Annotated in this window: 43 protein-coding genes and 5 pseudogenes; 17 read left to right on the top strand and 31 right to left on the bottom strand. The window is 35.3% G+C overall.

Features of this window, described 5'->3' with window-relative positions:
• Positions 1 to 88: 88 nt before the first annotated feature.
• Positions 89 to 922, top strand: a pseudogene (locus A9G41_RS02610) (IS3 family transposase); the annotation flags it as partial.
• Between the two features lie 120 nt (positions 923 to 1,042).
• Positions 1,043 to 1,168: pseudogene (locus tag A9G41_RS13810) on the top strand (helix-turn-helix domain-containing protein); the annotation flags it as partial.
• 8 nt (positions 1,169 to 1,176) lie between these two features.
• Here the strand turns inward: A9G41_RS13810 and A9G41_RS02605 are convergent.
• Positions 1,177 to 2,331 (bottom strand): annotated as a pseudogene (locus A9G41_RS02605) (IS3 family transposase).
• A gap of 58 nt (positions 2,332 to 2,389) precedes the next feature.
• Here A9G41_RS02605 and A9G41_RS02595 point away from each other — a divergent pair.
• Positions 2,390 to 2,905, top strand: a pseudogene (locus A9G41_RS02595) (integrase core domain-containing protein); the annotation flags it as partial.
• Positions 2,906 to 2,991: 86 nt separating this feature from the next.
• Here A9G41_RS02595 and A9G41_RS02590 read toward each other — a convergent pair.
• A complete protein-coding gene (locus tag A9G41_RS02590) occupies positions 2,992 to 4,350 on the bottom strand; it encodes an L-serine ammonia-lyase (RefSeq protein WP_075539301.1) in 1,359 nt (452 codons plus the stop codon).
• Positions 4,351 to 5,089: 739 nt separating this feature from the next.
• Between A9G41_RS02590 and proS the strand changes: the two genes are divergently transcribed.
• Positions 5,090 to 6,811 (top strand): proline--tRNA ligase, encoded by a 1,722-nt coding sequence (gene proS / locus A9G41_RS02585; RefSeq protein ID WP_065566527.1) that lies wholly within the window; start codon positions 5,090 to 5,092, stop codon positions 6,809 to 6,811.
• Positions 6,812 to 7,105: 294 nt separating this feature from the next.
• Positions 7,106 to 8,557 carry a beta-barrel assembly-enhancing protease gene (locus tag A9G41_RS02580; RefSeq protein ID WP_075539300.1) on the top strand — a complete coding sequence of 484 codons (1,452 nt, stop codon included), beginning with the start codon at positions 7,106 to 7,108 and terminating at the stop codon, positions 8,555 to 8,557.
• A gap of 74 nt (positions 8,558 to 8,631) precedes the next feature.
• On the opposite strand, the gene A9G41_RS02575 is transcribed toward A9G41_RS02580, so the two are convergent.
• Both A9G41_RS02575 and rluC read right to left on the bottom strand, forming a co-directional pair.
• A complete protein-coding gene (locus A9G41_RS02575; protein WP_075539299.1) occupies positions 8,632 to 9,288 on the bottom strand; it encodes a histidine phosphatase family protein in 657 nt (218 codons plus the stop codon).
• A gap of 23 nt (positions 9,289 to 9,311) precedes the next feature.
• A complete protein-coding gene (rluC, locus tag A9G41_RS02570; protein WP_075539298.1) occupies positions 9,312 to 10,295 on the bottom strand; it encodes a 23S rRNA pseudouridine(955/2504/2580) synthase RluC in 984 nt (327 codons plus the stop codon).
• A 147-nt stretch (positions 10,296 to 10,442) separates the two neighbouring features.
• On the opposite strand from rluC, the gene dsbB reads away from it, so the two are divergent.
• From dsbB to rapZ, 4 genes are all read left to right on the top strand, one after another.
• Positions 10,443 to 10,976, top strand: coding sequence for a disulfide bond formation protein DsbB (dsbB, locus tag A9G41_RS02565; RefSeq protein ID WP_065579768.1), 534 nt, complete (start codon positions 10,443 to 10,445; stop codon positions 10,974 to 10,976).
• A gap of 79 nt (positions 10,977 to 11,055) precedes the next feature.
• A complete protein-coding gene (gene rluA, locus A9G41_RS02560) occupies positions 11,056 to 11,712 on the top strand; it encodes a bifunctional tRNA pseudouridine(32) synthase/23S rRNA pseudouridine(746) synthase RluA (RefSeq protein ID WP_065581878.1) in 657 nt (218 codons plus the stop codon).
• An 83-nt stretch (positions 11,713 to 11,795) separates the two neighbouring features.
• Entirely contained in the window at positions 11,796 to 12,392 is a 597-nt protein-coding gene (locus tag A9G41_RS02555) for an XTP/dITP diphosphatase (RefSeq protein ID WP_065581879.1), read from the top strand.
• An 88-nt stretch (positions 12,393 to 12,480) separates the two neighbouring features.
• Positions 12,481 to 13,332 carry an RNase adapter RapZ gene (gene rapZ, locus A9G41_RS02550; protein ID WP_065581880.1) on the top strand — a complete coding sequence of 284 codons (852 nt, stop codon included), beginning with the start codon at positions 12,481 to 12,483 and terminating at the stop codon, positions 13,330 to 13,332.
• On the opposite strand, the gene A9G41_RS02545 is transcribed toward rapZ, so the two are convergent.
• The 4 genes from A9G41_RS02545 to A9G41_RS02525 all read right to left on the bottom strand — a co-directional run bounded on the left by A9G41_RS02545 (position 13,333) and on the right by A9G41_RS02525 (position 17,455).
• Complete coding sequence (locus A9G41_RS02545) at positions 13,333 to 14,196, bottom strand: divergent polysaccharide deacetylase family protein (protein ID WP_075539297.1); 864 nt, start codon at positions 14,194 to 14,196, stop codon at positions 13,333 to 13,335.
• Positions 14,184 to 15,392, bottom strand: a complete 1,209-nt coding sequence (gene envC, locus A9G41_RS02540; RefSeq protein ID WP_065588354.1) for a murein hydrolase activator EnvC — start codon at positions 15,390 to 15,392, stop codon at positions 14,184 to 14,186. Before envC ends, A9G41_RS02545 begins: the two co-directional genes overlap by 13 nt.
• A 720-nt stretch (positions 15,393 to 16,112) precedes the next feature.
• Entirely contained in the window at positions 16,113 to 17,177 is a 1,065-nt protein-coding gene (gene mltC, locus A9G41_RS02530) for a membrane-bound lytic murein transglycosylase MltC (protein WP_065581883.1), read from the bottom strand.
• Positions 17,178 to 17,185: 8 nt separating this feature from the next.
• The gene (locus A9G41_RS02525; protein WP_065566538.1) at positions 17,186 to 17,455 is read right to left on the bottom strand and encodes an oxidative damage protection protein; all 270 of its coding nucleotides are present in this window, start codon (positions 17,453 to 17,455) and stop codon (positions 17,186 to 17,188) included.
• Between the two features lie 213 nt (positions 17,456 to 17,668).
• On the opposite strand from A9G41_RS02525, the gene A9G41_RS02520 reads away from it, so the two are divergent.
• The 3 genes from A9G41_RS02520 (at position 17,669) to A9G41_RS02510 (ending at position 20,558) form a co-directional block, all read left to right on the top strand.
• Entirely contained in the window at positions 17,669 to 18,880 is a 1,212-nt protein-coding gene (locus A9G41_RS02520) for an aspartate aminotransferase family protein (RefSeq protein ID WP_075539295.1), read from the top strand.
• A gap of 75 nt (positions 18,881 to 18,955) precedes the next feature.
• The gene (gene yihA / locus A9G41_RS02515; protein WP_141671989.1) at positions 18,956 to 19,558 is read left to right on the top strand and encodes a ribosome biogenesis GTP-binding protein YihA/YsxC; all 603 of its coding nucleotides are present in this window, start codon (positions 18,956 to 18,958) and stop codon (positions 19,556 to 19,558) included.
• A gap of 13 nt (positions 19,559 to 19,571) precedes the next feature.
• Positions 19,572 to 20,558 carry a serine/threonine protein kinase gene (locus A9G41_RS02510; RefSeq protein WP_075539303.1) on the top strand — a complete coding sequence of 329 codons (987 nt, stop codon included), beginning with the start codon at positions 19,572 to 19,574 and terminating at the stop codon, positions 20,556 to 20,558.
• Between the two features lie 65 nt (positions 20,559 to 20,623).
• Here A9G41_RS02510 and A9G41_RS02505 read toward each other — a convergent pair whose 3' ends face one another.
• Positions 20,624 to 20,920: a GIY-YIG nuclease family protein gene (locus tag A9G41_RS02505; protein ID WP_075538234.1), complete on the bottom strand. Its 297-nt coding sequence runs from the start codon at positions 20,918 to 20,920 to the stop codon at positions 20,624 to 20,626.
• Between the two features lie 185 nt (positions 20,921 to 21,105).
• Here A9G41_RS02505 and A9G41_RS02500 point away from each other — a divergent pair, with 185 nt between their 5' ends.
• Together A9G41_RS02500 and A9G41_RS02495 are read left to right on the top strand one after the other, a co-directional pair.
• Entirely contained in the window at positions 21,106 to 21,810 is a 705-nt protein-coding gene (locus A9G41_RS02500; protein ID WP_176700435.1) for a lipopolysaccharide core heptose(II) kinase RfaY, read from the top strand.
• Positions 21,811 to 22,661: 851 nt separating this feature from the next.
• Positions 22,662 to 23,249 (top strand): hypothetical protein, encoded by a 588-nt coding sequence (locus A9G41_RS02495; RefSeq protein WP_075539294.1) that lies wholly within the window; start codon positions 22,662 to 22,664, stop codon positions 23,247 to 23,249.
• A 147-nt stretch (positions 23,250 to 23,396) separates the two neighbouring features.
• Here A9G41_RS02495 and A9G41_RS02490 read toward each other — a convergent pair whose 3' ends face one another.
• The 21 genes from A9G41_RS02490 to A9G41_RS02390 all read right to left on the bottom strand — a co-directional run bounded on the left by A9G41_RS02490 (position 23,397) and on the right by A9G41_RS02390 (position 45,778).
• Positions 23,397 to 23,810 (bottom strand): hypothetical protein, encoded by a 414-nt coding sequence (locus tag A9G41_RS02490; RefSeq protein WP_065581889.1) that lies wholly within the window; start codon positions 23,808 to 23,810, stop codon positions 23,397 to 23,399.
• A 231-nt stretch (positions 23,811 to 24,041) separates the two neighbouring features.
• Positions 24,042 to 24,344, bottom strand: coding sequence for a hypothetical protein (locus A9G41_RS02485; RefSeq protein WP_218837659.1), 303 nt, complete (start codon positions 24,342 to 24,344; stop codon positions 24,042 to 24,044).
• Between the two features lie 676 nt (positions 24,345 to 25,020).
• Positions 25,021 to 25,608 (bottom strand): 5'-deoxynucleotidase, encoded by a 588-nt coding sequence (yfbR, locus tag A9G41_RS02480; RefSeq protein ID WP_075539292.1) that lies wholly within the window; start codon positions 25,606 to 25,608, stop codon positions 25,021 to 25,023.
• Positions 25,609 to 25,687: 79 nt separating this feature from the next.
• The gene (gene lpxC, locus A9G41_RS02475; protein WP_065581892.1) at positions 25,688 to 26,602 is read right to left on the bottom strand and encodes a UDP-3-O-acyl-N-acetylglucosamine deacetylase; all 915 of its coding nucleotides are present in this window, start codon (positions 26,600 to 26,602) and stop codon (positions 25,688 to 25,690) included.
• Between the two features lie 63 nt (positions 26,603 to 26,665).
• On the bottom strand, positions 26,666 to 27,808 hold the full coding sequence (ftsZ, locus tag A9G41_RS02470; protein WP_065581893.1) for a cell division protein FtsZ: 1,143 nt from the start codon (positions 27,806 to 27,808) through the stop codon (positions 26,666 to 26,668).
• A gap of 81 nt (positions 27,809 to 27,889) precedes the next feature.
• Positions 27,890 to 29,143 (bottom strand): cell division protein FtsA, encoded by a 1,254-nt coding sequence (gene ftsA / locus A9G41_RS02465; protein ID WP_065566547.1) that lies wholly within the window; start codon positions 29,141 to 29,143, stop codon positions 27,890 to 27,892.
• 21 nt (positions 29,144 to 29,164) lie between these two features.
• A complete protein-coding gene (locus A9G41_RS02460) occupies positions 29,165 to 29,998 on the bottom strand; it encodes an FtsQ-type POTRA domain-containing protein (RefSeq protein ID WP_065581894.1) in 834 nt (277 codons plus the stop codon).
• Positions 29,999 to 30,011: 13 nt separating this feature from the next.
• Positions 30,012 to 30,920 (bottom strand): D-alanine--D-alanine ligase, encoded by a 909-nt coding sequence (locus tag A9G41_RS02455; RefSeq protein ID WP_065566549.1) that lies wholly within the window; start codon positions 30,918 to 30,920, stop codon positions 30,012 to 30,014.
• Between the two features lie 2 nt (positions 30,921 to 30,922).
• Positions 30,923 to 32,371 (bottom strand): UDP-N-acetylmuramate--L-alanine ligase, encoded by a 1,449-nt coding sequence (murC, locus tag A9G41_RS02450; protein ID WP_075539291.1) that lies wholly within the window; start codon positions 32,369 to 32,371, stop codon positions 30,923 to 30,925.
• Between the two features lie 164 nt (positions 32,372 to 32,535).
• The gene (gene murG / locus A9G41_RS02445; RefSeq protein ID WP_065588188.1) at positions 32,536 to 33,588 is read right to left on the bottom strand and encodes an undecaprenyldiphospho-muramoylpentapeptide beta-N-acetylglucosaminyltransferase; all 1,053 of its coding nucleotides are present in this window, start codon (positions 33,586 to 33,588) and stop codon (positions 32,536 to 32,538) included.
• Positions 33,588 to 34,739 (bottom strand): cell division protein FtsW, encoded by a 1,152-nt coding sequence (gene ftsW / locus A9G41_RS02440; protein WP_065566552.1) that lies wholly within the window; start codon positions 34,737 to 34,739, stop codon positions 33,588 to 33,590. The genes murG and ftsW overlap by 1 nt, the downstream gene beginning before the upstream one ends.
• Entirely contained in the window at positions 34,736 to 36,070 is a 1,335-nt protein-coding gene (gene murD / locus A9G41_RS02435; protein ID WP_065581899.1) for a UDP-N-acetylmuramoyl-L-alanine--D-glutamate ligase, read from the bottom strand. Before murD ends, ftsW begins: the two co-directional genes overlap by 4 nt.
• Before the next feature lie 22 nt (positions 36,071 to 36,092).
• On the bottom strand, positions 36,093 to 37,175 hold the full coding sequence (mraY, locus tag A9G41_RS02430; protein ID WP_065581900.1) for a phospho-N-acetylmuramoyl-pentapeptide-transferase: 1,083 nt from the start codon (positions 37,173 to 37,175) through the stop codon (positions 36,093 to 36,095).
• A 4-nt stretch (positions 37,176 to 37,179) separates the two neighbouring features.
• Positions 37,180 to 38,553 carry a UDP-N-acetylmuramoyl-tripeptide--D-alanyl-D-alanine ligase gene (gene murF / locus A9G41_RS02425; protein WP_065581901.1) on the bottom strand — a complete coding sequence of 458 codons (1,374 nt, stop codon included), beginning with the start codon at positions 38,551 to 38,553 and terminating at the stop codon, positions 37,180 to 37,182.
• The gene (gene murE / locus A9G41_RS02420; RefSeq protein ID WP_065581902.1) at positions 38,550 to 40,106 is read right to left on the bottom strand and encodes a UDP-N-acetylmuramoyl-L-alanyl-D-glutamate--2,6-diaminopimelate ligase; all 1,557 of its coding nucleotides are present in this window, start codon (positions 40,104 to 40,106) and stop codon (positions 38,550 to 38,552) included. Before murE ends, murF begins: the two co-directional genes overlap by 4 nt.
• Positions 40,107 to 40,119: 13 nt before the next feature.
• The gene (gene ftsI / locus A9G41_RS02415) at positions 40,120 to 41,889 is read right to left on the bottom strand and encodes a peptidoglycan glycosyltransferase FtsI (protein WP_065566557.1); all 1,770 of its coding nucleotides are present in this window, start codon (positions 41,887 to 41,889) and stop codon (positions 40,120 to 40,122) included.
• Complete coding sequence (gene ftsL / locus A9G41_RS02410; protein ID WP_081302132.1) at positions 41,889 to 42,272, bottom strand: cell division protein FtsL; 384 nt, start codon at positions 42,270 to 42,272, stop codon at positions 41,889 to 41,891. Before ftsL ends, ftsI begins: the two co-directional genes overlap by 1 nt.
• Positions 42,265 to 43,200 carry a 16S rRNA (cytosine(1402)-N(4))-methyltransferase RsmH gene (rsmH, locus tag A9G41_RS02405; RefSeq protein ID WP_075539290.1) on the bottom strand — a complete coding sequence of 312 codons (936 nt, stop codon included), beginning with the start codon at positions 43,198 to 43,200 and terminating at the stop codon, positions 42,265 to 42,267. Before rsmH ends, ftsL begins: the two co-directional genes overlap by 8 nt.
• 16 nt (positions 43,201 to 43,216) lie before the next feature.
• Positions 43,217 to 43,663 carry a division/cell wall cluster transcriptional repressor MraZ gene (gene mraZ / locus A9G41_RS02400; protein ID WP_065581904.1) on the bottom strand — a complete coding sequence of 149 codons (447 nt, stop codon included), beginning with the start codon at positions 43,661 to 43,663 and terminating at the stop codon, positions 43,217 to 43,219.
• 416 nt (positions 43,664 to 44,079) lie between these two features.
• Positions 44,080 to 44,842, bottom strand: a protein-coding gene (locus A9G41_RS02395) for an IS5 family transposase (RefSeq protein ID WP_143425397.1) whose coding sequence is annotated in 2 segments (ribosomal slippage) — positions 44,080 to 44,436 and positions 44,438 to 44,842 — 762 coding nt in all. Because the reading frame shifts where the segments join, the coding sequence is not laid out codon by codon here.
• A 114-nt stretch (positions 44,843 to 44,956) separates the two neighbouring features.
• A complete protein-coding gene (locus A9G41_RS02390) occupies positions 44,957 to 45,778 on the bottom strand; it encodes an AraC family transcriptional regulator (protein WP_075539289.1) in 822 nt (273 codons plus the stop codon).
• 288 nt (positions 45,779 to 46,066) lie between these two features.
• On the opposite strand from A9G41_RS02390, the gene A9G41_RS02385 reads away from it, so the two are divergent.
• Genes A9G41_RS02385 through A9G41_RS02375 form a run of 3 tightly spaced genes read left to right on the top strand, consistent with a single transcriptional unit; the run spans position 46,067 to position 49,225 of the window.
• Positions 46,067 to 46,654, top strand: coding sequence for a tRNA-dependent cyclodipeptide synthase (locus tag A9G41_RS02385; protein ID WP_065581864.1), 588 nt, complete (start codon positions 46,067 to 46,069; stop codon positions 46,652 to 46,654).
• Positions 46,655 to 46,686: 32 nt separating this feature from the next.
• Positions 46,687 to 47,859 (top strand): cytochrome P450, encoded by a 1,173-nt coding sequence (locus A9G41_RS02380; protein WP_176700433.1) that lies wholly within the window; start codon positions 46,687 to 46,689, stop codon positions 47,857 to 47,859.
• Position 47,860: 1 nt separating this feature from the next.
• Positions 47,861 to 49,225, top strand: a complete 1,365-nt coding sequence (locus A9G41_RS02375; protein WP_065581866.1) for an MFS transporter — start codon at positions 47,861 to 47,863, stop codon at positions 49,223 to 49,225.
• Between the two features lie 260 nt (positions 49,226 to 49,485).
• Here A9G41_RS02375 and A9G41_RS14820 read toward each other — a convergent pair.
• A pseudogene (locus A9G41_RS14820) lies at positions 49,486 to 49,910 on the bottom strand (integrase core domain-containing protein); the annotation flags it as partial.

Raw genomic sequence — 49,910 nt, 5'->3', positions numbered from 1 at the left:
AAAATGAGCTCATAGCCCTACGTAAAGAGAATAAGCGATTGTTAATGGAGAATGACATCCTAAAGCAAGCGGCGTTGATAATAGGACGAAAATCAAATTAATCACCGAGAATCAACATCGATATAGCTTACGTGCGTTATGTCGATGTTTACAAGTGTCAAGAAATAGCTTCTATTATCAACTACAATTAACCAGTAAAAAAACAGACAAAGAGCTTAGTAAAAAAGTGAAAGCGATATTTAACGATAACTATCAAGCCTATGGAACAAGGCGACTACAAGCAGAGCTTAGGGAGAAAAGCATACTATTATCCCGTCGCCGAATTGGTCGAATCATGCAAGAAAACGGATTAGTATCAAAATATACCTGTAAAAAATATCGTGCTAATACAGAACAAAGCAACGAATCAACAGTAAGTAATCAACTTAATCGTGAGTTTACCGTAGGCCAACAACGAAAAGTGTTAGTGACTGATTTAACTTATGTGAGAGTAAAACAACAATGGCATTACCTTTGTGTGATTATTGATGTAAGCAATCGAGAAATCGTGGGACGAAGTGCTGGAAAACATAAAAATGCTCAACTGGTTATGGATGCTATCAGCCAAATCCCTATTAACTTAAATTCAGTTGAGTTATTTCATTCAGATAGAGGAAAAGAATTTGATAATCATCTACTTGATGAATGTTTAAAGGAATTTGGCATTGAGCGTTCATTAAGCCATAAGGGATGCCCTTATGATAATGCTGTTGCTGAAGCAACATTTAAAGCGGTGAAAACTGAATTTGTGTCAAACACGATTTTTGATTCACTTGAACAACTCAGGTTGCAATTTAATCACTATGTGGATTGGTTTAATTACAACAGGCTTCATTCGTCTTTAAATTACCAGTCACCCATTGAATATAAAATGAATCTATGACCTTATCTTTTTGGTACTAAAAAGTGTGGACATACCAGACAAAGGGCTTGAAAAAGAGAGCGTTACCAGTTTTGATATTAGGTGTCAAATCTACAATCAAAACAACAAGAGGTAACGCTCATGCTTCATACTAACAATCAAATCATAAAACATGAAGTAAGCTTATTAAATTTAGCTAAAGAACTTCAGAACGTGTCTAGAGCTTGTAAAGTGATGGGAGTATCAAGAGATACGTTTTATCGTTATTGTAGTGGTCAAGTATTTTTAAACACCAATTTAGGTTGTTTTGCAATAGCTGGTGGTAAACCGGCGTTAAAACTATGTGGTCGTCTTTGGTTATAATAACCGAATAAGTAACAGAACATGTCTGACTTAGCTTTAGCTAAACTACGATAACCGGCCTTGGGGATCCATTTACTTTTCAAACTACGGAACAAGCATTCAGTAGGCGCATTGTCCCAACAATTACCACGACGGCTAACACTGTGCACTATTCCATAACGACTAAGGCAATGCCTGAATGCAGCTGATAAATACTGGCAACCTTGGTCAGAATGGAACATTAAAGCTTTTGGTTTACCTCGTAAAGGCCAAGCCATGTCTAATGCACTAATTACTAATTGACTATCGGCTTTATCTGATACGCTATAACCTACTACCCGTCGAACGTACAAATCGGCGACTATCGCCAAATAAATCCATCTGCTACCCGCCCAAATATAAGTGATATCACTTGTCCATACCTGATTTGGGCTAGTGGGGTTAGAGTTCCGTGATAGCTTATTGAGCAGTTCAAGTTGTTCCTCGATTGCACGATTAAATTGCCTTACTTTGGGTTTCTTACTGTATAATTTTGCCTCTTTCATTAATTCTCTCACCTTATAACGACCCATCTTGATACCTTGCTGGTTCAGTTTTGTGGTTATCGTTCGACTGCCTACTGAGTCTCTACTTTGTTTGAAGAGGATTTCAACCTGTTGCCGGCGTTGTTGCCTGATTTTGTTTTCCGGGCGCAAACGAGAGTTATAAAATGCTGTTCGAGATACTGCAAATAATGCGCAGACAATATTTATGGGGTATTGCTCGCTTAACTGATGGCTCAACGCATATTTTTGTCTTCTTCCGACATTAAGAGAGCGGTAGCCTTTTTTAGTATTTCTTTTTCCAATTCAAGTCGTTTTATCTTTTTCTCCATGGTTTGAATTATTTGTTGTTCTCGGGTTAGCGCTTTTGATGCGGGCGTATAGCCTTCAAGTGCTAACTTTAACTGAGCAAACCACGGCGACGCATTGCTGTTTCACTTACCCCATTGCACTGCAAGCTTCCTGTACGCTGTACCCTTGCTCAACTACCAGTGCCGCTGCATCTCGTTTAAATTCTACTGTAAATTTTTGTCGGTTTGTTGTCATTATTCACCTCATTTTGATGATATTAGTTTACCACCTAATTGAGTGTCTTGAATTATTAAACCACTACAGTGTCGGTCGGGTTTATCAACAGACTTTTGTTGATACTTATTCTAAAATTGTGCATTGTAAATTGTATGTGACCAAAACGCCAATTACAGCAGCCGATTTACTCAATGACAAGGTCTTACCATTTTATAATGCCCATCATTTGCCAATGCTTCGAATATTAACCGATAGAGGAACGGAGTTTTGTGGCAGTATTGAAAAGCATGATTATCAACTTTATCTGGCGATTAATGATATTGATCATACTAAGACAAAAGCTATGTCGCCACAAACGAATGGGATCTGCGAGCGTTTTCATAAAACTATTTTACATGAGTTTTATATGGTGACATTCCGTAAAAAGCGCTATTCAGATTTAGAAACACGCCAAACAGATCTGGACAATTGGCTGCATTATTACAATAATGAACGAACTCATCAGGGAAAAATGTGCTGTGGTCGGACACCAATGGAAACCCCGCTTGATGGAAAACGGATCTGGGAAGAAAAAAATCTGAACCAGATTTAACCTGACAGACACCCAATAAAAACGGGTAACTGTCAGATTAGGTTTGAGCTAGTACAAATCTAAATAGTACAACAAATAACTTCACCTTAATTACAGTGAACTTTAATTGCTAATCCACCACGAGATGTTTCTCGATATTTTGCATTCATATCTTTTCCCGTTTCGTACATTGTTTCAATAACCTTATCAAGCGAAACTTTAGCAGCAGTTGTACGCCTTAGTGCCATACGAGTTGCATTTATCGATTTAACCGCAGCAATTGCGTTTCTCTCAATACAAGGTACCTGTACTTGTCCATCAACAGGATCGCAAGTTAAACCTAAATTATGCTCCATCGCAATTTCAGCGGCCATACACACTTGCTCTGGGTTACCGCCTAATAACTCAGCCAAACCTGCCGCAGCCATTGAGCAGGCAACACCTACCTCTCCCTGACAACCCACTTCTGCTCCTGAAATAGAAGCGTTTTGTTGATATAACAAACCAATTGCGCCACAAGTTAAAAAGAATTTGGCATAAATATCAGGTGTTACAGGATCAATAAACTTATTATAATAAGCAAGTACTGCGGGAATAATACCGCAAGCACCATTAGTCGGCGCAGTTACAACTCGTCCACCAGCTGCATTTTCTTCACTTACTGCAAATGCAAACATATTAATCCAATCAATAATAATCATAGGATCATTATCATTTTTACTCGTTAACAATTGCCGATAAAGTGCATAAGCACGGCGAGGAACTTTTAAAGCCCCAGGCAGTAATCCCTCTGTTTTCATACCTTTTTGGATGCAATCGAGCATGGTTTTCCCAACGCGAGAAAAATAACTTTCAATTTCATCATAAGAATGAAGCGTTAATTCATTTTTTATCATAATACTAGAAATAGACAATGAATTGTCTTCGCAATGTTGGAGTAATTGCACTGCTGATGAAAAAGGATATGGGTAGTTTACGGCGCTTTGCGCTTGTTGACCAAATAATTCTTCTTCCACAATTTGCCCGCCACCCACTGAGTAGTAAGTTTTCTGTGCAATTAATTTATCATTTTGATAAGCTGTTAGCGTCATTCCATTTTCGTGAAGTGGTAAAAAATTAGAATGAAAAATAATGCTATCGAAAGAAAAGGCGATCTCATAATTTCCCTTATAAATCGGCAAGCTCTGGGTACAGTTCATTTGTTTAATAAAAATTGGAATTTCATCAATATTCACTGTATCTGGCTTTTCACCAGAAAGCCCCATAATAATAGCGATATCCGTATGATGCCCTTTGCCAGTAAGTGATAGGGAACCATAGACATCAGCAACCACTTTAGTAACCAATGACATTTTTCCATCACTAATAAGTTGATCAATAAAAACCTTACTAGCTCGCATCGGCCCAACAGTATGTGAACTAGAGGGACCAATACCAATTTTAAATATATCGAAAACTGAGTTCATTTTGTTCCTTTAAACAGCTATCGTTTATTCTTACATTAGGTAAGTAAAAAATATTAACAATAAGATGGTATATTATGGTGTTAACAATAATATAATCAAGCGTTGAAAAAGCCTGAAATTTCATCATCGCTTAAATCCATTAAGTGATATTTAGCAATTTTTATTGGATAGCAGAGTACCATACAAACCAATAAAAATCTGATAAAATATACATTTTTATTTTCATTGTTATTAATTCCATATGCATTTTTTATTAGATTTTACTTATGAATAATAAGGTACAGGTAATGCCTGATTTAAAATCCTTAATGTACAGTTCTCCTCTAGTAAATCGCTCAAAAGAAATATAATCAGGTTTTTTCTTCAAATAAACTTTTCGCATCAGGCTATTGCCAACTATATAACTATTCTCTACTTTGATATAAATACTATTATTGATATAAATACTATTATTTTCATATGGGATCATTTGCCTACAAATAGAACAGTCTTTACCATAATGATATTCTTCTCTTTCTAATTCGCCAAGATAATAACATAGAGAATCCTCTATTCACATAGGCTCTATCATTTCTTCATATTGATTTTATTTTATTATTTATAACAGGTTAATTTACTATTGAATTTTTTTATTAACAATAATTACCAATAAAATTACTTTAGTGTTACGCAAGGTACTGCTAAACTAATTGGCATTTTTTAATATATTTTTAAATAAATTATTTTCTAGGATAAATTTATGCGAACCAGTAAATATCTTCTTTCTACGTTAAAAGAGACCCCTGCTGATGCAGAAGTCATTAGCCATCAATTAATGTTACGTGCCGGTATGATCCGTAAAGTTGCCGCAGGGTTATATACTTGGCTTCCCACTGGTTACCGTGTACTTAAAAAAGTAGAAAATATTGTCCGTGAAGAGATGAATAAAGCTGGCGCAATAGAAGTATTAATGCCAGTTGTACAGCCTGCTGATATTTGGCAAGAAAGCGGTCGTTGGGAACAATATGGACCTGAGCTATTACGAATCAAAGATCGTGGCGACCGTGACTTTGTATTAGGTCCAACTCATGAAGAAGTGATTACTGATTTACTGCGTAATGAAGTTAGCTCATATAAACAATTACCTCTTAATGTGTATCAAATTCAAACTAAATTCCGTGACGAAGTGCGTCCTCGCTTTGGGGTGATGCGTTCGCGTGAATTTATTATGAAAGATGCTTATTCTTTCCATACTTCACAAGAATCATTACAAGAAACTTATGATGATATGTATAAAGCCTATAGCGCTATTTTTACACGCGCAGGCTTAAACTTTAGAGCAGTACGTGCTGATACTGGATCGATTGGTGGTAATTGGTCTCATGAATTCCAAGTGCTAGCTGATAGTGGGGAAGATGATATTGTTTTCTCAACGGAATCAGATTATGCCGCTAATATTGAAATGGCGCAAGCTTTAGCACCAACACAACAACGAGCAGAGCCAACTAAAGCGATGGAACTGGTTGATACTCCCAATGCAAAAACGATTGATGAATTAGTTCAGCAGTTTAATTTGCCAATTGAAAAAACGGTAAAAACCCTAATGGTAAAAGCAACTAAAGAAAGCGGTCATCAGTTAGTGGCATTATTAGTTCGAGGCGATCATACTTTAAACGAAATCAAAGCGGAAAAAATTGATATCGTTGCTTCACCCCTTGAATTTGCAACCGAAGAAGAAATTCGTGCTTTAGTTAACGCTGGTCCTGGTTCATTAGGTCCAATTAATTTAAACATGCCAATTATTATCGATCGTGATGTTGCTGTTATGAGCGATTTTGGCGCAGGCGCTAATATTGATCACAAACACTATTTTAACATTAATTGGGAGCGTGATGTTTCCCTACCACGTATTGAAGATATCCGTAATGTGGTTGAAGGCGATATGAGTCCTGATGGCAAAGGTACATTACAAATCAAACGTGGCATTGAAGTTGGGCATATATTCCAACTTGGCACAAAATATTCACAAGCCATGAAAGCGACAGTGCAAGGCGAAGATGGGCAAAACCATGTGATGATTATGGGATGCTATGGTATTGGGGTTAGTCGTATTGTAGCGGCAGCTATTGAACAATGCCATGATGATCGAGGTATTATTTGGCCAGAAGCTATTGCGCCATTTAGTGTTGTGATCATTCCAATGAATATGCACAAATCAGAAAAAGTGCAAGCGACAGCCGAAAAACTTTACGCAGATCTGCAAGCAGCTGGCATTGAAGTGCTTTTTGATGATCGTAAAGAACGTCCTGGTGTCATGTTTGCTGATGCTGAATTGATCGGTATACCTCATACCATTGTCATTGGTGAGCGTAATCTTGATAATGGCGAAGTAGAATATAAACACCGTGCTGGTGGCGATAAAGAAATGGTAAAAGTTGATAATATTATTGAATTTATCAAAACTCGTTGCAAGCTAGCTTAACATTAAGATAACTTGCTAACTAGTTATAAAACATAATAAAATTGGGGATCATTACCCTCAATACAACAGTAATTAGCTTATTACTGTTGTATTGTTATTATTTAGCTGCCATAAAGCCAATACTAATTAACGACTAGCGTAACGTGATTTTTTTGCAAAACTACTTTTAATTTTCAAAAATAAACATCCACAAATACTTAACAAAGAAAATGTTGAGTATAAATTCAAAGTGATATTGTTCTTTTTTTCGGCTAAAATAAATCAATAAAAATCTTACATCAATGGGTTGAAATAATGTTAAAAAAAGCCATCGCATTTGCACTATCTACCTCGTTATTATTACAAAGCTCGTCTATTGTTTATGCTGATAATATTAACCTACCCGATATAGGTACCGCTGCTGCTACAACATTAAGTATTGGCCAAGAAATGGAAATGGGCGATTATTATATACGAATGTTGCGAGCCGATGCTCCAATTATAAACGACCCTGTTTTAAGCCAATATATTAATGATTTAGGTAAAAAATTAGTTGCTAAATCAGAATCAGTAAAAACCCCTTTTCATTTCTATATTATGAAAAGTGATATACTTAATGCATTCGCTTTTTTTGGTGGAAATGTTGTCATTCATTCTAAGCTCATATTAGATACCGATAATGAAAGCCAATTGGCCTCTGTTATGGCTCACGAAATTGGTCATGTCACCCAACGGCATTTAGCCAGAGCGATGGAAAATCAAAGTCGAAATAGTCCTTATGTTTGGGGGGCAACGTTAGGCTCTTTATTGCTAACATTAGCGAATCCGGAAGCTGGCATGGCCGCGATGACAAGCACCATGGCAGGTTCAACTCAAAATATGATTAGTTTTACACAAAGCAATGAGCAAGAAGCTGATCGTGTCGGTTTAAGAACGCTTGCCAAAGCAGGGTTTGATCCTTATGCTTCATCGGAGTTTTTACAAAAGCTGGCTGATCAAAGCCGTTTTAGTAGTAAAGCGCCTGAAATATTACTTACTCACCCATTACCCAATAGTCGGTTAACGGATATTCGCAATCGCTCAATGCAATACAGTAAAAAAAGTGTATCGCCATCATTAAATTATTATTTAGCAAAAGCACGATTAGCAATCTTAATAACTAAAAATAAAAATGCTGCTAAACGATTACTTGAAGATTACAAAAAGATCAATAACGAACAAACTAAAACAGCTGTTATTTATGGTAACGCATTAGCTGACAACTTGAGTGGTAATAACCAAAAAGCAAAACAGCAGTTACAACCCTTATTAGACCGCGATCCAAATAATATTTGGTATATTGATTTAATGACTGATATTGATTTGGCGCTCAACAATAACGATGCAGCCATTACTCGCTTACAAGCCGCATTAAAAAAAGCCCCAGACAGCTCAGCTTTGCAATTGAATCTTGCTAATGCATATATAAAAAATAGAAATTACCAACAAGCCGTCACGTTATTGCATCGCTACACTTTTGACCATAATGATGATACTAATGGTTGGGATTTACTTGTTACAGCTTATGGTGGATCACGTTCAAGGGCTCAAGAAATGAGTGCTAAAGCAGAGTTACTTGCATTAGAAGGTCAATTCCAACAATCAATACAATTACTACAAAATGCGAAAAATCAAACCAAAGGCAATCAAATAATGATTTCTAAAATCGATGCAAGAATTAATCAATTAAAACAGTTGCAAAAACGTTATGCTGTTTATAAACGATAACAATCTTTAATGATCATATCTCGACTAATTTTTGTAATAATATTAGTCGAGAAAATGATAAATCAGGTTATTTTTTAAGACAAATGATCTACATTATTGAAGAATTTTACCGTAAATGCCCCTTCAGGATGCTCATGGCTTTGTTTATAATTAACCAAGCTAATGCTAGTATTTAGCATTCGAGGAAAATAATTTTCATCACGATGTAAACGCCAATCGCCACCATTTAACACACAAAGTAAAATTCGTAATACTGTCCCATGTGACACAACCAAAATATTACCCGTATCTTGAGTCGCGCTTTGAACAATGGTTTTTAATCCTTGCTTCATACGCGTTAGTATATCAAGATAATTTTCACCTTGATTAACTGAAGCGTCGAAATTAGCTGGATCAGTTAAATAAGTCGTAAATTCAGGAAACGTCTTTTTCAACAGAGGGACATGTTTACCTTCCCAAATGCCAAAATCCATTTCACGTAGATCGGCAAGCTCAAAAGTGGGAATAGTAAGATTATTTTCTTTAACAATATAATCGCGTGTTTCCATCGCACGTTGTTGTGTGCTTGAGTACGCTTGCATAAAAGGAATATCTTTTAAATATTGTCCTGTTATTTTAGCACCCAAAATGCCTTGTTCGGTTAACGGTGAATTTTGAGATCCTTGCATCTGATCTTTAATGTTCCATTCCGTTTGGCCATGTCTAATTAAGTATAAATTAATATCTTTCATTCGCACTTACTACCTTGTTTATTTTAAGAATCGGTTCGCTTATATTTATCTTTTCTAAGATAGGCTAAACAAGCCTGTAAAGTATCATCCATTGGTGCATTTAATAGCATTTCTTGTAAGCTTTTAGGATGAATAAATTTAACACTTGCTGCATGTAAAAATAATCGATTAAGCTTTGTTCCTGCTAACAATGCATCAAATTGTCTATCGCCATAGCGGTCATCAAAAGCAATGGGATGGTTAGCATATTGTGTATGAATGCGGATTTGATGTGTTCGCCCAGTAACGGGGCTTGCTTTTATTAAAGTTGCAAAATCAAACCGCTCTTCAACTTTAAAACGTGTTTCTGATGGCTTACCGTCTTTATCGACTTTCACGACTCGCTCACCGCTTTTTAACACATTTTTGAGCAATGGCGCTTGTATGACTTTGCAGTCAGAAGACCAATTACCTTTAACCAAAGCTAAATAGTTTTTCTGCATTTGTTTAAGGCGTAATTGTTCGTGTAAGGATTTTAATGCGGAGCGTTTTTTAGCAATTAATAGCGCCCCTGAAGTTTCGCGATCAATGCGATGCACTAGTTCTAAAAACTTTGCTTCAGGTCTTAAAGCTCGTAATGCTTCAATTACCCCAAAACTTAAACCACTGCCACCATGTACGGCAATACCGGATGGTTTGTTAATCGCCAATAAGACATCATCTTCATAGATAATCGCTTTTTCTAAATCGGCGACTTTATTTAGCTTGGTTGAAATTTCTGGCATGGCTTTTTCTGTCATTCGAACCGGTGGGATACGAATTTCATCGCCAATATTTAATTTATATTCAGGTTTGATCCGTTTTTTATTAACACGCACTTCACCTTTTCTTAAAATGCGATAAATCATACTTTTGGGCACACCTTTTAAATAGGTGATTAAAAAGTTATCAATTCGCTGCGTCGCATTTTCCTCTGAAATAGTAACAAATGAGACTTGTAATTTTGGTTGTGGAACAATTGAGTCCATAAGAAATGATTAACCCGCCATCTATAGATAAAGTCATTTACATTATTCAAAAATAAACTACACTATCGTAATTAAAAAATAAGATAGATTATATTCAGTATAATTAAAGAAGAAAGATTATAACGGAATATGGAGGAATAAAATAGTATGTTATCACTGCTTAATCAATACTCAAAAGGTAGATTTGCTTGGTTCTTATTGTTCTTTTCCACGCTTGCTTTTGAAATAACCGCACTTTATTTTCAACATAGCTTAGGGCTTGCACCTTGTACACTCTGTATTTACCAACGTTGTGCTATTTTGGGCATTATGCTAGCTAGCATTGTTGGGCTCATTGCTCCTCGTAACATTATTGTTCGATTAATCGGTATTTTAATTTGGATGGTTAGCGCCTATAAAGGCTTTTTGCTAGCAACATTTCATGCCCATTTACAATTTGAACCTAATTTAAGTGATACTTGTTCGATTAACGCTCAATTCCCTTCGTGGTTCCCCTTAGACTCGTTGCTTCCTAGCATGTTTAAAGCTTATGGCTCTTGTGCCGATAAAATTTGGACATTTTTAACTATTGAAATGTCACAATGGATGATTATTATTTTTGCTTGTTACCTGATTTTTGGTTTAGCTGTATTAATTTCACAGATATTTCCATCGCCAAAAGGTTCAATTTGGAATAAGTAACTTTATTTATAAAACTGGCACTTTTTGTTGAGTTTGTTAGAATGTGTGGCAATTTTATTTTACGAATTGTCACATATAAATGCTTTTAGAATATCACCCGCCTATCGAACCTTGGCTGTCCATTTTATATCAAGATGACCATATCGTGGTTGTCAATAAACAACCCGGTATTTTGTCAGTTTCAGGCAATAAACCACAATTTATTGATAGCATTATTCATCGTTTGCAACAAAAATATAGCTATGTCGAATCCGTTCATCGGCTTGATATGGCAACCAGCGGTATCATGGTTGCTGCACTGTCAAAATTAGCTGATCGCGAAATAAAAAAACAGTTTCGAGAACGTATCCCTAAAAAAATTTATATCGCGGTCGTACATGGGCATCTTGAGCAAGATATTGGCCGTGTTGAGTTACCATTAATTTGTGATTGGCCTAATCGCCCAAGGCAAATGGTTGATTTAGAAAATGGCAAACCTGCGCTAACTGAATATCAAGTGATATCCAGAAATCCAGACAACACAACTCGCATAAAATTATTCCCATTTACAGGCAGGTCGCACCAATTACGTGTTCATATGCAAGCCATCGGCCATCCCATTTTAGGTGATAAATTCTATGCTCATCCTGATGCTTTTGCAATGTCAAAAAGGCTGCTATTACACGCTCAATTGTTGACGATTAATCACCCAAAAACAGGTGAAAGTATGACATTTAGTTGCGAACCTGATTTTTAAAAATTCAACATAAAATTAGCCAGCGTGGGCTACAACCAGCTCAAGTCAATAATGAATAAACAAATAATATAAAGGAAGTCAAAATGCAAAAAATTGTGTTAGCAACCAATAATCAAGGCAAGGTCAATGAATTGCAACGGTTACTCACTGATGCCGGTTTTGATATTGTTGCACAAAGCCAATTTAATGTACCTGATGCTAACGAAACAGGTTTAACATTTATTGAAAACGCTATTTTAAAAGCACGGCATACCGCTAAATTAACAGGACTGCCGTCCATTGCTGATGACTCTGGCTTATCGGTAGATGCTCTTGGCGGTCAACCAGGAATTTATTCTGCGCGTTATGCTGGTGAACACGGTAATGATCAAAGCAATAATCAAAAATTATTAGATGCATTAAACAATGTTCCCAAAGAAAAACGTACAGCCTACTTTTATTGTGCACTGGTGTTTATGCGCCACGAAAATGATCCAACACCAATTATCTGCTTAGGAAAATGGCATGGTTTAATCTTAACTGAAGCACTAGGCGACGGTGGATTTGGTTACGACCCGCTTTTTTATATGCCTGAATTGGGTTGTACAGCGGCGCAACTAACCAAAGAACAGAAAAGCCAAATATCGCACCGAGGTCAAGCACTAAAACAATTGATTAGTAAAATTAAAACTGAATATTAATTATTCACTATATTATGTATACTCGAAATTGCATATTAATAAGTAAACAGTATATACTTAATGCATCAATGGTATCGGAGTTAATATTGTGATTTTACTGATAGTAAGTGGTCGCTCTGGTTCTGGCAAATCCGTTGCCTTGCGAGCGCTAGAAGATATGGGATTTTATTGTGTTGATAATATCCCCGTTGTTTTATTACCTCAATTAGCCAATTCACTAAAAGACAATAATACCCCTGTTGCTATTAGCATTGATATCCGAAATTTACCTGAACAATTTGATTTTAATAGTGATATCTTTCAACGCTTACCCGCATCAGTTACACCCGAAATTATTTTTTTTGATTGTAGCCCAAATACCTTAATTCGACGCTATAGCGAAACTCGACGTACGCACCCATTAACTAATCAACAATATTCTCTTGAAGAAGCCATCGATTTAGAAGAAAAATATCTAGAGCCGTTAAAATCGCATGCAAGCCTAGTTATTAATACCGATAATCTTTCGGTTCATGAACTATCTGATATATTAAGATCGCGTATTTTAGGTAAAAAAGAACGAGAATTAACGATCATTTTTGAATCATTTGGCTTCAAACATGGTTTACCTGTTGATGCGGATTTTGTGTTTGATGTCAGGTTTTTACCTAACCCCCATTGGGAAGTTAGTTTGCGTCCACTAACAGGATTAGACAAACCTGTTAAAGACTATTTATTAAGGTCTGAAGAAGTCTCAAATTTCATCTATCAAACTGCTAATTACTTAAATCAATGGCTACCGCTGTTAGAAAAAAATAACCGCAGTTATCTAACCATTGCTATTGGCTGTACAGGAGGGCAACACCGTTCGGTCTTTATTGTTGAACAATTAGCTGAATTTTTTAAGGCACAAAATAAACAAGTACAAATTCGCCATCGAACGTTAGAAAAGAAACCGTGATTATTCATTCTCAGTAGCAAGGTTTGATAATTCTTCAAATCGTTCTTTGCATTTATCAACAATATCCTGGCATTTATCCGCAATATTCTTCAGTATTCTTTTGTATTTGGCGGAATAATGCGTTGCATTAGGCGATGATATAACTAATTTACCAACTTTAACTAATTCAATATCCGCAGGTAACTTAGCAAGTTTTGCTTTTAATACATTAATCGTTTGTGGATGTGGATGTCCAATAACAATAGCAACGCCTTTTTTACGCGCTAATTTGACGGCTAAATCAAATTGCCGGCTAATTGCTCGCTCAGTTTGCTCATCATCTAAAAATACATCACGCGCTAGCACTGGAACATCATAATAACTGGCAGCCTTTTTTATTTGTGTTCGGCCAATTGTTTTGCTATCTAAAAAAAACATTGAATGCGGGCTTAATGCCTTCATCACATTAGTCATTCCGTTAAGATCTGCTGTCATCAAACTGCCCATATGGTTATTAAAACCAATAGCATGTGGCACACGCTCAATTGCATTATTTACAATCCGACTTATTTGCGCTTCGTCCATTGATGGAAATAAAGTGTCTTTTTCTAGTCGCTGTTTGCTAAGTGGTGCCATAGGTAAATGAATTATTACATCATTACCATGTTGGTGAGCAATATTAGCCATACGCGCAGCATTTGGTGAGTTAGGTAACACAGCTACAGTGATATTAGGTGAAAGCCTAATAACTTGTTCTTCATTATGCTGACGATAACCAAAATCATCAATAACAAGCGCAAGCTTAGCCGCCCAAACACAATGTGTATTTAGTGCAAATACAATTATAATGAAAACTGTTATAAAACAACGCACTATTTTAACCATCCACTTGGATCAAGCGCCTTACCATCACGGCGAATTTCAAAATATAACGCTGGAGTGCGTTGACCGCCACTGGATCCTACCAGCGCTATAGCTTGTCCATGGAGGATCCTATCGCCCACCTCAACTAACATGCGTTGATTATAACCATATAAACTCATATCACCTTTACCATGCTCAAGTGCCACAACAAAACCATAACCTTGTAGCCAACTGGCTAAAATAACCCGACCATCAGCAATGGCTTTAACTTGAGTACCATCTTTAGCATTAATCACCATTCCTTTCCAATACAATTCCCCTTGTAGCCGCTCACCAAACCTATGCGCAACACTACCACTAACTGGCCAATTAAATTGGTGTTGAGGTTTTCCTATACCACTAACACGCGCCATTAAAGCTTGCTCGTCAGGATTCGGGATGTAACTTTTATTTTTTTGTTTTTCTTCAATATTTTTTGCTTGTTTTATTTCTTCTTCTGCTATGCGCTTGCTTTCTTGCTTTGCTTGGGCAATTTTAGCTTGTAACTTAGCTTCATTATTACGCAAATCCATTAATTTTTGTTGATTAACTTGCATCGCTGAATCAAGATCGGTTATCGTGCTTTGCCGATTTTCGCGATTTTTTTCAAGTTCTGCTTGTTGCTCTTTCTGCTTGCTTTGTAATGTTTTATGCGAAGATTGTTTTTTTTCTAATTGCGCACGCTTTTCAGTCAATTTAGCTTGCGTATCTTCAAGAGCTTGGATTTGCTGTTGCCTTGCTTCATTAATATAAGCATAGTAAGTCATTATACGATTATTACGCTCACTTTTCTCGCCAGAAAAAATCAGTTCTAACCCTGTCATATTACCTAGTTTAAAAGCACTCTCAAGTTGTTTGGCTAATACGCTCCGTTGCTGTTTTTGTTTTATCGTTAATTGCTCAATTTGCTTAACTAAACTATTAATCTCTTGATTGAGCTTTCTCAGTGATAAATCATTTTTTTCAACAGAAGTTAATAGTTTAGCTATTTCGGTTTCTTGCTCTTTCAGTGCATTAACAAGCTTTGACCGTTCTTTTTTTTGCTGGGCTAAACGCTTTTCTTGCTCCTCGATAGAGTGGCGTAAAGATTGCAGTTGCTTATTATCGTCCGCATACAAATAATGAATCTGTAACATTCCAACAATAACAATAATAACAAATTTTTGATAAATAGACATGAAATTGTCTTTATGAGTTATAACCAAGCAATAAAAATGGTGTCACTATACCGATAAATAGACAAAGATGCAAAACGAAAACAACCTATCAAATTATTATCTTTTTATATGAAGTGTTTATCGGTAATTAACCGTATTGCAACCTTAGTTATTTTAAAAATAAGCATGCCTGCTTAAAAACAGTTCAGAAAACGCATTGATTTTATTAAAGTTTTTATTTTGTTTTTTATGGTGATTAACTGATTTTACGCTATTTTTTAACTATTTTTTTAGCTATTTTTTGCTGTTTTGGAATAGTTTTTTTGCAATAGTTTTGTTTGGGGGGGCTGCCGTTTGCAAATAAAATTAACGGTTGATGATAACGTTCGAGCAGGAGAGGGCGAAATTTAACGGTTGCGTATGGTTGTAGAATATAGCTTATGGCTATCCGGCTCTGTTGCTGAGTTTTAAGACAACGGCACTGAATCGTTTCTGAAAAAACTGCATCTTGTTCAGTCGATAGCACATTCTAACGCCGAATAAGGCGCAGCGTTAGCCTTTGGGGTAAAAATATTGATTTTTATAAAAATAAAAACTTCAATAAAATCAATTCATTTTCTGAAGTGTTTTTAAGATATAAAATACCTTGTTTTGGGGGCGTTTGGTATTTTTAGCATTAAGCCCCCCTCTTTATTGTTTACGTATAAATTGCTTACGTGTAAAGAGGGAATGCTATTGTGTTTATTTGTTTTCTAAAATCCTGCTGACCTTGATCAGATAATTACGTGATTCTTGAGAAACATGAGAGGTGACTAATTTTTGATAAACTTGTTGTGGTGTCATTGAGTTTATAATACGGATAGCTTTGTTGCGATCTTTATCAAAAGTAGACAATACACTACCAGCCCCACCGTTATAGGATGTAATCATGGCATATCGCAATGATGTTGGGTTATTAATTCCTGCTAGATATTTGGTTTTTAGCAAGGATAAATAGGCCGTTCCCATGTCAACGTTATTACGAGGATCAAGTAAGAATTTTCGACTTGGCTCTCCTGATTTGCCACGTAATTTAAAAATATCACGACCAGCGGTATGTTGTTGTACTTGCATGAGTCCTAGTGCATCAGTGCGGCTAACAGCATATGGGTTAAATGCTGATTCAACTTCCATAATTGCTAGAATCAAACGTTCATCAATCAAATGGCGATTAGACGCTTCAGAGACAAGTGGTAAAAATTTTCGTGCTCGTTGATTGATATGGTTAGGAACCAGTTTAATTTCAACATAAGTAATTTGATGTGAGCCTGATTTGCGCTGTTTCAAATTATTCGCTAATACATAATCAGCAAAGCTGTTGGCTCTACCACTCCAACGGATAGGTTGGTGCTCTTGATCTAATACCTGATTGTATAAAAATGGATCTTGGGATAAATCTCGGCTAATTTTATCACGACGAATAATATCGACGGGCTCTGACATCAGTAATGTTGAAACTATCGCTTCTTTCAAATTACTTATTGGTGAATCAGACAGCGTTTCGATTGTGATCACCCCCGAAACAAAGTTAATATGAACACGTGTTTGCAGATTATCTTCATATTGAACATAGTCTTTAGGACCCGCAATAAGGACTTCTTTTGGCCCCCAGATTTGTTCAATGTTATTGGCATACTGGCTAATTAAAATATTGAAAGCATTAGTATCTTTAGCGTAATAATCGTTATTATTCGATTTTTTGCTCGGACAACCAGTTAAAAGGCTTGTGATAATAAATAACGCAATGATTTTTTTGTTTTTTTTCATTTTGCATCTCAATTTTGGGGTTTATATCCATCAATCAGAATCTCTCCGCCTTCAAATAGAAACTTGACCATTTCTGCTTCAATTTTTTTGCGGTGTTCAGAATTCATCATATTGAGTTTATGTTCGTTAATTAGCATAGTTTGTTTTTTAAGCCATTCTTGCCATGCTTGTTTGGATATTTCATTAAAAATACGTTTGCCAAGCTCTCCTGGGTATAGTTGAAAATCTAAACCTTCTGCTTCCTTTTTTAAATAATGGCAATAAATAACACGACTCATTTTTATCTCTTTTAAGTACAATTAGCAAACGATGGCTGATTATACCTGAAAATAATTGTAGATAAGAAGAAAATAATTGTAGAAGTTTTAAATTAAAATCGTCATTAAATGAATATTAATATAAAATAAATGAATAATTATTTACTTTACACCGCGATTAATTCACTTAAAATGACATAAACTACTTTAATAACAATAAATGAGGATTCAATCATGCAGCCAAAAATGACCCGTGAACTATTCGATAAAGTTATTTTACCTGTTTATGCACCAGCAAATTTTATCCCTGTAAAAGGTTTCGGTAGTCGCGTTTGGGATCAGCATGGTGAAGAATATATTGATTTTGCGGGGGGGATAGCTGTAAATGCGCTGGGGCATTGTCATCCAAGACTAGTCAAAGCGCTACAAGCGCAAAGTGAAAAACTATGGCATGTGAGTAATGTTTTTACTAATGAGCCCTCGTTAAAGTTGGCGCAAAAACTGATTGATAATACATTTGCTGATCGTGTTTTTTTTGCAAATTCAGGCGCAGAAGCTAATGAAGCAGCGTTTAAATTAGCGCGTTATTACGCAATACAAAAATACAATCCTTATAAAACTAAGATTATTGCCTTTTATCAATCATTTCATGGACGTACATTTTTTACTGTGTCGGTTGGCGGGCAAGCTAAATATTCTGATGGCTTTGGTCCAAAACCTGCTGATATTATTCATGTGCCTTTTAATGATTTGGATGCTGTTAAGGCTGTAATGGATGACCATACTTGTGCTGTTGTTTTAGAGCCCGTACAAGGTGAAGGAGGTTTAGCCTCAGCAACACCTGAATTTTTACAAGGGGTACGCAAGCTGTGTGATGAATATCAAGTGCTACTTGTATTTGATGAAGTCCAATGTGGTATGGGGAGAACAGGGCGTTTATATACTTACCAGCAATATGATGTAAAACCTGATATTTTAACCTCTGCTAAGGCATTAGGTGGTGGGTTTCCAATTAGTGCTATGTTAACAACGAATGAAATTGCTTCTGTTATGCATCCTGGCGTACATGGTACAACTTATGGCGGTAACCCTTTGGCCTGCGCTGTGGCCTGTGAAGCATTTGATATTATCAATTCTCCTGAAGTGCTTGAAGGCGTGCAAATTCGACGAGCTTTATTTATTAAAGAACTTGAGCAAATCAATGATAAATTCAAATTGTTCCGAGAATATCGAGGCAAAGGCTTATTATTAGGTGCTGAATTACAACCTGAATTTCATAATAAAGCCCGTGATTTGTTAAATGTTGCGGCCGAGTTTAAAGTGATGATTTTAAATGCAGGCTCAAATGTGTTACGTTTTACCCCATCGCTGATTATATCCGAAGATGAGATAAAAGAAGGGATGGCACGTTTGACAAAAGCAGTCGAAAAAGTTGTCAATGCTTGAGTTTTTCTATACAGTAACGGCATTTTAATCAATTAAGTGCCGTTATGCGCTTAAAGGTATTTTTTTATGACAACAATTCGACCATTAAATTACGCAAAAACTCATTTTATTTTAAGCGCGCCTGATATTTCTCATTTACCAAGTGATAGTGGTGTTGAGGTGGCATTTGCTGGCAGATCTAATGCGGGTAAATCCAGTGCACTTAACACATTAACCAATCAAAAAACGCTAGCCAGAACAAGTAAAACACCGGGAAGAACTCAGTTAATTAATCTTTTTGAGGTTGAAGAAAATTGCCGTTTAGTTGATTTGCCAGGTTATGGTTATGCACAAGTTCCCGAAGCCATAAAACGTAAATGGCAAAAATCTTTAGGGGAATATCTACAAAAACGTGAAAGCCTGAAAGGGTTAGTTGTTCTAATGGATATAAGGCATCCGTTAAAAGATTTAGACCAACAGATGATTCAATGGGCGGTTTCAGTTAATATTTCTGTCATGTTATTACTTACTAAGGCCGATAAACTTGCTTCTGGAGCACAAAAAAAACAAGTTAACATGGTTAAAGAAGCCATTTTGCCTTTTCAAGGGGATATTATCGTTGCGCCATTTTCCTCGCCTAAGCGCATGGGATTAGAGCCTTTAAAACAAAAATTAGATGAATGGTTTAGCCAACAGTAAAGGTAACAGTTTAATGGATAATACCCCTTTTTCATATAACTCGTTATCGCCTGATTTGATTGTTGATAGTTTGGGGTCCATCGGGATTCGTCTTGATTCAGGACTTACCGCCTTAAATAGTTATGAAAACCGAGTCTACCAATTTCATGATGAAGATCACACCCGTTATGTTGTTAAATTTTATCGTCCTCATCGCTGGAATCGAGCTCAGATTCTTGAAGAACATCAGTTTACCCAGCAGTTATTCGATGCGGAAATTCCTGTTATTACGCCATTAACATTTAATAATACGACGCTACATGAATACCACGGTTACCTGTTTTCCCTATTTCCAAGCATGGGCGGACGGCAATATGAAATAGATAATATTGAACAGATGGAGTCTGTGGCTATGTTGCTCGGGCGTATTCATCAAATAGGTGCAAAACAATCTTTTTCATACCGCCCAACTATCGGGTTAGAGGAATATCTTTATCATCCACAAGAGGTTTTGTTATCTTGTCGTTTTATTCCCAATAAAGTTCAATCCGATCTTAAAATAATCTTAGCGCAATTAATTAAAGCTGTTGAACAATATTGGCACAATGATTGGCAACCTATTCGTTTACATGCTGATTGCCATGCTGGCAATATTTTATGGCGTGATAATGCGATGTTTGTTGATTTTGATGATTCACGCAATGGACCTGCAATCCAAGATCTATGGATGTTACTACATGGCGATCATAAACAGCAACGTCTGCAATTAGATATGCTAATTGAGATGTATCAAGAGTTTTATCCTTTTGATAACCATCAGTTAAAACTTATTGAGCCTTTGAGAGCAATGAGAATGATTCACCATTTAGCATGGGTTATAGCGCGTTGGCAAGATCCTGCTTTTCCAATCGCCTTTCCATGGTTCACTGATGATGATTTTTGGCACCAGCAATTAACTGAATTTAAACAGCAAATTACTGCTATCAAATCACCACCACTACAATTAGCGCCAATGATATAAGGCTAAAAATTAAATAAAAAGCTTGGTTGATATTATGAAAACTTAATTTATTACACTCTATTACGTTATAGTGAAAGGGATTGTAATAACTGCTCAAAATTAGGTTGCTTTAAAATCAACCACTCTTTTTTATGCTTAGAAAGCTGTTTTATTCGATACTCAATTTTTAGCGCTGTGGATTTATCACCCACGCTAATTTGATAAACAATGCTAAGATCTTGATGCGCTTTTAAATATTTAGAACCTTTGCCATTTTTATGTTGCTCAAAACGCTTTGTAATATCTGTCGTAATGCCAGTATAAAGTGATTGTTTTGCTGTTCTAATAATGTATAAAAACCATTGAGAAGCGTTATTAGCCATAGATGTCAGCAATATAAATAAACAATTTCACCATAATATCATTTTTTATTAAGTAACAAATATGTATTATTCTAAATCGTTGTTATTAATCTATGTTGCTGAATCCCCATTACTGTTCCATTTACTTTAACGCGGATAATGTTTAAGATAAGCTAAATTTTTTGATGTATTTTGGGATAATAAATTTGAATAACTTTGCAAAAATTATTGAGGTTCAACGCGGCAATTTAAAATTCGCTTACGTGCAAAATGACGAAATCAATTATTTAGAGCTTTTTGACCAATTTTTGGCAGAAGAAGGGCATCATGAGTTACTGGATCCAAGCGATAAAATTGAACGATATACTTATCTAATCAATCATAAGCAAGACAAATTTATTTTTAAAATTGACGGTGGCGTTGAGCATCGTTTAGAGCGTCGTTTGATAGCCAAAATTACAGGTGATTTTTATTTCAATTTAATTCGTAAACTCGCCAAAATATCGCTTGATAAATGTGATATTGCTTATGAACTTTATTTGGTTGCTTTTGACCAAAAAACCAACCGCCATTATATGATTTTTAACTTCATTGAAGGTCGCTCTTTAAAATGGGAAGAAATGAAAGAGTATGGCGATCAAGTAAAAGAGTGCATAGAAAAGCTGCACAGTTATAATCTAGTTTCTAATGATGTGCATGGTGGAAATTTTATTTTAACGCCTGAAGGAAAAATCAAAGCCATTGATTTAACTAATTCAGGATTTATTTGGTTAACTAAGGCCAATGATGCGATTGAATTAAAAGAACGGTTTAATATCATAATTAAGGTGCCTTTTTGGGCTATGACGATTAAAAAGTTTACTCATGGTTTTAAACGATTATCCCGTAAAATCCGTGGTAAAGAAGATTAATCATCTAATCATTGTGAGGAATGGATTACTCACAATGATAATTAATGCGGATATCAAACGTTAGTTATTAATACATAATCTTTCGATTAATCTATAGCAATCATTGTAGGAAAACACCCGATTATTATACTTCATGATTCAAATAACCCGCTAAAAACGTATAAGGCATTTTTACCTGCAATCGCTTTATGCGGTTTAACCCTAAAAGTAAATAAATCATTTTCTATCTTTTGAATCGCTAACTATTTGTTGGTGGGTAGATTTTATGGATTTTTGATTGATAAGATGGTTATCAAATGTTTTAATCAATAGATACTGCAAATTCTCAAATAACCACGAAACGGTATAGAATCCTGAATATTTTTTACAAAAATATAACCTAAAAAAGAAATATCACATCTTCATTAAAGTGCCTATCTTTTTCGACTTTCTCATTCCTTTGTTGTTGGGTAGATTTTGTGAATTTTTGATTGGCACGATAGTTATCACATGTTTTAATCAATAGATACTACCAATTCTCAAATAACCACGAAACGGTATAGAATCCTGAATATTTTTTACAAAAATATAACCTAAAACGTGAACATCTAGCCTGCCATCTTAATTTATCTTCAATGGATTTTTCAACTTCAGACGGTTATTTTATCTTTATGATATGAGCACCTATTTCTTATCTGGAATAAGGCGTTAGTTTTGTTTTATGTTTATTCATTACTGTAGTTTTTAAAATTACTGTAGACAAGGCAAATAGTGTCTGCATATTAATTAAATTTGTATTCACTATTTTCCAGCACTAGCAAATCGATCAATAAACAGCTAGAATTAATTAGCTTATTCTAAAAGGATGGGGTATGAAAAAGTTAATTGGTTATGTTGCCGTTTTAGCTATGCTAACTAGTTGCGCATCTCAAAAAATGATGTCCATTTATCAGACTAGTGGTGTTGAAATAGCTCAAAATTCGTCAGGTGTGGATATTTTAAATAAATATAACACGTCACGACCTATTACAGTCTTTCACTCATCATTATCATTATGCATCGCTCAAGAGCTGGATAACAGCCCCGTTGTATTAACCAGTGAAAATTATTTTGGTTCACCTTGGTGGTCTTATTATAATATACCTAATCAACAATCAATCACGGTTAGTGGTGGCGACACAATCAAGTTAGTTGAAGGTAATCATGTTGTCGCCGAAGCTGTAACTGACTATCTACATCGCACTAAATATTTTGTCAGCTATACCTTAACAACTACTCGCAATCAAAATAACATCCATTATCTGTTCAGCAACATTAAGCAAGCGCAACAATATACCGGTTCAGTAGTAAATGATGGATTTGAGAATGTTAAAACGCTTGAAAGCGCTCATCCTAACCTCGTGATTGAAGTGCTCAATAAAGAGGTTGATAAAATTCAAGAATGCTTATTACGTCAATAGCGAGTTAGTTCAATAAATTTTTTAATTCTGTTATTTATTTTGATATGTAACAACTAATCGTGTTGTTTGACAATAATTTGAGAAACTACTGTAATTGTAATTGCCGCCTTAATTTAATTTTATTATGTCATTCAATATTTTCATTGTTCAATAAGGTATATGTGTTTCATTAATTGGAACAAAATCACTTAATCCTATTTTCCATCGTTGCTCAGCATATTCTAATAACTCATCGAAATTGGAAAAAACATATTGTTCAAATGAAGTTATTGATTGATTGAATGCACTATCATTATCCGTTAATGCGGGATCTGCATAATATGTACGGAGCTTATATAAAAAAAATACTTCTTCTTCATCTATTATTGGTCTTATAAGTTGATCTATATAAAGTGAATACAAGGAAAATTCCCATTCTTCATCTTCTTCCTCAGGTTTCTTATAGTCAATAGAATAAATCTCAATAAAACGAGTTTTATTTTCTTCGAATCTTTCAAAGAATTGCCCTCTCATTTCGTAGGGAAATGGATGGTAAGGATTATTGTATTTGCTCTTATTCATAATTAATAAAAGTTTTCCTGTCTAAATATTGTCCCTGATATCTGAAGTTTTACTCTATTGATTCGTGTTCAATTTCCTAAATATGCTTACCTCAAACCTGATAGTTTCATTCCCAGAGTATTTCGCCGTTCGCACCAGTAAGCTCTCCCAAACAGCCGTTCAGGTCGGTGCGGTAGTAGCAATGTGAATGGCAAAATTAAGAGGTAACCCGGTAATATTTCATTTTTTACTTTATAACTTTTCAACTAATAATTGTATTCTTGCTTTCCAGCCATTAATCCATTTACTTTCAATTTCAGAGGAATAATTTTTTATAGTGTAATAATCATCTTTATCATGATGAGAAATAAAACATTGGTCGACACATTGACAAATCCAAATTAAAAGGTTTTTTATATCAATATCATTTTTAACTAGTGATGTATATTCTTCTACATTTTTTATTATAATCTCAATTAGATTGGCATGAAAAAAAACTTCTTCAAATAATGAATAGCAAAAAGTATCTTTTATTAAATCATCTCTATTCTGCAAAATTTTATTTTTTAACTAATTTTTCATGTATAAGTTCATTTCAAAACCTCCGTCTCTCTTTTCGTTATCGCGGATTTCTTTTCATTAAATGTATCATCTGAATTAAATACGCCTTTAGATTTATTTCAAGATGAAAATGCTTGGTAATGATCTCTGTTCAGATTGTGTAGATAGAAATAATCGTTTTTCCTAAAAGTAACTCCATTAATTTTTAGTGTACTTGTAAATCTGAATATTTCTGCAACTTGGTATTTTCTGCCTATTGTTGTAATTGCATGTTTAACTGTATCGACAAAACTGCCATCGTCGGATCGCTCCAAGCCAACCCATTAGGCGCATACGGATACAGAGTCGACCCATCCAGCAGCCCAATCGGTTCAGGGTGGCTAACGCTTTATAATATCAGAAATTATTGAAATATAAACCAGTCTCTTGGTTTAAATTTTGTCCGTGATAACTGAAGTTTTGCTCTATTTAAATGCCTAGTTGAAAAACTCTCTGAAGATAAATTAAGATGACAAGCTAAATGGTATAACAAAACCAGTCTAGGCAAAATGCTATATGTCGACACCAAGCTATCACTTCTAAAATATAGGTAAACACCAAGATATTTACACTTCATAAAATAAAATATGATAAAGACAAAATAGGCAACAATTAGCTAGATAACTCATTGTTACATAGTTATTTCATCTAATGACAAGCTAAAGCTTGGAATAAAAACATCTAAAAAGTAATTCATTTCAGGGCTACTGCGTTCAGATAAAGTCTTTTTTAAACGTTGTTCAGCCAATTTAAATTCATTATTACCCGCAGCGAGTTCTTCAATCGTTTTAAGGTAAGCACATAAAGTATCGGCTTGTTTTACGATGCTTTTTTCTGCTTCATCATAAAAATCATCATCGATTAATGTTCTAAAATCATCTTGTAACTCTTCAGGGAGCATATTAATAAGTTTTTGTTGTGCTATTTTTTCAATCTTTTTATATTCAACTGTGATTTGCGGATTATAATACTTTGTAGGTGTTGGTAAATCACCAGTTATGACTTCTGAAATATCATGATACATGGCTAATAATGCAATTCGCTCAGGATTCACATGACCATTAAATTTTTTGTTTTTAATTATTGCTAAAGCATGTGCCACAAAAGCAACTTGTAAACTATGCTCTGATACGTTTTCAGTTCTTACATTACGCATTAAAGGCCAACGGTTAATTAGTTTTAGGCGTGATAAATGAGCAAAAAAATGGCTATTTTTCATATTAGTATCTCTTTAAATATAAAATAAAAACGCTCCTATTAAAAATAGGAGCGTTCATAAAATATAACTATTTATGTTTTTACGCTAAAACAAGCTGTTGAGTGCCTAGCACAAGTGGCACCGTTTGCTCTTCTGTAAACGTTACATATTCCCAAGCGTCTTGTTTCGCCAATAATGCTTGTAATAATTGATTATTCAATGCATGACCTGATTTATAACAAACTACTTCACCAATCATATTATGACCACTCATATATAAATCGCCAATAGTATCAAGCATTTTGTGACGAACAAATTCATCATCAAAACGTAAACCATCGTCATTGAGTACTTTGTAATCATCTACCACAATTGCACAGTCTAAGCTACCACCTAAACATAAACCTTTAGATTGTAATGCTTCAATATCACGCATAAACCCAAAAGTTCTAGCTCGGCTGATTTGGCGAATAAAAGACTCAGATGAAAAATCCAGCTGATAACGTTGTGAACTGTTATCAATAGCAGGATGATGAAAATCAATGGTAAAATCTAATCTAAACCCATTATAAGGTCTTATTTCGGCCCATTTATCACCATTTTCAACTCGAATAGTTTCCTTTACACACAAAAACTTTTTCAAGGCATTTTGTTCAGCAATACCTGCATCAAGCAATAAATAAACAAAAGGGCTTGCACTACCGTCCATAATTGGAATTTCGGGAGCATTAACTTCAATAATGAGATTATCAATACCCAGCCCAGCTAAAGCAGCATTGATATGCTCAACTGTTGAAATGCGAACATTATCTTCGTTTACTAAACAGGTACAAAGCATGGTATCTCGCACTGATTTTGCATCCACTGGAAAATCAACATATGGATTCAAATCAGTACGACGATAAATGATACCTGTATTTTCAGGCGCAGGACGTAATGTCAAAGTAACTTTCTTACCAGTATGTAAACCAACACCAGTTGCTTGAATAGTCTTTTTTAATGTTCTTTGTTTCACTTTGCACCTACTTTGTTATGTGTTCCTATCGATTTTGACAATAAAAAATCAAATAAGTTCATTTTAATTCGCTTGCTTACGGATAAAAGCAGGAATATCTAAAATCTCACGATTATCAAGTGGAGAAGCTGTTGGTTCATTAGCAACCTTAGCTAATTTCTCTTCTTGTTGTCCTAATGTATTGCTGTGGCCAAACAAATCGTTGTGTGACACGGGTGGTTTAACTATTTTAGCTTCTGGTCGTTTATCCATACCAATACCCGTTGCAACTACTGTTACTCGAATCTCATCAGACATATCTGGATCAAACGTTGTACCAACAACGACTGTTGCATTGTCAGAAGCGAACGCTTTAACTGTGCTACCTACTGTTTCAAACTCTTCTAAACCAATATCTAACCCTGCAGTTACATTTACTAATACACCACGAGCACCCGATAAATCAATATCTTCAAGTAATGGACTAGAAATTGCCATTTCTGCAGCCTCTTCGGCTCGGTTATCGCCACTTGCTCTACCAGAGCCCATCATGGCATATCCCATTTCAGACATCACTGTTCTTACATCAGCAAAGTCAACATTGATAAGACCCGGTTTAGTGATAAGTTCAGCAATACCTTGTACTGCACCTTTTAAAACGCCATTAGCTGCCGCAAAAGCATCAAGCAATTTAACTCCACGACCTAATACTTTTAATAATTTGTCATTTGGAATGGTGATCAGTGAATCGACATGTTTTGCTAATTCAGAAATACCCTGTTCAGCAAAAGCCATACGTTTTTTACCTTCAAAGCTAAAAGGTTTAGTAACAACTGCAACCGTTAAAATACCTAATTCTTTTGCTATCTCTGCAACGACTGGAGCAGCCCCTGTTCCTGTGCCTCCGCCCATTCCTGCTGCGATAAAAACCATGTCAGCACCTTCAATTGCACTGCGGATGACCTCGCGATCTTCCTCAGCAGAATTTCTACCAACTTCTGGGTTAGCGCCAGCACCAAGCCCTTTAGTAACATTAGTCCCAATCTGGATAGTTTGACCTACCTTAATTCTTTTTAATGCTTGCGCATCTGTATTTGCCGCAAAAAACTCAACACCTTCAATATGCTCTGCAATCATGTGCTCGACAGCATTACCACCGCCACCACCGACACCAATAACTTTAATGACTGCTGCTGGCTCAGCATCTGCAACCATAGGCTCAAACATAACTTATCTCCAAATTTACGATCTGCGGACATTGTACAGATAATCGTCTACAATGTCCACGAAGTTCTTGAAATATACTAGCTAAAATTCTTTTTTAAACCATCCGGTCAATCGTTTAGCTATCCCTTTTAATGATGATTTATTGCTATCTTTAGCATCATCATTTAATAAATCTTGTTTTCCATAATGTAATAACCCTATAGTTGTTGAACAATAAGGTTTTTGAACATAATCGGTTAATCCTGATATGTTTAATGGCTGACCAATACGTACTTGGTTTTTAAATACTTTTTCAGCGCATTCTACCATTCCTTTTATTTGAGATGCGCCACCAGTTAAAACAATACCTGCTGCTAATTGATATTTAATATTTTGTTTCTTAAGTTCTTCTTGTAATACAAGTAACTCTTTTTGTACCAATGCAAGAAGTTCTGAATAGCGTGGTTCAATTACATCGGTAAGCGTCTGTCGTTGCAATGAACGAGACGGCCTTCCTCCTACACTTGGCACATCAATAACCTCATCTTTACCCACTAACGAACCTACAGCACACCCATAACGAATCTTAATGTTTTCTGCATCCATAGGTGGTGCACCAAACGCATATGCAATATCGCTGGTAACAACATTGCCGGCATAAGGGATTACAACAGAATGACGTAATGCACCGTCAGTATAGACTGTCACATCCATTGTACCGCCACCGATGTCTATTACGCAAACACCTAATTCTTTTTCATCATCAGTTAAAACTGCATAGCTGGAAGCTAATCCAGAAAAAATAAGCTGATCTACTTTTAATCCGCAACGTTCAACTGCTTTCACAATATTTCTAGCCATATCATTATGACAAGTAATTAAGTGAACTTTGGCTTTCATCCTTACTCCAGATAAACCAACGGGATTTTTAATACCTTCTTGTAAATCAATAGAATATTCTTGTGCAATGACGTGTAAAATACGGTGTTCATCTAAAATTCTGACTGATTTTGCTGTATGAACAACATTATCTACGTCCTCTGCTGTGACTTCTTCGTCGGCTATTGGCACCATTCCTATTTCATTTTGGCACCGGATATGTTTACCAGAAAGGCTTAAATATACTGAGGATATTTGGCAATCTGCCATTAGTTCAGCTTGATCAACCGCTCGCTGGATTGATTTCACTACAGACTCAAGATCGTTTACACCACCTTTATCAACACCTTTTGATGGGCAGTGCCCCACGCCAATGATATTGACAATACCATCAGGAAGAACTTCACCAACAAGAGCAAGCACTTTGGATGTGCCAACCTCTAATCCAACGACCAATTTTTTTTCTGTTGCTTTCATACTTCAGCCTTAATTTATTCCTTACAGCATTATTTTTTCTCTTTGTACTGAAATACCATTTTCGTAACGTAAATCAGCTACCGTTATTCTTTCATTTTCAGGCACTCTTGATTGAATTTCTGGAAATAATTTAATAAATTGTTGATATCGCTGTTCAATCTTTTCGCTACCTAACAATAATTTTATTTCTTGATTTTCAAGGCAAAAACCAGATATACATTGTTTTATCATTAATTGCCATGCATTACGTTCATCAGTTATAGCGACTTTAATATGTAATGCTAACTCATTATTAGCCAATTTTTTAGAAATATCTTCTAATTTCGAATAAATTTCTAACGCCGCTTTTGCTTTACCCTCAGGACCGTATAGCCTAGGTAACTGTAATTCGGCAATACGGTCAAGAGGTACACTAAATACATTGCCATTTTTATCAAGTAAAAATAGATCATTCCAATAAAGCACAGGTTTATATTCTTCTACATAAATAATTAGCCTATCAGGCCATTGTTTTCGCACGCTGGTTTGTTTAACCCATGGAAATCGCATGATTTCTTGTTGAATATCATTAACATCTTGTCCTATATAGGTATTAGGCAACCCTAATCCTAAAATCGCATTTCGAAGATCGTCCTCAGTTGTATAGGTGTGTTCCCCACTTAACGTTAATTGTGATAATACCATTTGCTCGGGATCATCCATCCAATTCTTAAAGCTTTGAATCACCCAAATGCTAATAAAAATAATCATAATAAAGAACAAAAAACCTAAAAATTGTTCTGTATTACGAAAGATAAGCAACCGCCTTTTATTTTTTTCTTCTCTTCTATGCGCTGCTTGCCGAACTTGTTTCATAAAATAAGGCCAATTAGAGAATTGCCAAATTTAAGATTTTGGCTACAAGTTCGTTAAATGACCAACCATGTTGTTTTGCCGCCATAGGTACCAAGCTGTGATCTGTCATTCCTGGTGCAGTGTTTACCTCAAGTAGGAATGGTTTTTGATTAGCGTCAAACATGATATCAACTCTTCCCCAGCCCCTGCACCCAACTGCTTTATAAGCATCTAATGCTAATTTTTGGATTTCTTGCTCTTTGTCATTAGGTAAACCGCTTGGACAAAAATACTGGGTAGTGTCAGATAGATATTTGGCATCATAATCATAAAACTTGGTAGTAGGTTTTATGTGAATTGACGGTAAAACCTCTTCACCTACAATGGATACTGTAAATTCTGGACCAGCTAAAAATGACTCAACCATTACTGCACTATCATATTTAAAAGCGGCATCAATGGCTGATTTCAATTCAGATTCTTCATTAACACGAGCCATACCGACACTAGAACCCTCATGAATTGGTTTAACAAATAGCGGTAAACCAAGTTGTTTAACAATAGAGTCCGTATCAATTGATTGTGATTTTTCTACCATGATGTAATCAGCAACAGGTAAATTGAGCGATTTCCAAATCAATTTAGTTTTTAGCTTATCCATGGTTAATGCTGATGACAAAACATCACTGCCTGTATAAGGAATATTTTGATAAGTCAAAATTGCTTGAGCAATACCATCTTCACCTCCACGTCCATGAAGGATAACAAAAGCCTTTGTGTAACCCTCCGCTTTTAAATTAGTGATAGGGTGATATTTAGTATCAATAAGATGCGCATCAACACCATTTGCCAATAATCCTGCACATACAGCTTTACCTGACTTAAGCGATACTTCACGCTCAGAAGAGGTACCACCATATAATACAGCAACTTTATCAACCATTTTTATAAAGCCTCTTTTGAAGATAATTGAGTTTTAGCTAATTGGCGAGCAATACGACCAACACTACCTGCGCCTTGTGTAATTAATAAATCTCCACCTTGTAATACTTCTTGCATAATTTCAGGTAATAAAACTAAATCAGAGATATAAATTGGATCAACTTTACCTCGATTACGAATTGTTCGGCATAAAGAGCGGCTATCAGCCCCGGCAATGGGTTGCTCTCCAGCAGGATAGACATCTAACATCACAAGAGCATCAACTTGAGAAAGTACTTGCGCAAAATCATCAAATAAATCGCGAGTGCGCGTATATCGGTGTGGTTGAAATAACAACACAAGCCTTCGTTCAGGCCAACCATTTCTTGCCGCTTGGATTGTTGCATTAACCTCACTTGGATGATGCCCATAATCATCAACCATCATAATATCCCCACCATTGGCATGAGGAAAAACACCTAATAAATCAAAACGCCTACTGGTACCTGCAAATTTAGCTAATGCATTTATAATCGATTCATCATCAATGCCATCTTCAGTGGCAGCAATAATTGCAGCTACTGAGTTTAAGGCATTATGTTTACCTGGTGCATTTAACTCGATTTGTAAATCTGGCCGCTCTGGACGGCAAACAGTATAATAGCTTATGCCTTTTTCTTGGCGATAATCTTTAATAACGACATCAGCTTCTTCACCAAATCCATAAGTAATGACTTTTCGTCCTACAATCGGTAATAACTCACGATTAATCGGATCGTCATAACACATAATAGCTAAACCATAAAACGGCAGGTTTCGTAAAAACGAAATAAATGTTTGTTTAAGATTTTCAATACTGCCTTGGTAAGTATCCATATGGTCAGGTTCGATATTAGTTACAATAGATACCATTGGTTGCAAATGAAGAAATGAAGCATCACTTTCATCTGCCTCTGCAATAAAATAACGGCTACTACCTAGCTTGGCATGTACTCCTGCTGCCTTAACTAAACCACCATTAACAAAGGTTGGATCCAGTTTAGCTTCCGCATAAATTGCAGTTACCATCGCGGTTGTAGTGGTTTTACCATGTGTGCCAGCAATAGCGATGCCATATCGAAAACGCATCAATTCAGCTAACATTTCAGCGCGTTGAATGACTGGTATACGAGCTTCACGGGCAGCAACTACTTCAATGTTATCCTGCGAAATAGCCGAAGATATAACGACAACACTGGCGTTAATAACATTTTCAGCGGCATGACCAATAACGATCTTTGCTCCTAATATTTCTAGGTGTTGAGTCACAGCATTTTCAGCAATATCTGAACCGCTAATGTTGTATCCTTCATTAGCTAGAACCTCAGCAATTCCCCCCATGCCCGCGCCACCGATACCCACAAAGTGAATATGTTTTACTCGTTTCATTTCAGGAATAATTGCTCTTAACTCTGCTAATTCCCTTGTATTCACTATTGAACTCCTAATTATTTTTCATTGCATAGTGCACGGCGTCATATCATCATTGAACATTTTTATATCTGTTATTTTTAGTTCAAACAATTTATTGACTCAAACATACGCCTAACTTGAAACTTTTTAAAAGAATTATTACATAAATTCATATTATAAGTTTATTATTTTATCACTGAATTAAGGGTTTGCGCCACTTTTTCAGTGGAATTTACAATAGATAAACTTTTAGCTTTAATCGCCATTTCAATTAGTTTGTCGCGATTCAGATTTAGTAATAGTTTTGATAAGGATTCAACGCTAAAATCTGGTTGTTCTATGATGTTAGCTGCGCCTATATCTGCTAATGATTTTGCATTCCAAAATTGTTGGCGATCTTTATGCATAAACGGAACAAAAATAGCACCGATACCAACAATTTCAATTTCACTAACGGTTAATGCGCCACTCCGACAAATTACAAGATCTGCCCAATTATATGCCTCAGCAACATCAGAGATAAATTCAGTCACTTTGTTATTTTTCATATTACAATCTTGATAAGATTCAGTGACTGAATTTAACATTCCTTTACCAGTTTGGTGCCATATTACATATTTATCTGATAATTTTGTTATCGCTTGAGGCACTATATCATTAATAACTTTTGCGCCTTGGCTTCCCCCCATGACCAATATTCTAATTGGTCCATGGCGATCTTTGAATCTTTCTTCAGGCCTTGCAATAGTTAAAAGTTCACTACGCACAGGATTGCCAACAACTTCAGCATTAGGGAAAGCTGTTGGGAATGCTTGCAAAACTTTAGTTGCAATTTTAGCCAGCCACTTGTTGGTTAAACCCGCTATACCATTTTGTTCATGTAAAACAATAGGGATGCCAAGTGTTTTTGCTGCTATTCCTCCAGGACCTGAAACATATCCTCCCATTCCAAGAACTACATCGGGGCGATAGTTTTTTAAAATTTTCCGCGCCTGTAAAACAGCTTTTAAAATTTTATAAGGTGCTTTTAACAATGTGATAATACCTTTTCCGCGTAGCCCTGATATTTCGATAAAATCAATATCAATACCATTTTCAGGAACTAGGTGTGCTTCCATTCTATCGGCGGTGCCTAACCATCTTACTTGCCAGCCTTGCTTCATTAAATAATGCGCAACAGCAATACCGGGAAAAACATGCCCACCAGTTCCCCCTGCCATAACTAATAATTTTTTCATTATTTTATTAACCTTATTCTTGCTTGCGCTTGTTGTTGTCTAAATTCAAAATCTATCCTAAGTAATATTGCAACTGCAATACTCATCACAATAAGGCTTGAACCACCATAACTAATAAATGGTAATGTTAATCCTTTAGTTGGTAACATACCCGATGTAACACCAACATTAACAAATGTTTGGAATCCAAACCAGATACCTATTTCACAGGCTAAATAGCCTGAAAATAATGATCCATCATTAAGCGCACGATAACCAATTGCAAGTGCTTTAAATGTCAAAAAGAAAAGCAATGACAACAAAGCAACTACGCCTATATATCCATACTCTTCTGAAATGATTGAAAAAATAAAATCAGTATGGCATTCAGGTAAATAGCCTAATTTTAAGATAGAATTTCCCATACCTTGTCCAGTAATGCCGCCATTACCTATTGCCATTAATGAAGCAACTAATTGATAGCCTGAACCCGTTGCATCTTGCCAAGGGTCAAGAAAAGTTAATAACCGTGTTAAACGGTAAGACTCATATAAGATCAAACAAATCACTGTACCAACACCCGTTAGTAAAATAGCGATAAATTGCCACAGTTGGGCTCCAGCAATAAATAAGATACCAATAGTCACCATAAATAAAACAATAACAGTACCTAGATCGGGTTGTTTAAGTAATAATACCGAGAGTATTGCCATAACAACCATGGGTTTAAAAAAGCCCCAAAAGCCACTTTGTACCTCGTCGGATTTACGTGATAAATAACCCGCTAAAAATAAAAATAGTGCTAATTTTGAAAGCTCGGCTGGTTGAAAATTGAATACACCTAAAGGTATCCAGCGAGACGCACCATTAATCGAAGAACCAATGCCTAGCACAACAATCAACATAATAATAGCAATAATTAGTAATATTGACCCAAACTGTTGCCAACGTTGCATTGGAATATATAATGTAATAAACATTAAAAATAACGATAATCCTAACTGAATAAGCTCTCGTTGTGTATAAAAGAACGGATTACTTTCATTAAATGACATTGAAGACGATGTCACCATGATCAAACCAAATATCATTAAACCAAGCACAGTCCAAAGTAATTGATTATCAAATGGTACATGTGGATTCACTTGTTTTTTTAGCCCAAAAAATGTCATTTTTCATTTCCTTGAGCATATTGTGCAGCAAGTTGTGCAAATCGCTTTCCGCGTTCAATATAATTTTTAAACTGATCTAAACTTGCACAAGCAGGGGAAAGTAAAACCACATCGTTGGGCTCCACTTTTTGAGCAATAATTTTTACAGATTCCGCCATGGTTTCGGTGATTGTTGTTATATTGGCAGCTAGTTTACCTAGTAAATAGCGATCTCGCCCAAAGCAGAAAACCTCCAGGTTTCTATTTTGTAAATAAGGAATAAGTGGCGAAAAATCAGCTGATTTTCCATCGCCACCTAGTAATAAAAATAATTTTCCTTTGCAAACAATACTGTTTAAAGCAGCTGCAGTGCTACCTACATTAGTTGCTTTAGAGTCATTAATCCATTTCACTCCATTTTTTTCCAGCACTAACTCAAAACGGTGAGGTAATCCATGGAATGATGCGATTGTTGCTATGCTTGATTTTCGTGGAATCTTTAATTTATCGGCTATTGCTAAAGCTGCCAGCGCATTAAGATAATTATGGCACCCAGTTAATTTCATGGTTTTTGTTGCTAATACGTCCTGCTCTTGTGCTATAAGATGCTCACAGTGTTGATCTAAATGATAATCGCCTTTAGTCACACCAAATGAAACACAATTACTTTGTTTATTTGTTGGAGTAGTTAGCTCATCATCATAATTAATCACACAATATTTAGCGTTATGGTAAATACGTTGCTTCGCCTCGACATATTGCATTAGACCAAAAGGATAGCGATCCATATGGTCTTGTGAAATATTTAAAATTGTTGCAACGGTAGCTTGTAAACTATAAGTTGTTTCTAGTTGAAAACTTGATAGTTCAAGAACATATACAGCGTAATCTTGGTTCAATAACGATAATGCAGGTTGTCCAATATTTCCCCCAACAGCAACTTTAGTGCCTGTTGATGCAATGATTTCACCAACTAATGTTGTTACAGTTGTTTTACCATTTGCACCAGTGATTGCCACGATCTGTTTATTATTTTGTTGATTTATTTCGCGACAAAATAGCTCTATATCCCCAATAATTTCAATTCCTTTTTTAGCTGCTAGTTGTAGTTCAGGTGTAGCTAAAGCAACGCCTGGGCTTGCAATTATTAAATCAGCATCTAGCAACCAATCAATATTTAATTCACCTAAATGATAAACAACGCGTTTGTCTAGTTGCTCTAAGCCTGATGGGGATAAACGAGTATCGATAACTTTAGGTATAACATTTTGAGCAAGAAAATAGTTAATACATGAAAGACCTGTGATACCTAAACCAACAATAACGACTTTTTTGCCTTGATAGCTAACCATAATTCAATCCTAGTATTTTTTATTAACGTAACTTCAAAGTTAATAAACCTATTACAACTAACATTAATGAAATTATCCAAAAACGTACAATAACACGCGGTTCTGGCCAACCTTTTAATTCATAGTGATGATGAATGGGTGCCATACGGAAAACTCTTTTACCACGTAATTTAAACGATCCAACTTGCAAAATAACGGAGAGCGTTTCGATAACAAAGATCCCTCCCATAATGAGTAATAAAAATTCTTGTCGTAATAAGACAGCAATAATACCAAACACCCCGCCTAAAGCTAGAGAGCCAACGTCGCCCATAAAAACCATTGCAGGATATGTGTTAAACCATAAAAAACCAAGTCCCGCGCCAATAATTGCCATGCAGACAATCATCAATTCACCACTAAATTTAATATAAGGGATATTTAAATAGGCGGCAAAATTGACATTGCCAGTAGCCCAAGCGACAAGGGTAAAACCAGCTGCAACAAAAACAGTTGGCATAATGGCGAGTCCATCAAGTCCATCTGTTAAATTAACGGCATTACCTGCACCGACAATAACAACATAAGTTAACAAGATAAACCATAAACCCAATTGAGGCATCACATCTTTAAAAAATGGCACAACAAGTACTGTTGCTGCGCTATCTTTTCCATAAACGTAAAGACCAAAAGCGACAATTAACGCAATGACTGATTGCCAAAAGTATTTCCATCTAGCAATAAGACCAGCACTATTTTTACGAATGACTTTTAAATAATCATCAGTAAAACCAATAATGCCATAACCCATTAACACAAATAAGGTAATCCATATATAAGGATTACGAAGATCTGCCCATAACAACACCGATAATAAAATGGAGGCTAAAATAAGCGTTCCCCCCATAGTTGGCGTTCCTTTTTTACTTAAATGGGATTCAGGTCCATCATTACGAATCACCTGTCCTATCTGTAGTTTTTGCAACCAATCAATAACTTTTTGTCCCATAAATAATGAAATAGCTAGCGAGGTTAATAGACCTAAAATGGCTCTTACTGTTAAATAAGAGATAACATTAAAAAAGGTAAAATGTTTAACTAAATATTCTGATATCCACACAAACATAATTTTAATCCTGATTCATTTTCAGCTTTTCAATTTGAATTTTTTCAATAATTTCTTCCATTTTGGCACTACGCGATCCCTTAACCAGCATAGTTAAAGTTGGATATTGACGTAATAACATTAATAGATAATTTACTGCATCTTGTTTATTATTAAAATGGTGACCTACACCACTATATTGGCTAATAAATTGACTTAATTTGCCAACACTTACGACACAATCAAGTTTTTCATCATGAGCAAGTTCACCTATTTGCCGATGATATTTTTCTGCTTCACATCCTAATTCCCCCATATCACCAACCACTAAAATTCGATACCCAGGCTGCTTTGCCAAAACTTTAACTGCCGCAGACATTGAACCAACATTGGCATTATAAGTATCATCCCAAATTAATTGGGTTTGATTTAGCTTGATTGGAAATAACCGACCTTTTACTGGTTTTAAAGTGGCTAAACCTTGCTGAATCTGGTTGAACGTTGCACCAACAGAGATCGCCAAAGCGGAGGCTGCAATCGCATTTGAAATATTATGTTGCCCAATTAGTGGTAACTTAATTTCACATTCGCCTTTAGGAGTATGTAACATAAAAGTAGTGTTTTGAGCATATGTAATATTGCTGGCATAAAAATCAGCTGATGGATTAGCTAATGAGAAAGTCCAAATTGTTTTATTTATCAGTTGAGTAAACCACTTATCTGAACAACTATCCAAATTAATAATAGCGATGCCATCTTTGGGCAAGCCTTGAAAGATTTCACCCTTAGCTTTTGCTACACCTTCAAGCGAGCCAAATCCCTCAATATGAGCTTCAGCAATATTATTAATTAAAGCACTTTGTGGCTTAACAATATTTGTAGTATAAGCAATTTCGCCAATATGGTTAGCACCTAATTCTATTACAGCAAAATTGTCTTGGGGAGTTAATCGAAATAAGGTAAGTGGAACACCAATATCATTATTAAAATTCCCTTGAGTATAAAGTGTTTGGCCACAATTGCCTAAAATTGCAGCTGTCATCTCTTTAACAGAAGTTTTGCCAGAAGATCCTGTTAATGCGACAATTTTTGCTTGACTTTGCTGGCGAATAAATGAAGCAATTTTACCTAATGCTTGGCGTGTATCATCAACGACAATTTGCGGTATTAGAAAATCGAGTTTACGATTGACAACCACAGCAATAGCACCATTTTGAATGGCTTGTTGGGCAAATTGATGCCCATCAAAACTATCACCTACTAAGGCGATAAACAATGATTTTTCAGTTAGTTTTCGTGAATCAGTGCAAATAGTATCAATCATAATACTTTCGTTTTGGATATGATAAAATTTACCATCCACAATTTTTTTTAATTGTTCGATTTTTAATGGGATCATGATTGACTTTCAACTCCTAAAAGTCTTTTGACTGTTTCTTGATCTGAGTAATGATATTTAGTTTTATCCACAATTTGATAATCTTCATGCCCTTTTCCAGCAATCAATATCACATCATTAATATTTGCTTGAGCAAGCGTTTGGGTTATCGCTTGTACTCTGTCAGTAACAACTTGTACATTTTTTTTACTTACTAAGCCTTGCTCAATGTCATGAATAATTTTCATCTCGTTTTCTGTTCGTGGATTGTCATTTGTCAGAACAATCTTATCGGCAAATTGTTCTGCTATTTTAGCCATTAAAGGCCTTTTACCCGTATCCCTATCTCCACCACAACCAAAAATCACCCATAAAGAACCTTTACAATGTATTCGACTTGCTTGTAAGGCTTTTTGTAATGCGTCTGGAGTATGCGCATAGTCAACAATAACCGTTGGACTATTTTTTACGTGTAACACCTCCATTCGCCCACAAATGGGGTTCAAAAAAGCGGCCATATTAACTACAGCAAAAAATGGAAAATTCAATGTTAAAAGTGTAGCTATCGCTAATAACAAATTAGAAACGTTAAACTCACCTAGTAGCCGACTATTAATAATGGCGTTTCCCCAACTTGACTCCATATAAATTTTGGCGCCTTTGTCGTGATAATCAATCATAGAAACACCAACATAAGGTATATTTAATGCTTTCAATTGCCGTAATGATTTAGGTTGGCATGAGACAGCCGTCACTTGCGTGAGCTTTTCAATCCATCTTTTTCCATATTTATCATCATAATTAATAATTGATTTGCCAGCGGTTAAAACTTGTTTTTCTTTTTCATCAGGACTAAATAGCGACCATTTTGCTTTGGCGTACTTCCCCATGGTTTTATGGTAATCGAGATGATCGCGACTTAGGTTGGTAAATACGGTGGCAGCACAATTTAGTCCTTTAACACGATCCATTGCAAGCCCATGAGAAGAAATCTCCATGGCTACAATTTTCACCTGTTTTTTTACAAAATTAGCTAATAATGTTTGTATATCTATTGCAGATGCCGTCGTATTGATAGATGGTTCAAGTTGATTATAAATGCCATTACCAATAGTCCCCATTATTGCTGTTTTCTCATTCAATAATGTTGTACATTGAGCAATAAGCTGGCTAACGGTTGTTTTTCCATTCGTCCCTGTCACACCAATAACGGATAATTTTTTTGAAGGGGTATGATAAAAATCATTAGCAATTAATGATAAACGTTGTGAAAGTTGAAAAACACTTATTTGTGGAATGACAGATTTATTGTTTTGCTTAAGATAATCGATTTTTAAGTCATTTGATTTTCTTTTTGTTTCGATCAATACAATAGCGGCACCAGCAGCAATAGCTTGTGGAATAAATGTTCGACCGTCAACGGCATGCCCTTTGATAGCAACAAATACATCATTTTTTTTCACTTTACGGCTATCAATACACAAATGATTAAGTGAAAAATTGTCTAATTTTAGATTTCGACTTCCACCTCCACCTAATAGCTCAAATAATGTATAAAAAGAACTTGTAGTCATTATTTTCCACCTATCAATAAATAATCATTTGGCCATCAATTTGGCGATCTGGTTTTACATTCATTGTTCTAAGAACACCTCCCATAATGCGACTAAAAACAGGGGCAGAGACTGAGCCACCATAATACTGACCAGCTTTAGGATTATCAATAACAACCACAAGAGAATATTTTGGCCCTGTTGCTGGGGCAATACCTGCTGTATAAGCCAGATATTGATTAACATACCGGCCACCAGATAATTTTTTTGCAGTTCCTGTTTTAACCGCAACACTGTAACCAGGGACGGATGCCTTCGTACCGCCACCAGTAACCGCTACAGCTTCCATTAATTGAACAACTGTTTTTGCATCTTTTTCAGAAACAACTCGTTTGCCTTTAACAGGTTCGGTCGCCTTTAAAATTGTTACTGGTCGATAAATACCATAACTACCGATAGTTGCATAAGCCCTAGCTAACTGTAATGGTGTAACTCTTAGCCCATACCCAAACGCAAATGTAGCTCGTTCAATATCAGCCCATTTTCTTGTTCTATCCGCTGCAATTGAACCACTGACTTCGCCACCTAAACCTAATTCCGTTGGCTGGCCTAACCCAAAACGACTATAGAATTCTACAAGATCACCTTGCTGCATTTGTAAAGCAAGTTTACTTACGCCAACATTACTGGATTTTTCTAATATACCAGCCAAATTTAGTGATTTTTGATATGACACATCTTTAATTTCATAGCGATTGACATAAAATGGTCTTGTGTCAATAATCGTATTTAAATTGGCAATTTTCTTTTCTAAAGCAGCCATTACTACTAAAGGTTTAACAGTCGAGCCTGGTTCAAACGCATCTGTAACAGCTCTATTTCTCAATAAATTATAATCAAGCGATGAACGATTATTCGGGTTATAAGATGGGCTGGTTGCCATTGCTAAAATCTCGCCAGTGTGCACATCAACTAATACTGCTGTTCCACTGTCTGCTTTGTTAAATTCAACAGCTTGGCTAAGCTCGGTATATACCAACGATTGTAAACGCTCGTCTATGCTGAGTGTTAAGTCTGCAGCTGTTTCACTTTCTGTTCGTTCTAATTCTTCAATAACACGACCGACTCGATCTCGCCTTACAATTCTTTGCCCTGATTCACCAATTAACCACTTATTAAAGCTTTTTTCAATGCCTTCAGAACCCTTTTCAGCACCATTTTCATCAATGTCTGTTAAACCAATTAGTTGAGCTATATTTTCTGCCGCAGGATAATAACGTTTGGATGTTTTGGCAAATGATATTCCTGGTAATTTTAGCTTCTTTAAATAATCAGATATAGTTGGTGTTACTTGTCTAGATAAATAAACAAATCGCATTGATGCATTACCTAGTTTTTGCTCTAGTGTCGACATTGGAATATTCAACGTTTTAGCTAAACCTTGCCACCTGATATCATCTGCTTTAACTCCGCCTTTTTGTACAACGATTTTAGGATCTGCCCATACATCAAACATTGGCACACTTACAGCTAATGCTCGGCCATGGCGGTCAGTTATCATAGCTCTTGGCGCATCCATTTCTTGATGACGTATCGAGCGTTTATTACCTTCAGCAATGAGTTTGTCTGGCTCAATAATTTGTAATAATGCCATTCGAACAATAAGGCTAATAATCGCAAAAATAATAAGAGTATATACAATATAAAAACGGCTTGGAGTAAAAAATTGCTTTTTACTATTCAACTTATTTGTTTTTGTTGCCTTTTTAGTTTTATCTTTTTTATGTTTAGTAACAGGCTTCATTATTTACTCTTTATCACAATAACTGTTTCATTTTGTGGTGTTACATAAGACATACCTAATTGAATCTTAGCTTTCTCTTCAATACGCTTGGGCTCTGCAAGTACATTTTCTTCAATAATTAGGTTCCGCCATTCACTTTCTAATACATCTTGTTCTAATAAAAGTTGCTCACGCTCAAATAGCTGTTTACGAACCTGTTGCGTTGTTATTAATACAGCGCCAGCGGAGATAATAATCATTACAAGTAATAATAATGATATTTTTTGATGGCCAAACAAATCGCCAATAATTAAGCCAAATAAGCTTTTACTTGGCTTTTTTTGAAAATCTTTATCAATATAGATGTTATCTCGAAAAGCATCATTGAGTTGGTGGCTATTCATGTTTCCTTTCTGCTATCCTTAATATTGCGCTTCGAGAGCGCGGGTTATTATTAATTTCAATTGTATTCGGTTTAATTTTACCGAGTGATTTTAATCTAGCACCGCCATATTGTTTAATTTGTTGTTCTGTTAATGGTAATCGAGCGGGTAAATCTGGGCCTTTACTCTGTTTGCTAATAAATTGCTTTACAATTCTATCTTCTAGAGAATGAAAGCTAATAACAGCAAGCCTTCCATGATTGGCAAGAACAGATAAACTACTGTTTAATACTTGCTCAACTTCTTCCAATTCGCTATTAACATAAATACGAATAGCCTGAAAACTACGTGTAGCTGGATGCTTATTTTTATCTTTTCTTGGCGTTGCTTTTTCAATTAAATTAGCCAACTCCAAAGTACGGGTGATCGGCGAAACTTTATTTTGCTCCACGATCGCTCGAGCAATACGCTTGGCAAATTTCTCTTCACCAAATGTCTTTAACACCCACGCGATATCGTCTTCATCACTGCTGAGTAACCATTCACTTGCTGTTAAACCTTTATGGTTATTCATACGCATATCAAGTGGTCCATCACGCATAAAAGAAAATCCCCTTTCGGGGTCATCAAGCTGTGGCGATGAAACACCAAGGTCTAACAAGATGCCATCAATCTTACCCATTAATTCAAGTTTATCAATATATTGGTACATATTTGAAAACTCACCACGAATAAAAGTAAATCGAGGATCTGTTATTTTTAAAGCAACTTGCTCAGCACGCTCATCACGATCAATAGCAATCAACCGACCTTGTGTACCAAGTTGTTCAAGTATTAAACGAGAATGACCGCCTCGCCCAAAAGTACCATCAACATAAATGCCATCCTTTTTTATATTTAATGCGTTTACAGCTTCGTTTAATAAAACCGTTGTATGTTGATAATCCATCAATTTTTTACTCTTATTAAATAGTTAAACTTTTCAAATTATCTGATAAGTTTTCAATATCGGTTGGTAATGCAGCAATATCATCGTTAATTTGTTGATACCAAATCGCCTCATCCCAAATTTCAAATTTATTAGATTGACCAACAAACATTGTATTTTTTTCTAATTTTGCATAAGTACGTAACGTAGGTGGCAATAAAATTCGACCTGAACTGTCCATCAAACACTCAGTTGCATAACCCAATAACAATCGCTTAATTCTACGTTCAGCTTCTACAATCGTTGATAATGTTGCAAGCTGTTGTTCGATACATTTCCATTCAGACAGAGAATAAAGCGTCAAACAAGAATGGTATAAACCAATTGTGCAAACCATACCTTCAGACAAAGATTCACGGTAACGAGTAGGAATTGCTAACCGTCCTTTATTATCTAAATTGACCGAAATTGCACCACTAAACATGAAAGTACCATTATTTATAAATTTCTTGTTAATTTTTATTTAATATAAATCATCAAGTTAATTAAATAATCTATTTTTACCACTAACCCCCACTTTTTACCACAAATTCTCACAAAATAATAGGTTGTTGGTTAATTATTTATAAAAGATTGGTTTTCTTCCTCAAAATGAACAAATATCACAAAAAATCATAGAGGGAAACATATTATAGTTAAAAAATTTAAAGGACAGTTTAAAACAATAATTGGTAAATTGTGCCTTAACCAATGCCTACCTTTTTATAGGCGAGTTAGCTAAACATTTTGGACTAGGCAAAGCAACATTAGATGAGTGAATTAGCTAGTTTTTACGACACAAAAAATTATCTATATCAAAAAAATATTAGGGGCTGTTGATCTTTACTGTACATAAATCACTCAACAATACATTGGCAGCCACATTAACATAAATGCCAGTGATACCATACTGGCATAATTCCTTTCTAACTTATCATATCTAGTTGATATTGAACGATATTGCTTGATTCTAGCAAAGGCATTCTCGACTAAATGACGATAGCGATAAAGGCACCTATCCATACTGCTTTTATCTATATCCTTACCATAATTACGTTTAGCAATCACCGTTCGTCCGCCTTTTTGACGAACAAAGCACCGAAAAGGCTCGCTGTCATAACCTTTATCGGCTATCACTGTATTCACTTCATCGAGCTTTTCAACTAGGTTTTCTGCATAAGTGATATCATGTCGTTGTCCTTCAGAAAGCTCAAAAAAAAATAGGCAAACCACCACTATCAACCGCAAGATGAATTTTAGTTGAATGACCGCCACAGCTCTGACCTATTTGCTCGGAATGCTCCGTTGCAGCGCCTGTACTATGTTGATGAGCCCTGATAATCGAGCCATCTAGGAACACCCATTCAAAATCCGCTAGTTGTGATAAATGTTTGAAAATATCAACTAATATTCCTTTTTTAGACCACAAATTAAATCGTCTATAGACGGTGCTCCATTCACCAAACTCTTCTGGCAAATCTCGCCAAGGAATACCGGTTCTCATTCGGAAAAGGCTCCCTTCAAACGTCATCCGATGCTCGGATTTATTATAAACTCGGCCGGTATTTTTCATTATTTGTAGTAGCTTTTCCCACCGTTTATCTGTTAGCATTGTTCTTGGCATGATGAATGAGTTATGGTTGTTTTTTGCAGAATTATTATAACTCACATCATGCCATCTAAAAAATAATCACTAAAGATCAACACGCCCTAATTTATCATTAATATAATTATCATTTTAAATGATAGTGTCATTAAAGTTTCTCCATGGGTGGTTATTTCTCATCGCTTTTTGATAGTTACCTGGAGTTACCCCGAAATTTCGACGGAAAATAGCAATAAAACCACTAATATTATCATAACCTAAATTTAAAGAAATTTCTGTGATAGGTCTGCCCGCAACAAGCAACTCTAAAGCTTTTAACATACGTAGTTTCTGTCGCCATTCTGTGAAATTAAATCCAGTTTCATTTGTAAATCGACGAGTTAATGAGCGTCGAGAAATTCCAGCCCAAACGCTCCATTCATTAATGTTTCTATCATCACTAGGATTATTAGACAAAGCTAAAGCAATTTTTAACAAACGAATATCTTTTGGCATTGGGAGTGCTATCTCAACTTGAGGGATTATACTAATCTCGTCGACAATCACTGCCATCAATCGCTTATGCTCGGGTTGCAATTCTGAATTATCCCATGTCATGGTTCGGGTAATTGCTTCACGCAATAGACTAGATAATTCTAGCATGCAGGGTTTATTCGGCAGATTACTACATTCGCTTTTTTGTATATAGATACTCCATCCGTGGAATGGCCCATGTGATCCGAGAAGAGAATGCTGTGTATCTGGAGGTATCCATATACCATGAGTTGCGGGTATTACCCATTGACTACTTTCCACTTCAATTGAAATTAAACCTTGTAATGTACCAGCTAGTTGTCCTCTCGAGTGATGATGAAGTTCTGTTACTTTCACTGATGGGGATTTGAGTGATGCCGATATAATCATAGGTTCGTTATCAGAAGAAGCGACCTCTGGAGAAATGAGTGAAATATTCATTTATATGGCCTCTAAGTAATATTTTGTGGCTGGAATTAGTTAGTAATTTTTTGTTTTACTAACTATCCTAAATTAGCCCAACTTAATTCAAATAAAATAAATATAACTATATATATTAAAAATAAATTAGCAATAAATCATGAATGATTTAAAAAAAATATTATTTAATATAATTGATTGAAATAATTAATGTTATATATATTTTTAGTAGCTAGCTGTCTAGAAAGAGGTATAAAATGAAAGGAAAACATGTTTTATTTGGCATAAGCCCTTTTAATTCCAAATTTAATGAAAATTACATATAAAAATATGTTGGAGTGGGGGTTTGATAATTATGATCATGTAGATGTTTTACATCCACATGAAGAGGCTAAGTATCTTTTAATAGGGGCTGGAGATAATGAGGTAAAAGCACGTAAAAAATCACGAAAAGAATTTTATCGAATTGAAAGAGCTATTAATAATTATTTATCAATGTCTGGTCATGATTTTTTTGCAAAAAGAATATTAAAATTTTCCGATTTTTATGCTGACGAATTGTATAAAAAAAATGTAGAGATAATAAAAGAAGATTTTAAAAATAATGAGAATTTTCACTCATTATGTATAACTCAGTCATATAAAGCTATTTTGAATAGAAAAAACGCCATCAGTAAAACATCTGAAATAAAAGAACAGGATATTATTATTGCTACAGAATATATAATAAGAGAAATTCCTTTTATTATTTCCCCTTCTTTATTGTCATCTTCACTAACTAGTCTGCATATATCTTATTACTGTTCATGGCCAATAGCTGATTATGTTTATGCTGGAAAGTTAAGTATCAGCCCTAGTTCAGATACAAAAATTATTGTTAAAGATCATTCAATTTAATTATTAAGTAATATGGAGGTAATATGTTGACTATGAACAATCATTTTCCAGGAGTGTTGTCTGATGAATATGGACAAGATCCATACAAATATATTGATTTATTGGATAAAACGGAGAACGTTATTTATGACAAAACTTTAAATGCGCATTTAGCTATTAGTTATGATGCTGTTCGTAGCATACTTGGAAATTCAGTATTATTTTCAACAAAACCTTTATCTAAAAGAGCTGAGCCAGTAATGAGGGGAAAAGTTCTGGCTCAGATGGAAGGTAATGAACATAAAATAAAAAAGAGCATGCTCTTACATCAGCTTACCGGTCGTGTGTTGAAAGATTATTATCACCCCAAACTGACAAATCTATGTGATTCATTGTTAACAGAAATTATAACTAAGAACAACTTTGATTTTATTTATGATTTTGGTAATAAATATGCTTTATTAACAACATTCAATATCATTGGTATTGATTATAATAAATTAGACTGGTATCTAGAAAGATTAAAACTCATAGTTCAATTTGCGACTGGGTTTAATCTTTCAAAAGAGACTGAAGATATCGCACTATTTGCATCTGAAGAATTGGAAAAAGTGATATTGGATTTAATCGATGAACGTAAAAAGTGTGCTGGAGATGATATTATTTCTTTTATTATTCATAATAGTAATGAAAGTGAAATATTAAGTGATAGTGAGATAGTCGCACTTTCATTAAACATTTTACTTGCAGCTTCAGAACCAGTTGATAAAGTTTTAGCAAATTGTATCTATCACCTTTATAGAAATGAATCTTATATTGATCTAGTTATCTCCAATGATTGCAGCACTAATAGTATCTTGCAGGAAAGCTTACGAATTACACCACCTGTTCATTTAATTCCACGCCAAGTCGAGGATGATAGTTGTGTTGAAGGTGTTAACTTAAAAAAAGGAGATTTAATATTTTCCTTAATACCATCAGCAAATAGAGATGAAAAATATTTTGAACACCCAAATACATTCAATCCACGAAGAGAATTTAAGGGACATCTTTCATATGGAGTGGGAATTCATGCTTGTATTGGTGCTCAATTTGCAAATATGCAATTAAATATCGCCCTTCAAAAATTAGTTTTAATACTTAAAAATTATAAAGAAATTACACCACCAACGTTCGGTGGAATATATACACGAGGCGCAACTCAATATAATCTGGAAAGAGTTTAATATGAAGCAATCGATTGACCTGACAACCTCAGAAAGAAAGTTAGTGTTTGCTATGACACTATCTAGTATATTGCCATTATTAGATAGCAGTATTGTTAATGTTATTTTACCCTCAATTTCGAATGACATTAATACCTCTTATGCTTATATGCAATGGGCTGTTACCATATATATGCTTGCTTGCGCAGCTGGCATATTACTATCACCTTATGTACATGAAAATTTTGGACTCAAGAAAGCATGGGTATGCTCAATTTTTGTCTTTCTTGTTGGTTCTATATTAGTTGGATTTTCATATAATCTGGTTTCTTTAATCTTGTATAGATGTCTACAAGGTTTTGGTGCAGGAATTTTAATTCCTATTACTCAATCTACAATAGCAACTTATTTTGGTAAGGAAAGACTAAAGCTGGTTATGGCATTGATTGCTATTCCGTCAGTCTTTGCCCCTGCACTAGGGCCAATTTTTGGAGCAATCATATCAGAACAGTTAAATTGGAGAATAGCTTTTTTTATCAACATACCTTTAGTACTTATGGCTTTTTTATTTGGTAGAACGACAATGCCTGATAATAAAACGTCTAAATACAATATGAATATTTATGTATTAATGACATTTTTAATTGCTTTAATAATATTTTTCATCTCTATTAAAAATATCACTTCTGGGCATTTTTTTGATATTTTTAATATTATTATGCTAGTTTTAGGTATTGGTTTGATGATGGTTTCGCTTATTATTAATAACAAGTCAGACAGTAAACTGATCGATTTAAGTTCATTTAGTTGTATTCAATATTCGTTCGCAATAATTATGGGATTTCTGACGTCACTTATCTTTTTTGGTTTCATGATTTTTTTTCCTTTAATACAAGCAATAAATGATAATATATCTATTACATATATTGGTATGTTGCTAGCTCTACAAGGTGTAGGTGCCTGGTTGGCTAGAAAATTTATTTATAAATCTCTAAGTGAGATAAATTCATTTCTAATTATTGGTGTAGGATTAATAATATCAGCAATAAGTATATTAATAATTCAAGTAGGTGGCAACGCCTTTGAAATTATCGGTTTTACTGTTCGAGGTTCCGGATTAGGCGTCGCCACGATTGCTGTTCTCTCTTCTCCATTTGAGTTCTGTGATAAAAATCAAATTAAGGACACGAGCGCTATCACGCGTGTTACACAGCAAATTGGTGGTGCATTTGGAGGCGTACTATCAGGAATATTAATCAACCTCACTCAACATCAAATAATTTCAATAAACTGCGCTTATCAGGCAATGTTTTTTGTGTCTCTGGCTTTTGGTTTTCTAGCGGTTATTGTCTATATTTTCTTTGGCCGAGTGAATACAAGGATTTAGCATACAAAAAAACGGAACATGTGAGTTCCGTTTTTTTCGCTTATTCAACGATACTGCTAAGCCACTTATTCAGTATTGAACAATTGAATGAACTATAAAGAGTCTCAACCGCTGACGCAGGTTTCAACTTGAATAAGGTATTTTTTCTGTTTAAACTAATTTTCTAAACCACTTACACAGTGTAACGGTATACTTTTCTTGCAGATATTCTTAGCGGTATTGTAAATACCCCAAACTTAGTACACAACTCACGTAGAAAATTAAGCTGCCTGTTTTAATATTTTATATTCGAGCGGTGTCATGTTATTTAATGCCTCATGCGGTCTTTCGGTGTTATAAATCGTTAACCATTCTTCGGTTATTCTCCTTGCTTGCGCTAAGTTGTTAAAAAGATATAAATCGAGCACTTCAGTACGATAGGTACGATTAAATCGTTCAATATAACCATTTTGATAAGGGCTACCGGGCTAGATATAATCAATGGCTATATCATGTGATTTAGCCCAGTTTATAAAGGTTTTTCCTGTAAATTCTGGCCCATTATCGACCCGTATTTTTAATGGATACCCATGATATTCGGCCAGTTTATCTAAGTAACGGGTAACTCTCCCTGCCGGTAAGCTTACTGCAATATCAATACCTAATGCCTCACGATTAAAGTCATCGATGACATTGAATGTCCTAA

The organism is Gilliamella sp. Nev5-1 (assembly GCF_001690895.1).
Taxonomy (GTDB): domain Bacteria; phylum Pseudomonadota; class Gammaproteobacteria; order Enterobacterales; family Orbaceae; genus Gilliamella; species Gilliamella apicola_C.
The sequence above is the reverse complement of the archived record's forward strand: the minus strand, read 5'-3'. Positions and strand labels throughout refer to the sequence as shown.

Excerpts from the sequence above, each read along its gene's own strand:
- ftsL (WP_081302132.1), bottom strand. The coding sequence starts at position 42,272 with ATGAATAGCCACCAACTCAATGATGCTTTTCGAGATAACATCTATATT.
- mltC (WP_065581883.1), bottom strand. The coding sequence starts at position 17,177 with ATGAAAAAAAACAAAAAAATCATTGCGTTATTTATTATCACAAGCCTT.
- ftsI (WP_065566557.1), bottom strand. The coding sequence starts at position 41,889 with ATGAAGCCTGTTACTAAACATAAAAAAGATAAAACTAAAAAGGCAACA.
- A9G41_RS02490 (WP_065581889.1), bottom strand. The coding sequence starts at position 23,810 with ATGAATAAGAGCAAATACAATAATCCTTACCATCCATTTCCCTACGAA.
- murE (WP_065581902.1), bottom strand. The coding sequence starts at position 40,106 with ATGACTACAAGTTCTTTTTATACATTATTTGAGCTATTAGGTGGAGGT.
- A9G41_RS02580 (WP_075539300.1), top strand. The coding sequence starts at position 7,106 with ATGTTAAAAAAAGCCATCGCATTTGCACTATCTACCTCGTTATTATTA.
- murD (WP_065581899.1), bottom strand. The coding sequence starts at position 36,070 with ATGGTTAGCTATCAAGGCAAAAAAGTCGTTATTGTTGGTTTAGGTATC.
- A9G41_RS02510 (WP_075539303.1), top strand. The coding sequence starts at position 19,572 with ATGGATAATACCCCTTTTTCATATAACTCGTTATCGCCTGATTTGATT.
- dsbB (WP_065579768.1), top strand. The coding sequence starts at position 10,443 with ATGTTATCACTGCTTAATCAATACTCAAAAGGTAGATTTGCTTGGTTC.
- proS (WP_065566527.1), top strand. The coding sequence starts at position 5,090 with ATGCGAACCAGTAAATATCTTCTTTCTACGTTAAAAGAGACCCCTGCT.
- ftsW (WP_065566552.1), bottom strand. The coding sequence starts at position 34,739 with ATGACATTTTTTGGGCTAAAAAAACAAGTGAATCCACATGTACCATTT.
- mraY (WP_065581900.1), bottom strand. The coding sequence starts at position 37,175 with ATGTTTGTGTGGATATCAGAATATTTAGTTAAACATTTTACCTTTTTT.
- yfbR (WP_075539292.1), bottom strand. The coding sequence starts at position 25,608 with ATGAAAAATAGCCATTTTTTTGCTCATTTATCACGCCTAAAACTAATT.
- A9G41_RS02495 (WP_075539294.1), top strand. The coding sequence starts at position 22,662 with ATGAAAAAGTTAATTGGTTATGTTGCCGTTTTAGCTATGCTAACTAGT.
- A9G41_RS02545 (WP_075539297.1), bottom strand. The coding sequence starts at position 14,196 with ATGGTTAAAATAGTGCGTTGTTTTATAACAGTTTTCATTATAATTGTA.
- ftsZ (WP_065581893.1), bottom strand. The coding sequence starts at position 27,808 with ATGTTTGAGCCTATGGTTGCAGATGCTGAGCCAGCAGCAGTCATTAAA.
- A9G41_RS02520 (WP_075539295.1), top strand. The coding sequence starts at position 17,669 with ATGCAGCCAAAAATGACCCGTGAACTATTCGATAAAGTTATTTTACCT.
- murF (WP_065581901.1), bottom strand. The coding sequence starts at position 38,553 with ATGATCCCATTAAAAATCGAACAATTAAAAAAAATTGTGGATGGTAAA.
- A9G41_RS02590 (WP_075539301.1), bottom strand. The coding sequence starts at position 4,350 with ATGAACTCAGTTTTCGATATATTTAAAATTGGTATTGGTCCCTCTAGT.
- A9G41_RS02460 (WP_065581894.1), bottom strand. The coding sequence starts at position 29,998 with ATGAAACAAGTTCGGCAAGCAGCGCATAGAAGAGAAGAAAAAAATAAA.
- A9G41_RS02525 (WP_065566538.1), bottom strand. The coding sequence starts at position 17,455 with ATGAGTCGTGTTATTTATTGCCATTATTTAAAAAAGGAAGCAGAAGGT.
- A9G41_RS02455 (WP_065566549.1), bottom strand. The coding sequence starts at position 30,920 with ATGGTTGATAAAGTTGCTGTATTATATGGTGGTACCTCTTCTGAGCGT.
- mraZ (WP_065581904.1), bottom strand. The coding sequence starts at position 43,663 with ATGTTTAGTGGTGCAATTTCGGTCAATTTAGATAATAAAGGACGGTTA.
- rsmH (WP_075539290.1), bottom strand. The coding sequence starts at position 43,200 with ATGGATTATCAACATACAACGGTTTTATTAAACGAAGCTGTAAACGCA.
- A9G41_RS02390 (WP_075539289.1), bottom strand. The coding sequence starts at position 45,778 with ATGAATATTTCACTCATTTCTCCAGAGGTCGCTTCTTCTGATAACGAA.
- A9G41_RS02505 (WP_075538234.1), bottom strand. The coding sequence starts at position 20,920 with ATGGCTAATAACGCTTCTCAATGGTTTTTATACATTATTAGAACAGCA.
- A9G41_RS02375 (WP_065581866.1), top strand. The coding sequence starts at position 47,861 with ATGAAGCAATCGATTGACCTGACAACCTCAGAAAGAAAGTTAGTGTTT.
- murG (WP_065588188.1), bottom strand. The coding sequence starts at position 33,588 with ATGAAAAAATTATTAGTTATGGCAGGGGGAACTGGTGGGCATGTTTTT.
- rluA (WP_065581878.1), top strand. The coding sequence starts at position 11,056 with ATGCTTTTAGAATATCACCCGCCTATCGAACCTTGGCTGTCCATTTTA.
- envC (WP_065588354.1), bottom strand. The coding sequence starts at position 15,392 with ATGTCTATTTATCAAAAATTTGTTATTATTGTTATTGTTGGAATGTTA.
- A9G41_RS02555 (WP_065581879.1), top strand. The coding sequence starts at position 11,796 with ATGCAAAAAATTGTGTTAGCAACCAATAATCAAGGCAAGGTCAATGAA.
- A9G41_RS02380 (WP_176700433.1), top strand. The coding sequence starts at position 46,687 with ATGAACAATCATTTTCCAGGAGTGTTGTCTGATGAATATGGACAAGAT.
- A9G41_RS02385 (WP_065581864.1), top strand. The coding sequence starts at position 46,067 with ATGAAAATTACATATAAAAATATGTTGGAGTGGGGGTTTGATAATTAT.
- rluC (WP_075539298.1), bottom strand. The coding sequence starts at position 10,295 with ATGGACTCAATTGTTCCACAACCAAAATTACAAGTCTCATTTGTTACT.
- A9G41_RS02575 (WP_075539299.1), bottom strand. The coding sequence starts at position 9,288 with ATGAAAGATATTAATTTATACTTAATTAGACATGGCCAAACGGAATGG.
- ftsA (WP_065566547.1), bottom strand. The coding sequence starts at position 29,143 with ATGAAAGCAACAGAAAAAAAATTGGTCGTTGGATTAGAGGTTGGCACA.